This is a genomic window from Rhodococcus sp. WS3 (assembly GCF_003797085.1).
GTDB lineage: Bacteria > Actinomycetota > Actinomycetes > Mycobacteriales > Mycobacteriaceae > Rhodococcus_F > Rhodococcus_F globerula.
Genome location: NZ_RKMA01000004.1, coordinates 1 through 56,568, shown reverse-complemented (window position 1 = coordinate 56,568; position 56,568 = coordinate 1). Strand labels below are relative to the sequence as shown.

Genomic DNA, 56,568 nt, shown 5'->3' with positions numbered 1-56,568 from the left:
AGCCGCTCCAGTTGCTGCGCAACGTTCGCGACATCGACCTGGTGGAACTCCCCGAAGCCGATTCCTGCTGCGGATTCGGCGGCACGTTTGCCATCAAGAACGCCGAGACGTCGACGGCCATGTTGGCCGACAAGATTCGCCATGTGGCCGACACCGGCGCAGAGTTCTGCAGCGCCGGAGATTCGTCCTGTCTCATGCATATCGGCGGCGGAATGTCGCGACTGCAGATGGGTGCCAAGACCATTCACCTCGCTGAGATCCTGGCATCTGTGGAAAGCCGGGTGCACGCATGAGCGCCGTGACGCTGGGTCTACCCAGCTTTCCCCCGAGGTCGCCCGAAGGTGCGGGATTTCTGCGCGGAACCGAAAAGTTCCCCGTCGCAGCGCATCACGAGCTGGCCAATGCGCAACTACGACGCAATATCGGCAAGGCCACGCACACCATTCGCGCCAAGCGCCTCAATGTAACGGGTGAGCTTCCGGACTGGGAAGAGTTGCGCGACGCCGGATCTGCAATCAAAACCGACGTCATGGCGCGGTTGCCTGAACTCCTCGAACAGTTCGAAGCTGCGGTCATCGCTCGCGGCGGACACGTTCACTGGGCGGCAGATGCCAACGAGGCCAACTCTATTGTGACCGAGCTTGTCAAAGCTACCGGCTCCGACGAGGTCATCAAGGTCAAGTCGATGGCAACGCAGGAGATCGGACTCAACGAACACCTCGAAACCCAGGGAATTTTGGCGTACGAGACCGATCTAGCCGAACTGATCGTCCAACTCGGCCACGACAAACCGTCGCACATCCTGGTTCCCGCGATCCATCGCAATCGATCCGAGATTCGGGAGATCTTCCTGCGTGAGATGCCGGATGTGGACCCCGATCTCGGGGACAATCCGGCCGACCTTGCCGGCGCTGCGCGAAAGTTCTTGCGCCACAAGTTCATGACCACCCCGGTAGCTATCTCGGGTGCAAACTTCGGAATCGCGGACACCGGCACGCTCACCGTCGTGGAGTCCGAGGGTAACGGACGCATGTGCCTGACGCTGCCGAAAACTCTCATCACCGTGATGGGCATCGAAAAGATCCTGCCGACATATCAGGATCTCGAGGTTTTCCTCCAACTTCTCCCGCGGTCCTCGACGGGTGAGCGGATGAACCCGTACACCTCGATGTGGACCGGTGTCACGCCCGGTGACGGCCCACAGGAGTTTCACCTTGTGCTGCTCGACAACGGCCGCACAGCCGCCTTGGCCGACAAGATCGGCCGCGAGGCGCTCAACTGCATTCGGTGCTCGGCCTGCCTCAACGTGTGCCCTGTCTACGAGCGCACGGGTGGACACGCTTACGGATCAACGTATCCGGGACCGATCGGCGCAGTGCTCACACCGCAGCTGGCCGGGATGCACGGCAAAGACGACCCCAACTCGACGCTTCCCTTTGCCTCGAGCCTGTGTGGCGCATGCTTCGACGCCTGCCCGGTCAAGATCGATATCCCTTCGCTGCTTGTCGAATTGAGACACCAGAAGGTGGAACAGGCCGGTGTGACGGCTGAATCGGTGGCGATGAAGGCAGCCTCGTTCGCGATGTCCTCGTCGACGCGCTGGACTGCCGCGCAGAAGGCCGCTGGGCTGGGCCGCATCGTAGCCGGCAAGAAGGGCAAGATCTCGACGCTTCCGCCGCCGCTGAACGGCTGGACCGCGGCCAGGGATATCCCGGCGCCGCCCAAGCAGACCTTCCGGTCCTGGTGGGACTCCGACGAAGGCCGAGCAGCGCTGGACGAGGCTCGTCGCGAAGGTAAGGCAGGCAAATGAACTCACGCGAAGTGGTGCTCGGACGTATCCGTGACGCCATCACACTGGCTCCGGCTCGCGATGCCGAAATCCCGCGCCACTACCGCACCGGCAGAACCTTGCCCGATACCGAGCGCATCGAGCTTCTTGTCGACCGTTTGGTGGACTACAAGGCGCATGTCTATCAGTGCAGCACAACAGATATCGTGGAGACGATCAACGGCATTCTCATCGCGAACGATCTGAAAACCGTGGGTATACCTGTCGGCCTTGACCGCTCCTGGGTTGCAGGCTTCAGCGGCGAACTGGTGGTCGACAGCTCCGAGGTGCCTGCGCCGGAGCTCGAGAGACTGGACGCGGTGGTTACGGGGTCCAGAGTGTCCTGCGCCGAGACCGGCACCATTTTTCTCGATGCCGGTCCGGATCAGGGGCGTCGCGCATTGACTCTGGTGCCTGATACCCACATTTGCGTCGTTCATCGCGCAAGCGTGGAAGTTGGTGTGCCCGAGGCGATGGCAAAGCTGACCCCCGAACGGCCCACCACCATGATCAGTGGGCCGTCGGCAACTTCCGATATCGAACTCGAACGCGTCGAAGGTGTTCACGGCCCACGAAATCTGCATGTCGTGATCGTCGACTGAGGGGGTCAATCGAGGTCGCCGAACTTCCCTTCGACTGCCGCCACGTTGATCGCGTCGCGTAGCCGTGGGCAGCTGCGCATCGGGGCGATGTCATGCGTCGCGGTTGCGGGAACGCCGAGTTCAGTGCAGTGGGACAGCGTCGCCGCGTCCCACTGCACCGTTGTGTGGTGCCAACTGAACTTCTCCACCACAACCTCGGCCGAGCATGTCCCACAGGTGATCTGAACAGCCTCGCTCACTGACGTGCTGCCATGTTGTCGGCAACCTCTTGTCGCCACGACTCGACGGGACGTGTGGTGTCGAGTTCGTATTCGAAGCGGGCCACCATGTCCGGGCTGATGTCGGCGACGTCGACGTAGAACTGCTCGTACCAACGGCGAAGCTGGTACACCGGCCCGTCCTGTTCGCAGAGGAGTGGATTGTCGATGCGTGCCTTGTTCTTCCAGATCTCGACGTCCTGCTCGAAACCGGTGCTGATGAACCCGCTCATGCTCTCGGCCATACTGGTCGCGGCTTCACCGTCGAGATGCTCGGAGTTCTTGACGATCACGCCGTACGTCAACACGAAACTGTTCTCGTCGATCGGGTAATGGCAATTAAGCAGAATCGACTCGATATCGAAGTTCTCGTAGTGGTACGTCAACTCGTCGATCATGAACGACGGGCCGTAATACGCTGCCGAAGAACTGTTTCCGGACAGTTTCGGTTCACCGGCCGCGGCGGGCCGACGAAAATCGTCACGGCCAACGCCGTTCATGTACTGAGCCGCGACGTGGCCTTCGAAGACATTCTTGAAGTACGTCGGAAATGACTTGTGGATGTAGAAGAAGTGGGCCATGTCGACGTTATTGTCGATGAGTTCGCGGCAGTTCGTGTTGACGACGATCTGCTTGAAGCCCTTCCAGTCCGTCCACTCGTCGGACAGTGCGCCGAGAATGCGCGGCGGTGCTACCTCTGGCGGCGGGGGATTGCCTTCGGGGTCGTTGTAGACGAACAGCATTCCGTCCTGATCGAGCGTCGGCCAGGAGCGAGTTTTGGCCAGCGGAGGTACACGGCGGGCGTAGGGGATTCCTGTGCATTTACCATTGCCGCCCCAACGCCAGTCGTGGAATGGGCACGCTACCGAATCGCCCTTGACCTCACCTTGCGACAGATCGCCACCCATGTGGCGGCAGTAGGCGTCCAGCACCTTCAGGTCACCACTCTCGCCGGCAAAGACGACCAGCTTGGTGCCGAAAGCGTTGATCGAGTGTGGTTTTCCGTCGTTGAATTCGCGAGAGAGGCCAAGACAGTGCCAGCCGCGAGCAAATCGGGTGGGGGCGTCGCCGGCCTGAATCTCGCGGATAGCGTCGTCTGAGTCGGGTACTGATGTTGTCATTGTGAGGCTCCTTTGGTCGAATACTGTTCGAGCGATGCGTGATCAGCCGGTGACGCGGGCAGCGTTACCGGCGTCGACCGGCATGACTGTTCCGCTGATGTGGGCGCTGCCCTCGGCAGCGAAGAAGAGCACCGCGCGCGTGATCTCGAAGGGATCAAGCCAGGCAACAGGCTGGCTGTGCAGTGACCGGAAGATGGGTTCCACATCGTCGGCGGTGGGGGATTCGAGGTCGGGGCGCATGTGCCGATAGAGCTTGTCGTTGTGGATCATGGGAGTGCTGATATTCCCTGGCGCAACAACATTGACGGTGATTCCGTGCTGCGCGAGATCGAGCGCAGAACTCTTGCTCAGCCCGATGACGCCCCACTTGGACGCGACGTAGGCTGCGGTGTTTGTCGCACCTTGGCGGCCGAGCATCGACGAGATGGTGATGATCCGGCCGTATCCGCGTTCGATCATCCCCGGTGCTACGGCGCCGATGGTATTGAACACTCCGGTGAGATTGCTTCCGATTGTTTCGTCCCACAGCGCTGTCGAGGTTGCTTGGACGGCACCCATTGCGGACACTCCGGCGTTGGCGACAGCGATGTCGATACGGCCGAATTCTGAGATTCCCTGCGCTACCGCGCTGTCCATCGCAGCTCGATCAGCCACATCGGCCCGTACGATCAGCGCGCGGCGTCCGGTCTTCTCGATCAGCCGTGCGGTTTCGTCCAGGTCCTCGACAGTTGCCATGGGGTATGTGACGGTCTCACGATTTTCGCACCGATCGACAATGACGACGTCGGCGCCTCGCTCGGCAAAAGACACTGCGTGAGAACGTCCTTGGCCTCGTGCGGCTCCCGTGATCAGTGCAACTTTGCCTTCGAATTCGTCCACGGTGATTCCTCTCGTCCTCTTGGGCAGTTAGTGCCGTACTCGAATCAGTAAGCCAAAGGCTCTGTATGGACAGTCGGTGCATCTCGACTATCGAGATGGAGCAGGTCAAACGGCTGCTGCTAGGTCGTCGGCGGCCTTCCTGACCAGTGGCGTGACTCGGTCGAGATGAACCTTCTCAGCCTCGCCCGCGACACACAGTGACACCACCGCGCCGTCGGGAGTTCTTATCGCGCAACCCAAGCTGGAGATTCTTCCGGAACCGAACCCCGTGACCCTCCCGGTCGATTGATAGGCGATGCCGTGCGACGTGCGAATACGTGCAAGTTCGGCGTGCAGGGCATCCAATTCTCGAGGGTCGTCGGAAGGTACAGCAGCAAGGTTTCTCTCGATCATCGGATCGACTTCTTCCGGGGAAAGCAGAGCCAGCATGGAACGCCCACCCGCGCCGCGGTGCGCGGGAAATCGTGCACCGACGCGTGAGCGCAACGCGGCGGCGAGCGGTCCACCCATCTTGTCCAGAAAGTACTCGTGTCCACCGTGGAGAACACCGAGATGAATCACCATGCCGGTGCGCAGATAGAGCTCGCGAATGATGTCGTTGGCCGCAATACGCACATGCGCTTGCGCCACTTCCGGGCCGACCGTGCCCAGCGCCCGAGGGCCGAGGCGGTACGCACGATCGTGTCGCATGAGCCAATCCAGTTCGACCATCTCCAGGAGAATCCGGTGGGTAGTCGATCGCGGCAAACCGGTCCGCAGTGCCAGTTCTTCGAGGTTGAGCCGCTCGTGCGGTGAGGTGTATGCATCGACAATCGACGTCACGCGAGCCAACATGGATTCTCGGGTAGCTCGCCTGACCTTGGAGGTTGTGACCGTTCCATTCACGACTTTGGTGTCCTCAACTGCGTCGGAGGCAGGGAGTATCCCGCCACTCGCTGACAACAGTGGCGGTGATGCAGGACACATTCAAACGTCAGTCCCGGTGTTCGGAAGTCGAGTGCGAGGTGCGGCGCAGAGGACGTCGTCTCGACTTCCTTTCCCGCTCCCGTTGTCCGGGAGTCGACGACCTCGCCCAGTCGCAGTCGCATTACCGTCCGTGGAATGACACAACTGTTGGCAGGCAAGGTCGTTTTAATTACCGGAGCAGCGCGGGGTCAGGGCCGCAATCATGCGATTCGACTCGCTCAGGAAGGTGCCGACGTCATCGCCGTCGACGTGTGTGCGTCCGTCTCCGAGGACGTGGGTTACGCAGCTGCAACCGAGGCCGACCTCGAAGAAACGGCGCGCCTCGTTCGAGCCGAGGGGCGCGAGATCGTCACCGCGGTAGCGGATGTGCGTGACCTCGAGGCTCTGCGCGCGGCAGTGGCGTCAGGCGTCGAGAAGTTCGGTCGCCTCGACGTCGTGATCGCGAATGCCGGTATCGCAACGTGGAATCGGTTCTGGGAGATGCCGGAAGAGCAGTGGTCGACGCTGGTGGACATCAATCTCAATGGTGTCTGGCGCACGATGGCTGCTGCGGTTCCCGCGATGATCGAGGCCGGCAACGGTGGTTCCATTGTGCTTGTCAGCAGCGCTGCCGGCGTCGCCGAAGCGCCCGGTTGTGCGCACTACTCGGCGGCCAAGCACGGCCTCGTGGGCTTGGCCCGCACTGCAGCAACGGAATTGGGTAGCTTCGACATTAGAGTCAACAGCATTCACCCCGGCGCGGTGGAGACCGAGATGGGCAACGATCCCAACGTCGGCAAGGTGCTCACAACGCATCCCGAGTACATGAATTCCTACAAGTGGCCCCTCACCTCCGTTCCGCGCACGACGGTCGAGGACATCTCCAATGCGGTGGTCTACCTCGCGACAGATCTCTCCCGCGCAGTCACCGGAACGAAGATCGTCATCGATATGGGTCAGACCATGGCGTAATCGCACTCAGAGCAGATTGAACTGCGCCACCTCGATGGTGTTTTCGACTGCTTCGGACAGTGTGCGGATACGTTCGTCGGCGCCTGGCGCGGTCAATATCGCCAGGCGGTCGGCGTCGCCCATCGGAATGCTGCAGGCCAGGGCGTACAGCCGCGAACCCAACGGATCCAATGCAGACGGTGGGGCAGGCATTCGTGGAGTCTGTTCCCCGGCCCGCAGCGCAAGCTTTCCCAACATTCCGTACATGAACTCGATGCGCTCGAGCAAAGAGTCGTATTCGTAGGCGGTGACCGGTGTTCCGTTGTTCTCGTCCGGCCATAATTCGACCTCCGCAAGCGGATAAGGATCATCCGGTAGCCACTGTTTGACGCGAATTCGGTCTTCCGTCCGGCAGTACAACTGATACCGCCCGGCACCCATCTCGACATGGGATTCTATGCGTGCCAATGTGCCGACATCGTGGCGTGATTCCCCTCCGCCCACCTCGTGACCTCGAGCGATGAGGACAACTCCGAACAGTGGACCGTCGGCGGCCGCGAGAACGTTCTCGACCAGCGCCCGGTACCGGGGCTCGAAGATGTTGAGCGGCAATAATTCACCCGGTAGCAACGCGGAGCCGAGCGGGAACATCGGGAAGATAGGCATCAGGGAATTCTCAACCTCGGAATCGGAGGGGCGGGGAAATCTCCGGGACGATCGATCTCTGCGATCAAATGCTCGGACCATGTCAGTAAACCTGCAATGTCGAGGTCGTGGGGACTTTCGATCTCGTAGTGCCTGATCCGATCGTGCCCCTGGGTCAGCAGCGATACCGCGCCGGTGGTGTTGCCGCGCAGCAAGTGCGTGAGCCCGACGGCAAGTTGGGCCATTCCCTGCCACAGGTCGCGCTCCTCGGCGGGTGCGTTTTTCCACGTTCCTTCGAGAATCTCGTGTGCGTGAAACGGCATCCCGTGATCGAGGAGGCGTTGTGCCTCGGTGATCGCCTCGTCCGGCGGTAAACGCACGTCGTCCGGAATTCGGGGAACACCGTCAGCGGAATCGCGAGGCAGAGGGCGCCCGAGACCGTCGCGCGGGCGTGCGTTGAGTGGCTTTCCGCCGACATCGCGGTCGCGTTCGGACATAAACTTCAGCCTAGCGGCAGCTCGTCGGAGTGCCTGCCAAAAGTTTTTTCGCGTCGTCTGTCGATTTGAGGAAGAACCGTTCGTCGTCATGTTGTAAGGCAAGAAAGCCGGAAGAGAAACAACAGACCAGGGAGTTCAGCCATGAAGTACATGTTGCTCATCTACACCGCACCCGGCGGAGACACCGAACCTCAGTGCACGATGGAGGACTGGGAGATCTACGACAAGGAAATGAAGGACGCCGGCATCTGGGTGTCCGGCGATGCCCTCGCCGACCTGACCACTACGACGACGGTTCGGGTCTCGCCGTCCGGGGAAAAGACCGTCACCGACGGGCCGTTTGCCGAAACCCGCGAGATCCTCGGCGGCTACGACGTCATCGACGTTCCCGACCTCGATGCCGCCCTGGCCTGGGCTGCTCGATGCCCCGGCGCCCGTGACGGTGGCAGCGTCGAGGTGCGTCCGCTGGCCGGGTTCGGGGACTGATTCGCCGTGGACGAGCAGGCTGAGAACTCGGTCGAGTCAGTGTTCCGGGAGGAACGTGGACGACTCTTGGCCTCGCTCGTCCGCCGTTTCGGTGATCTGGATCTGGCCGAAGAGGTCACCTCCGAAGCCGTCGAGGCTGCGTTGGTGCATTGGCCGGTGGACGGAGTGCCCGCAAAACCCGGCGCGTGGCTGCTGACCACGGCGCGTCGCAAAGCCGTCGACCGGCTTCGGCGTGATCAGGCCTATGCGGCGCGATTGGCCGTGATGCAGGTGGACGCCGATCGTGCCGACCCTGCGCCGCCCGTGGTCGACGGGGAACTTCCCGACGAGCGGTTGCAGCTCTTCTTCACCTGCTCACATCCCGCACTCGCGGAAGATGACCGGATCGCCCTCACCTTGCGTTGCCTCGGCGGATTGACGACGCCTGAAGTTGCCCGCGCCTTCCTGGTGCCTTCGGCGACGATGGCGCAGCGGATAGTGCGCGCGAAGAAGAAGATCCGTCAGGCTCGGATTCCCTTCCGAACTCCCAGCGCCGAAGAACTCCCGGAGCGTCTTCCGGGTGTTCTGCAGGTGATCTATTCGGTGTTCACCGAGGGGTACGCCGCCAGCTCGGGTCCGGATCTGCAACGTATCGACTTGGCGGTTGAGGCGATCAGGCTGGCGAGGATCTTGCGCGCATTGCTTCCCGATGAGCGCGAGATTGCGGGACTGCTGGCGTTGATGCTTCTCGTCCACGCGCGTCGGGATGTCCGCACCGACACCGGTGGCGGGATCGTGCTCCTCGACGATCAAGATCGCGGGTGCTGGGACCAGCCGATGATCGAGGAAGGCAGCGACCTCGTCGTGGTCGCGTTGACCGGGGGAGCGCCTGGTCCGTACGGAGTGCAGGCCGCAATCGCGGCGTTGCACGACGAGGCAGTGGATGTGGAGAGCACCGACTGGCCGCAGATCTGCGCGCTGTACGGAGTGCTTCTGAGCCTGACTCCGTCACCTGTCGTGGCTGTTAATCGCGCTGTGGCGCTGTCGATGCGCGACGGCGATGAGGCGGGATTGATGGCTCTGGAGGACCTGTCCGCGGAGCCTAAGCTTGTCGACTATCACCCGTATCACCTCGCGCGCGCCGAACTACTCGCGCGGTTGGGGCGCATCGATGCAGCCGAATCCGCGTACCGGCGAGCTCTGAAACTGGTTGGTACGGAACCAGAGCGGGCCTACTTGGAGCGTCGTCTCGGGGAGATAGTGGAGTAGCTACTTCGCGCTCGCGCCGACCATCCGTAAGGCCAAGTCTCCGTACAGCTTTCCGATGTCTTCCGGATTCGTGTAGTTGCCGGCCGGGAACCAGCGGCACACGTCGACGCACAGGGACATCAGTGCGAGCGTGACACCTTCTGCGTCGGGGATCGTGAAATCGCCAGACTGCACTCCGGCGTTGACGACTTCCCTGACCACTCGCGTCGTGCTGCGGCGAAGGGCGACGACAGTCCGGTAGTGCTCGGGGGTGAGTGCGGTGAGTTCGTATTGGACGACGCGCGCGAGTGAATGGTGCCCGGCCTGCCAACTGGCGAAGGTGCTGACCAGTTCACGCAGGCGAACCGCCGGTTCTTCACCCGGTCGGTCAGCGCTCTCGACAACCTTCAACGCTTCGGTGTGGCCTTCGTAGCTGATCGCGAAAAGCAGCTCTTCTTTCGAGCGGTAGTGCGGATACATGGCGGCGGGACTCATGTCGAGGCGCGCGGCGATGTCACGGGTAGTGGTGCCCCCGTACCCGGCGGAGGCAAACGCGTCGACGGCGGCAGCACGGATGCGGGCTGCAGCTTTGGAGGGGCTGATCACCACGTCAGGTGAATCGCTCACAGTTCCTCCAGGTGTCACGGATGTCGGATGTTGACAATATCGCGCTCTCGAACCACTATAAGCAAGTGCTTAGATTCTAAGCATGCGCTTAGATTGGTCGTCACGTGCGGGAACGCCGCACCGAAAGGAAGCAACTCCTCATGCGTCGCACTCTGTACGGACCCGATCACGAGGCGTTTCGCGAATCGGCTCGCGAATTCGTCAACCGGAACATCCTTCCGGTCGCAGAGAAGCTGATCGATCAGCGCTTCATCGACCGCGAGATTTGGCTCGAAGCGGGACGCAACGGCTTCCTCGGTCTCGAGGTCCCGGAGGCGTACGGCGGAAGCGAAGCCGGTGACTACCGCTTCAATGCGGTGCTGGCAGAAGAACTCTCGCGCGCAAGTGCAGCGGTTGCTTCGAGTTTCGGCATCCACGCCGACGTTGTTGCTCCCTACCTCGTTCAGCTCACCACCGAAGAGCAGAAGCAGCGTTGGCTGCCCAAGTTCTGCACCGGCGAGATGCTGACCGCAATCGGCATGACCGAGCCCTCCGGCGGATCCGACCTCGCCTCGCTCAAGACCACGGCGGTCAAGGACGGCGACGACTGGATCATCAACGGCTCCAAGACCTTCATCACCAACGGCTACAACGCCGACCTCGTGATCGTGGCAGCACGAACGAGCCCGGAGAAGAAGTCCAAGGGCATCACCCTCTTTGCCGTCGAAACCGGCATGGACGGTTTCGAGCGCGGACGCAAGCTCGACAAGGTCGGCCAGCACGAGTCCGATACTGCTGAACTGTTCTTCGAGAACGTTCGCGTGCCGTCCGCCAACATCATCGGCGAGATCGACCGCGGCTTCATCCACATGATGGAAATGCTGCCGCAGGAACGCGTCGGCGCTGCAGTGTCCAACATTGCGCACGCTGCTCCGATCCTCGAAGAGACGCTGCAATATGCCAAGGACCGCAAGGCTTTCGGTCAGCCCATCGGCTCGCTGCAGTGGAACAAATTCCTGCTCGCCGATTTGGTGACCCGCGTCGAGGTCACCCAGGCCTACGTCGACAACTGCGTCGCCGCTCATGCGGCCGGCGAGCTGACCGCCATCGACGCAGCCAAGGCAAAGTGGTGGACCGCGCAGGTACAGAACGAGGTCCTCGATCACTGCGTCCAACTGCACGGTGGCTACGGCTATATGACCGAGTACCGGGCTGCTCGCGCCTGGATGGACGCTCGCGTCACCAAGATCTGGGCCGGATCCAACGAAATCATGAAGGAACTCATCGGCCGCGACCTCGGCCTGTAGTTTCGACCGCAAGCGCTATTTCCTCCCGAGCCCTTCGACCACAGGAGCATCACCGCGTATGTCTGTTCTCGACAAGTTCTCTCTGACCGATCGAGTTGTCATCGTGACCGGTGCGTCGTCGGGTCTCGGGGTGGCATTTGCAAAAGCCGCAGCTGAGGCGGGAGCCGACGTCGTGCTGGCAGCCAGGCGCGTCGACAAGCTCGAAGACACCGCCAAGCTCGTGCGTGATGCAGGCCGTGAAGCGTTGTGTGTGGCCACCGACATTGTCGATCCGGCCCAGGCCCAGCACATGGTCGACGCAGCTATGGAGAAGTTCGGTCGCGTGGACGTACTCGTCAACAACGCCGGCGTCGGAACCGCGGTTCCGGCAACCCGTGAAACTCCCGACGAGTTTCGTTCCGTCATCGACATCAATCTCAACGGTTCGTACTGGGCTGCGCAGGCGTGCGGTCGAGTGATGCTGCCGGGCAGTTCCATCATCAATATCTCGAGCATTCTCGGGTTGACCACGGCGGGACTGCCGCAGGCCGCCTACGCAGCCAGCAAAGCCGGCATCGTCGGATTGACCCGCGACCTGGCTCAGCAGTGGGGAATCCGCAAGGGCATCCGTGTCAATGCCATCGCGCCGGGATTCTTCAAGTCGGAAATGACCGACCAATACAACGACGGCTACCTCGAATCGATGGCTCCCCGCTTGATCATGGGTCGAATGGGAGATCCGGAAGAACTCGCGGCAACCATGGTGTGGCTGGCCTCCCCGGCGGGCGGATATGTCACCGGCCAGACCATTGCCGTCGACGGCGGGATCACGATCACCTGACGTCGATGACGGGAGGTCATCCCGTTTGCCGTATAAGTAGCAGGTGACTTCAAACGCCGACCCCTCGGAGAACTGGGAAGACCGTCCGCCGCCGTCCATGGCTGCAACGGAGCTTTTACGTGACCTCCCGGTGACGGCACGCGGGGTCCGGACCAGGGCTTCTCTGGTTGCGGCAGCCCGGACGGTGTTCGAGCGAGCGGGGTACCTCGACGCCCGGTTGACTGACATCACGAAGGAAGCGAACTGCTCCACGGGCACGTTCTACACGTACTTCGACAACAAAGAGCAGATCTTTGCCGCTGTCCTCGAAGTCGCGCAGGAAGACATGCTGCATCCCGGCATGGGTCGCGTACGCGACGCGGACAACCCTTACGCTGTGCTCGAGTCGAGCAACCGCGCGTACCTGACGGCCTTCCAACGCAATGCCAAATTGATGGGTCTGCTCGAGCAGGTGGCACAGATCGATCCGGCCTTCGCGAAACTACGACGCGATCGTGGTGCAACCTTCATCACGCGCAATGCAAAAGCCATCGAGCGGTTGCAGACGGAAGGGAAGGCCGACACGTCGCTGGATCCGTTGTTGGCGTCGCGAGCACTCTCGTCGATGGTGAGTCGCTTCGCCTACAGCGTGTTCGTGTCTGAGGAACCGGGCTCAGACGGCAAGCCGGTGCCCTTCGAAGAAGTGGTCAAGACCGCTACCCAGATTTGGGCCAACGCGCTCCGATTGCAGCGGTAGCATCGGCTCAGCGGGTTCCGCGTGCGAACTCCGCTTCGAGATTCTGGCGCAGAGTTTCCTCACTGTTGCGGACTGCGTTCTCGATGAACGGCCCGACCACGAGGCCTAGGGCTTTGCCCGTCAGGCCGTCGGGCAGCTTGTAGGCAAAATCGACCGCCAACTCGGTTTTGGTGTCGTCTACCCGCGTGAATTCCCAGGTAGACGAATTGGCGACATCTCCCAGTGACGAGAGTGTGATGATGCGGTCTTTCTCCCACTCGGTGATTTCGAGCTTCGAGCGCACGGTGCTCGGACCAATTTGGATTGCGGCGTCGAATGTTGCGCCCAGACCTTGATCGAACTCGCCGTCGGGGTAGAACTCGGAGACGCCGTACATCCAGTTCACGACATTCCGGTAGTCGTCTATGTAGGCAAACGCGACGTCAACGGGTACGGCGGCAACCGCGGAATGGCGAACGTGGATCATGACTGGTCCCTTGTTTATCGGTGGACATCGACTGTAACCAATGACGGTGACATGTTCGGTGTCGGCGCAAGTGGATCTACGGTAACGGTTATGACAAACGAGCCTGCTATGCCCGAATCCTGGCGACACTACGAAGACCTGGGTCTGTCCAAGCCTCTCGCGGCGGCACTGGAAGCGTTTGTCGAGCAGGGGTACCACGGGGCCTCGATTCGGGACATCGCAGCGCGAGCGGGGCTCTCGGTGCCAGGTCTGTACCACCACTATCCGTCGAAGCAGGCCTTGCTCGTCGGCTTGACCACGGTGGTGATGGGCGAGTTGCTCGAACGCAGTCGTGCCGCCGAGATCGAAGCCGGTCCAGATCCGTCGGACCGCTTCGACGCGGTGATCGAATCACTGTTGCGGTTCCACATGTTTCGACGGGAGCAGTCGTTCATCGCGTCTTCAGAGCTTCGGAGTATGGAACCGGAGGGGCGGGCAAGCTACATCGCTCAACGTGACGAACAGCAGAAGCAGGTCGATCGGATCATTCTCGACGGAGTTCGAGCGGGTGAATTCGACGCCGAGTATCCAGTGGACGCGAGTCGGGCCGTCGTGACGATGTGTGTGGCGGTGGCGCAGTGGTATCGGCCGGATGGTGAATTGTCGCCGGAGGAGTTGGTGGAGCGGTATTTGGGGATTGCGAGGTGCACGGTGGGGGCGAAGCGGGTGGGGAAGTAGCGGTGGGGGCGAAGCGGGTGGGGATGTGATGTTTGGTTGATGCTGCGGGACTTCGGCGATTACCCGGAGTTCTTCAGCAATTCGAGGGCCGCGTCCCGGCCGACGCCGAAGGGGTCGGTGCCTATACCGATCCCGTCTGCGACGAGGGCACCTTCGTGAAGCAGCATGAGGGACTCGACGAGGCGTTGGTCGGCCTGCCCTTCTGTCGCCAGGATGCGCCGAAAGAGATTCATCATTTCTTGCTTCTGTTCGGCGATAACAGCAAACACCTGATGCGAACGATCACTGAACTCGGCGTGCGCGTTGATCATGCTGCACCCCTTGCCTCCGCTCGCCTTGGACCAGGAGGCGGAAGCATCGAACACCGCACTCACCTGTTCGGCGCGAGTGTCTCCGGCTGATGCCAGCTTCTTGTCGCGAAAGGCTCGCCACCGCCGATCTCGGTCCTTCAGATATTCCACGACGAGACCGTCCTTCGAGCCGAACCGCTCGTACAGAGTCTTCTTCGTGACCCCGGCGTCCAGTGCGACGGTATCCACACCTACGGCGTGAATCCCCTGTTCGTAGAACAACTTCGACGCCGACTCCAGGATGCGACGCGCTTTCGGAGTCAACTCGGGTACGGATTCCTCTGCCATGGCCAAGAGTATACCGATCTGTATAGTCGAGGTATGAGTAAACAGATCGGTATACCTCGGATCGCGATCCCGAGATCTGCCGTGACGGCTACCTTGTCGGTCTTGTTCGTCGCGTGCTGGAGTTCGGGATTCATCGGAGCCAAACTCGGCGCGGGCAGCGCCGAGATCCCCACGGTGCTGATGTGGCGGTTCCTCCCGCTCGCCGCAGTACTCGTCCCGATTGTCTGGTTGTCCGCCCGGCGTCAGAACATGATGCCGACCCCGCGGACTCTCGGCAGGCAGGTGGTGATCGGGATGCTCTCCCAGAGCTGCTACCTGTTGTCTGTGTACTGGGCAATCGAGCTCGGCGTGAACACCGGAACCACTGCGCTGATCGACGGTATTCAGCCGCTGGTGGCAGCGGCGCTGCTCGGCCCGGTCCTCGGTGTCGCAGTCCCGCGCACACAGTGGGTCGGGTTGGTGATCGGGCTGGGCGGCGTCGCGTTGGTCACCGCCGCCGACGCCGGAGCCGGTACAGCGGCGCCGTGGTGGTCGTACGCGATCCCGTTCCTGGGGATGCTCTGCCTCGTCGCATCCACCTTCGTCGAACAACGTGCTCCCACGTCCACGCCGCCACTGCAGGCTCTGGCTATCCACTGCTCAACCAGCGCAATAGTTTTCACGGCTCTAGCGGTCGCTTCCGGAAATGCCGTACCGCCGAGTGTCAACACATTCTGGATCGCATTGCTCTGGTTGATCGTGCTGTCCACCTTCGGTGGTTACGGCCTGTACTGGTTGTTGCTCCGTCGGGTCGGCATTACGTCCGTCAATACGTTGATGTTCTTGATCGCTCCCGTCACCGGGGTCTGGGGTGCGCTGATGTTCGGGGAATCCGTCACTCCGTACACCGCGCTCGGCTTGGCGGTGGGCATCCTCGCCGTCGTCGTGGTCACCCGGGTGGGCAATCGCCCGAAGGAGCGGGACGAGGGCGAAGATGCCTGTCCGGTCAGGGCCCCGATCACGTCGCGCTGATGAAGCCCGATCGTGATGTGAACCGCTCGCGGAGCGCGGTGAGTTGCTCTGCGGTGAGCTTGAGTCCGTTGATTGCGTAGTCCTCGACGGTGCCGAAGAGTGTGCGCATCTCGTCGAGGGCGGCGTCGAAGTAGCTGTCACGGACGCCGAGGAGGGGCCGGAGCAGTTCGGCGTCGACGCCTTTGCTTGCGGCGAAGTCGAGTATCGGTTCGGTCATGGGTGCCAGGTCGGTGTTCGTCTGCAGGTAGTCGGCGCGTACATCGGCTTCGTCGGCGCCGAGTAGGAGCAGGAAGGAGGTTGCGGCCCATCCGGTGCGATCCTTGCCGGTGGTGCAGTGGAAAAGTGCTGCCCCGGTGCGTTTTTCGTGGATGAGGTCGAGGTAGAACGTGCGGTAGGCGTCGAGCGCGGATGGCAGGCTGACGAAGTTGCGGTTCGCTTCCTCCATCTGCGCGATCCCACGCCCGCCACTGATCGTCTCGGCGTACGCGGCCGGGTCCGTCATGAGTAGTCCGGTGGCTGCGGCGTTCTGGGCATTGTCGGCGAGTACGTCGAGCCAGACCGTCCGTGTCGAGTCGGGGAGATTGTCGAGTGCGCCGTCGCGCTCGGCGGCGGTCCTCAGGTCGTACACAGTCCGAATGTCCAAGCGGGCGACCGCGGCAACGTCGTCGCCGTCGAGTTTCGCGAGCGTCGCCGAACGGTAGAGCGCGCCCGGACGGACGGTGCCACCTGCAACGGCAATGCCGCCGAGGTCGCGGAAGTTCGGGGCGGTCTTCAGGAGAACGCGACGATCGAGCGGGTGAGTTGGCATGGCTGACTCCTTTGGGTTCGGGCGGTGACGGCCTAGCCCGCGGGATCGGGCGTGATTCCGCGACGGAGACTGCGAACCGTCAGATCCAACGCTTGCAGTCGGGTGCCTGCGCCACGGTTGACGTAGTCCATGGATGTGTAGAGCAGCGACCACAGCAGGTTCTGTACCCAGTCCGAACTCATGTCGGGATCGATGGAACCGTCGGAGTGTCCACGTTCGATGGCGTCGCTGACTCCGCTGTCGTTGGATGCGGATTCGGCAAAGGAATCTTCTTGATACACACCGGGTGTGAAGAACAGGACCGTCAGAAGGTCGGCCAGTTCGAAGTACTCGTGGCACAGGCGAACCAGTGCTTCGGCACCGGTGCCATCGCCGAGTCTCGCCGCTGCGCCAGCTTTGTCGACGGCGTGGGTGGCCTCTGACGCGACGGCCTCGACCAGGTCTGACCGTTCGGGAAAGTAGCGGTGCAGGGTAGTCCGGCCGACTTTTGCGGCCGATGCGATTTCGCTGAGCGTCGCGGCGGGTTTGGATGCGAACACTGAAATGGCGGCATCGAGGATTGCCTTGCGAGTGCGCTCGCGGGTCGCGCTTTGTTCTGGTGCGCTGTGGATCGTTGTCACGAATTCGAAGCGTAGCCGTGTCCGGTTTCGGTATCCAGTCTTTCCGTATCGGAATTCCCTTGCCCTTTTTGGAACATTCGTGTTCCATAAATTCATGCTCGAATCTGACGCTCGCAAACCCACGCCGAAATGGAGCAATCTCCGCGTTCTTGCCGAGTTCGCTCGCCCTCACCTGCCGTCGCTCCTGCTCGGGTTGGTCTTGGCCCTGTGTGGCTCCGCGGCGACGCTGGCGACGCCGATGGTCACCAAGTGGGTTCTCGATACGCTCGACACCGGCGCTTCGCTGCAAGGGCCGATCCTGACACTGATCGTCCTTCTCGTGGTGGGTGCAGTGCTCGGCTGCGCTCAATGGATCGTGCTCGGCACTGCCGCCGAGAAGGTCGTGTTCGACGCCAGGTCCTCGCTGGTCCGGCGGTTCCTGGCCGCGACCGTGCCCTCGTTGCAATCGCGGTCGGTGGGAGAGTTGGTCACCCGAGTCACGTCGGACACCTTGCTGTTGCGCGAGGCCGCGTCGTCAGCCGCGGTGAACATTCTCAATGCCGCCGCCCTGACCATCGGAACGATTGTCCTGATGGGTGTTCTCGATCTGCCGTTGCTGGGCGTGACCATGGTGGCAATCGTGTTCGCCTCCATCCTCTTTGCCGTTCTGATGCCCCGGATTTCCGCAGCGGAGGCCAGAACCCAGGAATCGCTCGGCAAGCTCGGTGGAGTTCTCGAAGGTGGTTTGCGAGCAATCCGGACGGTCAAGGTGTCACTCGCGGAGGACCGAGTCGGCGCTCTCGTGACGAACAATGCGGCCGATGCAAAAAAGCATGCAGTCACAGCGGTTCGAGTATCCGCGACCGCATGGACTGTCGCGTGGACCGCCATTCAAGGGTCGATCATTGCCATCTTGGGGTTCGGTGCCTGGCGCGTCGCCGACGGTGAAATGGCAGTCTCCACACTCATCGCTTTTCTGCTCTACGCCTTCACGCTGATGGGTCCGGTCTCGGAGCTTGCGCAGAACGTCACCTCTGTTCAGTCGGGAATCGCGGCAGCCATCAGGATTCGAGAGATGCAGTCGATGCCTACGGAGACGCATGACGTCGCCTTGGGAGTTGTCCAGAAAACCGACCCGGTCGCGCCGTTGATCGAATTGCGCAACGTCACGGTCAGCTACCACGGGTCGACCGAGCCCGCGCTGAGCGACGTCTCGCTGGTCATCCCGCAGCGGGGACATATGGCGATCGTCGGACCGTCGGGTGCAGGAAAGACCACGTTGCTCTCGACCGTGCTGCGATTTGTCGAACCAGGAGCCGGTGAGGTTCTTCTGCACGGAGTCGGATACAACGCGCTCGATCACCGAGCAGTGCGCGAAAGCCTGGCGTATGTCGAGCAGGAGACGCCGGTGGTACCGGGAACGATCCGAGAGAACGTGGTCTTCAGTCATCCCGACGCGACCGATGACGAGGTGCAGGCAGTACTACGTCTGCTCCGGCTCGACGACGCGATCGAGGCCCTGCCGAACGGACTCGACACCGCTCTGACCGCCACGTCGCTGTCCGGCGGCCAACGTCAGCGGATCGCGATGGCACGTGCAGTTCTGCGGCCGAGTGCGTTGCTCCTGCTCGACGAAGCCACTGCCCAGGTCGACACGCTCACCGAGGCTGCGATAGTCGATGCGATCAACGAGCGTGCGCGCACCGGGGCTGTGGTGACGATCGCTCATCGACTCTCGACCGTGCGCGACGCCGACTGGATCGTGGTCATGGAAGCCGGCCGGATTCGCAACATCGGCAACCACGACGAGCTCATGAACAAGGACGACCTGTACCGGGACATGGTGGTTGCCGGTCGCCTTGATCATTCGGAGGCATTGCTCGAAGATTGTTGACCCGGTGAGTCGGCATGTGCGAGAGTGCTGGTACCGAACGATCGCTCGGTCGGTCTTACTTGGAGGTGGATGGTGGCAATCGATCTGACGTATGCGCCGGAGGTGACCGCGCTGATCGAGAAGACGCGCGCCTTCACTCGGGATGTCGTTCTCCCGATCGAGGACAAGCATGGCGGCGACATTGCCGTTGCAGGCGGCGACGCAACTCGTATCGAGATGCAGACCGCGGCAAAGGCGGCAGGCGTCTTCGCTCCCCATGCGCCGATCGAATACGGCGGGCACGGGCTCAACATGAGTGATCGTGCGCCGGTATTCGAGGAGGCCGGCTACTCACTGTTCGGTCCGACCGCACTGAACATCGCCGCCCCGGACGAGGGCAACGTCCATATGCTGGCCCACGTGGCAAACGCGGCGCAGAAGGAACAGTTCCTCGCGCCGCTCGCCCGCGGCGACCAGCGTTCGGCTTTTGCGATGACAGAACCAGCGCCCGGTGCCGGATCCGATCCGTCGGCCCTCAACACCCGCGCCGAGAAGGCCCCGGGCGGCTGGAAGATCAACGGCAAGAAGTGGTTCATCACCGGCGCTGACGGCGCAGGCTTCTTCATCATCATGGCGCGCACGTCGGGTGAACCCGGCCAACGTGGCGGTGCCACAATGTTTCTCGCGCCGGCAGAGTCCCCGGGATTGATCGTCGGTCGTCATATCGGAACCCTCGACAAGTCCATGATCGGTGGCCACTGCGAGGTCACTTTCGAAGATCTCTTTGTCCCCGACGAGGCTGTTCTGGGCGAGGTCGACCAGGGCTTCGCCTACGCACAGGTACGTCTCGGCCCTGCCCGCATGACACACGTGATGCGCTGGCTGGGCGCCGCGCGTCGGGGGCACGACATCGCCGTGGCCCGGGTGGCGGAGCGTGAAGGATTCGGTTCCAAGCTCGGTGACCTCGGGATGATCCAGAAGATGATCGCGGACAACGAAATCGACATCGCGGCCACTCGCGCGCTGCTGGTTCAGGCGTGCTGGGAGCTCGATCAGGGTGGCCATGCAAGCAACTCCACGTCGATCGCAAAAACGTATGCAGCGGAGGCGATCTTCCGCATCGTCGATCGGTCCATCCAGATGTGCGGTGGTATCGGTGTGTCCGACGACTTGCCTCTCGCACGCCTGTCCCGCGAGGTCCGCCCGTTCCGCGTGTACGACGGACCGTCCGAGGTTCATCGGTGGGCAATCGCGAAGCGCGTTGTGGGCGCGGCACGTCGAGCTGCTCGAGACGGTGCGTGATGACTGAGTTTCCCGGTCTCGACCTGGTTGCCCTGCGGAAGTACCTGCTCGACTCGGACGTAGCGGTCAGCGGCGATCTGCGTGCGAAACTGATCTCCGGTGGCAAGTCCAACCTCACCTACGGGATCTACGACGACGCATCGAGTTGGATTGTGCGCCGCCCTCCGACTGCGGGATTGACGCCGTCGGCGCATGACGTGGCGCGCGAATTCCGCATCACGTCGGCACTGCAGAACACTGCGGTGCCGGTGGCTCCCACCGTCGCCCTGTGTGAGGACGCGTCGGTGATGGGTGCGACGTTCACGGTCGTCGAGTTCATCGAAGGTCAGGTGATCCGGACGAAGTCGGAACTGGATGCTCTTCCGGCAGAACAGGTCACGGTCTGCGTCGATGAATTGGTGCGTGTACTTGCGGCGCTGCACGATGTCGACTACAAGGCCGTCGGCCTCGGAGAATTGGGGCGTCCCGACGGGTACGTCGCGCGGCAGGTGAAATTGTGGGCCGGTCAGTGGTCGCGGGTGAAGGTCGAGGATTCTGCGGACGTCGACCGCTTGGCTTCTGCGCTCTCGGAGCTGATTCCGGAGAATTCCGAGTCGTCGATCGTTCACGGTGACTACCGGATCGACAACACGATCCTCGCTGCCGACGATGTCACGAAGGTTGCGGCAGTAGTGGACTGGGAATTGTCCACTCTCGGTGACCCTTTGGCCGATATCGCCATGATGTGCGTGTATCGCCATTCCGCGTTGGACCTGGTTCTCGGGGAGCCGGCAGCCTGGACCAGTTCGTCATTGCCGTCTGTTGTCGATCTGGCCCAAAGCTATTCGCGCGTCTCGGGTCGGGATCTCGGCAACTGGAACTTCTACATGGCACTTGGATTCTTCAAGCTGGCCGTTGTCGCCCAGGGGATCGATCATCGTTTCCGGGCCGGCGCGACAGTCGGTGGTGGTTTCGAGAGTGCGGGAACGGCTGTACCCGAACTGATCTCGGCGGGACTGAACGCGTTGAACGGGAAGTTCGCGTGAGTGCGTCGGCGCTCGTCACAGGCGCGTCCAAAGGCATCGGGCTGGGCATTGCGACGCGTCTCGCGACGCTCGGATACGGATTGACCATCACGGCGCGAGACAGTGAGAAACTCGACGCAGTTGCCGAGGAACTGCGCCGCGCCGGTTCGCCCGACGTTCTGGTGTTGGCCGGTGATATGGCGGACGAGAAATTTTCGGCGGAATTGGTTGCCGCCCACGGTGATCGATTCGGTTCGATGCGTGCACTCATTCTCAACGCTGGTGTGGGAACCAGTGGGCGGATCGCGGACTACCCCATGAAGCGCTTCGACAAGACGCTCGCAGTGAATCTGCGGACGCCGTTGGCGCTGCTTCAGGCGTCGTTGCCGTTCCTGCGCCTGGCAGCGGATGCACATCCGAGTGGCGGAGCAAAGGTTGTTGCGCTGGCATCAATTGCCGGGGTGTACGCCGAAAGCGGTTTGGGTGTTTACGGTGCGACCAAAGCGGCGTTGATCTCGATGATCGAGGCGCTCAACGCCGAAGAATCGGGAAACGGCATCAGCGGCACGGCAATTGCTCCGGGATACGTCGACACCGACATGTCGGCGTGGACGCACGATCGGATTACGCCGGAATCGATGATCAAAGTCGACGACATCGTCGAACTGGTCGACGGGTTGCTACGTTTGTCCGCCAGGGCAGTGGTCCCCAAGATCGTGATGACCCGAGCCGGGACCGAAGGCTACGGGGCCTGATCAACCCGGCCGATTCTCGCCACGCTTGCGGAAGAAGTGGAACCCGGGAACACCGACGATCGCCTGTTTCAGGTCTTTGACGACCCCCAGGAGTTCGTGGACTTCGGGGGAAACCGAGTCCAAGGTGGCGAGAATCGGCAGGACGGCAGTGACCCGCTCGGTGAGTTCCGGGAGCTTGTCGATCAGCGTGATGGCGGCAGTGACTTCGGATTCGCTGAGATCATCCGCAAACCTGGCAGCTAACGGAGCCAGTTGAACTGCGATGGGTTCGTACAGTTCGAGAAGTTGCTGTGCGATGTCAGATGTTTGCTCGACGGCTTCGATCAACGTCTCGGCGCGAACAGTGACGGAAGCTGCGCCGACTACGACGCGGTCTGCGTTCTCGGCTATCTGGCTGATTCGCGCAACCAGTCTCTCGACGCTCACCAACAGCGCCTCGAGGCGGGCAGGGAGCGTGAGCGCGAAAGCGACCGTCGACAGCGACCAGTGCACCACATCGCTGACGGAGTGGACCAGGCTGGAACGTCCCGGCAAAACTAGAGCCATCACTCGATACTGCCTGATAATGGTCGGAAGTGCAGGCATTTCTCACATTCCTGTGAGTCGGGGCGTCTTCGAGATATGAGTAGCTCAGGCGCTGGCGTTCCCACATCGTGGCCGTCGCTACTCGATACCTGGAAGGATCGAGACATGGCGGATAACCGTACCCACACAGTGATCGAGTCGCCGATCGGGCCGTTGACACTGGTCGCGACGGCAAACGGGTTGTGCGGTCTCTACATGGCAGAGCATCGGCACAAGCCGAACGAGTCGACTTTCGGGGAGAGTTCACCCGCGAATTTCGGTGCTGTCCGGGAACAGTTGGACGAGTATTTTTCCGGAGAGCGAACCGAGTTCTCGTTGCCGTTGGATCCGTCGGGCACGGAGTTTCAGCAACGAGTGTGGGATGCGCTGCGGACAATTCCCTACGGGCAGACGTGGTCCTATATGGACCTCGCGCAAACCCTTGGCAACCCTCTGGCGATTCGTGCTGTCGCGGCGGCAAACGGTAAGAATCCGATCAGCATCATCGTGCCGTGCCATCGCGTGGTCGGTAGTGACGGGAGCCTGACGGGCTTTGCGGGCGGTCTCGACCGCAAGCGCTTTCTGCTCGAGCAGGAGTCCGGCGGAATCTCGGACGTGCTGTTCTGATGGAACGAACTCACATATCTCGTGATGCGAGCGTTTACCGATCGTGGCACTGAAACCATTCGAGAACGTCGTGACAGAGCACGGAGCGGTGGTGCTTCGGGTGTGCCGCGCTGTGGTCGGTCCGGTCGACGCGGAGGACGCGTGGTCCGAGACCTTCCTGGCGGCAATGCGTGCCTATCCGGACCTGGATCCCGGCGCGAATGTCGAGGCATGGCTCGTGACCATTGCGCACCGCAAAGCCATCGACATCGTGCGAGTACGAGGGCGCGTCGCGGTTCCTACCGACGACCTTCCGGAATTGCCGACGCGTATCGGCCTTCCGGGAACCTGGAATCACGAACTCTGGGATGCACTCGAACAACTGCCGTTCAAGCAGCGAGCGTCGGTGGCGTACCACTTCCTGGGCGGGCTGCCGTACGCGGAGATCGCCGAGATTCTGGGCAGTACTCCGTCCGCCGCGAGGAAGGCCGGCTCCGACGGTATTGCGTCCCTGCGAAAAACATACTTAACCAACACCGTTCCGGAAGGGAGCCGATCATGACTACCGAAGCTGATGTGTTCGGCGCACTCCCCGCGTCCGACCCGGAAGCGCTGGCGCGACTGCACTCACGGCTGGCTGATGCCGCTGCGGCGGCGCAGTTGATCGATGTTGCCTATCGGATCGTTGATTCGCCGATCGGGAAATTGCTCCTCGCTGCAACGGACGTCGGATTGGTGCGGGTGGCGTTTGCCGTCGAGGGGCACGACGTCGTGCTTGGACGGCTGGCCGATACTGTCAGTCCGCGTGTCCTGCATCATCCGCGCAGGCTCGACGCCGTTGCCCGGGAGCTGGACGAGTACTTTGCCGGCGGCCGAAGGGAATTCGACCTGGATTTGGATTTTCAGCTGGCAAAGGGATTTCGGCGTGAAGTGCTGCGTCACCTTCCGGAGATCGAATACGGCCACACCGCAAGCTATTCGACGGTCGCCGCGGCGTCGGGTAGTCCGCGTGCAGTGCGGGCGGTGGGCACGGCGTGTGCGAAGAATCCATTGCCGTTGGTGGTGCCATGTCACAGAGTTGTCCGAAGTGACGGAAGCCTGGGCCAGTACGCGGGCGGCCCGGAGCTCAAGGCCGTACTGCTGGACCTGGAATCGCGGCAATGAACAAGGCTGCGACGCTGACTCTTCCGTTCACGCCGCCGTATGCGACGGAGCCGTTGATCGGCGCGTTGAAGGCCCATGCGGTAGCCGGATTGGAACGTCACGACGACGGGGTTCATGTGCGCGTCGTGACGTTGCCGACCGGTCCCGTGATCGTGTCGGTGTCATGGCACGACGATTGTGTGTCGGTGAGCGCGGACAGGGACACGGACGCCGCTCAGCTCGAGTCGGTTGTACGGCGGTGGCTCGATCTCGACGGCGATCATCGTGTGTGGGAGGCGGTGCTGGCCTCGGACAAGACGCTGGCTCCGCTGATCTCGGCCCGGCCAGGTTTACGTGTGCTCGGTAGCGTCGACGGTTTCGAGACTGCGGTGCTGACTGTTCTGGGGCAGCAGGTTTCGCTGGGGGCGGCGCGAACATTTGGTGGACGGTTTGTCGGAGCGTTCGGTCTACCCGTGAATCACGAGTTCTCGGCCTTCCCATCGGCGGAGTCTGTAGCGGCCAGTTCTCCGGAGGCGATACAGAAAGCTGTCGGATTGACCAGTGCGCGTGCACGAACGGTGCACACCTTGGCGATTGCCGCTGCCGAGTATCTTGATCTCGGCTGGGATGCCGACCGAGTGCGATTTCGTGCTGATCTTCTAGCTCTGCCAGGAATCGGGCCGTGGACTGCCGACTATCTGACCGTGAGGATCCTCGGAGATCGGGACGCGTTTGTGCCGGATGATCTGGTTCTCAAACGCGCGTTGGGTGTGTCGTCCGGCAAGGAAGCTGCGGCATTGTCGGAGCAATGGCGACCGTGGCGCGCTTACGCGTTGTTTCATCTGTGGACGAAAGAAGCTTTTCTCTAGTCAGTCTTTCGAGGTCGCCAGGCTGGATGGCCACCAGATTTTCTTGCCGATGTCATGGGACAGAGCGGGAACCAGGACGCTGCGCACTATGATCGTGTCCAGCAGCACGCCGAACGCAACGGCAAAACCGATCTCGGCCAAGAAGACCAGTGGAAGAATTCCCAGGACGGCAAACGTTGCCGCCAACACGATCCCGGCCGAAGTGATGACGCCGCCGGTGACGGCAAGTCCGCGCAATACACCTGCGCGAGTGCCGAATTCACCCGTTTCCTCGCGAACACGGGTCATCAGGAAGATGTTGTAGTCGATGCCCAGCGCTACGAGGAAGACAAACGCGTAGAGCGGGAACGACTGGTCTGCGCCTGCAAAACCAAAGACGTGAGTGAAGAAGAAGCCGCTGACGCCCAAGGTGGCTGCAAACGAAAGGACCACCGTTGCAATCAGAATTACGGGAATGACCAGCGCGCGAAGCAGTAGCGCAAGAACAACGAAGATAACCGCAAGCACGATGGGGATGATGAGATTGCGGTCGCGCACAGACGCTGCTTGAACGTCGAGTGTGGTTGCGGTGCTGCCGCCCACAAGAGCGTCGGCGCCTGGAACTGCGTGTACAGCGGTCCGGAGACGCTTGATCGTCTCGAGTGCCTGTGGCGAGTCGTATGAATCGACAAGCATCGCGTTGATCATGGTGCGACCGTTGATCGGCGGGGCAGTGAAGCCTGGTGGGGCACAGCCGGCGGCCGCTGCCTGGGCGACGGCCGCTGGATTGGTCTTGATCAATTCGCTGACCTTCGCCACGTCGACTTGCGTGCATACGGACCCGGCGTCCTGGGATATACCCTCGACAGCGCTTGCCGCCTTGATGACCGCATCGGACTGATCCGCGTTCGCAGTGATGACGGCCGGGGCACCGGCTCCCGGGTCGAACGCGGAATCGTAGAGTTCTTGCCCGACAACGGCGTCCGGAGTGTTGGTGAAGTTCTGGGCCGCGGTCAGCCCATCGGTTTTCAGGCTTCCGATTCCGGCCGCGAACAACACGATGAGCAGGATCGACGCGCCGATCCACAACGAGCGATCCTTATTGCCGACAGTTGTCGCGATCTTGCCCCACATGCCGTGCGTCGCAAGATCTGCGGCGTGATCGACGCGTGGAGTTCGGGGCCAGAACACCCAGCGGCCGACCACCGCCAGTGCAACCGGCATGAACGTCATCATCACCAGATACGTGCAGGCAATCCCGATCGCGGCCACCGGGCCGAGGCTCTTGTTGGAGTTCAACTGCGAGAAGGTCAGGCAGAGCAGTCCGAGAACGACAGTGACAGCCGATGCTGTGATCGCGGGCGCTGATTCACGCCACGCCCGGATCATCGCGTCGAATCGATTGGGGTAGCTGTGAAGTTCTTCGCGGTAACGCGAAATGAGCAGCAGCGCATAGTCGGTGCCCGCACCGATCACGAGTACGAACAAGATTCCTTGAGATTGACCGGTCAAGGTCAGGATCTCGGCCTTCGCGAGGAAGTAGATCACCATCGACGACAAGCCGATTGCCAGGAGCGCCGAGAACAGCGGGAAGAACCACAGCACCGGCGATCTGTAGACCACTAGAAGAATCAGGATGACAACGAGTAAGGCGGCGCCGAGGAGCGCACTGTCCAAGCCGGCAAAAGCGTCGATGAAGGCCACCAGGAGCCCGCCAGGACCTGCCGGTAGTACTTCCATGTCGCCGGCAGCCTGCTCGGCCGCGTCGAGGACTTTCTGTTCGGTTGCCGCCAGCTCCTCACCGGACACCGCGGCGCCGTCGTCCTTGGCGATCAGCGGAACGAAAATGGATGCAATGGTGCCGTCGGCGGAGAATTGAGTTGGCTGCATCCCGTCGGCATCGACGCCGGGTACTCGGGAAATGGCTTGACGTGCAGATTCGACAGCAGCTTTGTCCGCATCGGTCAGCGCGGAATCCCGATGGAATACGACAAACCCAGGAATGGTCTCCACCGGAAGGAATTTCGCGGATTCATTTGCGACGACGGTGGACTCCGCAGAACTCGGAAGATACGACGAGTTGTCGTTCTTCTGAACCTCTGCGAGTTTGCTCTGGAACGAACCGCCGAAACCGCCCGCGACAAAGGCGAAGATCGCCAATGCGATCACCGTGAAGATAGGCAGGCGAAAGGCTCTGATCGCTCTGCCGTCGTTCTTTTCCGCGTCAGTGGAATCCAGTTTGGTCATCGTTCTCCTGGGGGCGCATGAGGCCGTCACCGATAAAACAACATTTTCAGTAGAACACGCGAGCAAGCCGGGTGGAACTACCGCAATTGGGGTACCCGCTGATGCGAGGAACACAACTTTCACGCGCAGGAGGTACAGCGACCCGGTTGTCGAAGCCGATATGAGTCACCACTTCTACCGATCGGTTGGAGAGATTTATGTCAACCACCGAAATGCTCGAACTCGAGCGCACCATCGACCATCTCCGTCACTGTGTCGGTTCGCTGCGGTCCTTGTACGGTGACGTACCGCAGGTCCGCCGGTTGGTCAATGATCTGGAGCGGCTCGAGATCGACTCCGGCGATCTGGACGCATCGCCGCCGCACCTGACCCATCACGAACAGGCTGAACGAATCCCCGTGCCCGACACACCGTACGACGCGTCGATGTGGCAGGGCGCCGATGACGAGGGTATCGGCGGCCACCCGACCGAGCACGACGGATGAGTGCACCACCGATCGATTCGAGTGGGGTCGGTGCTTCTTCGCGTGCTCGCATTGCGGCACGCACGCTGAGAACGGACCGGTGGTGGCGAGCGCCGCTACTGACCGTACTGGGATTGTCCGTCTTCCTGGTCTACGCGACGATCCGGTCGTTCGTCCGCAGCGCGTACTGGGTCGCGGACTATCACTACCTGACACCGTTTTACTCTCCGTGCCTGAGCGACTCGTGTGCGCCGGGTTCCAGCGATTTCGGCACACCGATCGGTGAATTGCCGATGTGGATTCCGCTCGGGTTCCTGGTGCTGCCGTTCCTTCTGGGATTCCGGCTGACCTGCTACTACTATCGCAAGGCCTATTACCGGTCTGTGTGGCTGTCGCCCCCTGCCTGTGCGGTCGCAGAACCACATCGCGCGTACTCGGGTGAAACACGACTTCCGCTGATCATCCAGAACTCGCATCGGTACTTCTTCTATGTCGCGGTTGTTGTGTCGATCATCAATACCTACGACGCGATTCGGGCTTTCCACGGAGCAGACGGTGGCTTCGGGATGGGTCTCGGCACGCTGATCCTCGTCGGCAACGTGTGCTTGCTGTGGGCCTACACGGTGTCGTGCCATTCGTGTCGTCACGTCACGGGTGGACGGCTCACCCATTTTTCGAAACATCCGATCCGCTACTGGTTGTGGACGCAGGTGAGCAAACTCAACACGCGGCACATGCAGCTGGCGTGGACCACGCTCGGCACGCTCATGATCACCGATTTCTACATCATGCTCGTGGCCAGCGGCACGATCGACGACCTACGTCTGATCAATTGACCACCCAATTCTTCAGGGAGAGTGAATGACCGAAGTCGAACGGCACACCTACGACGTCGTGGTGATCGGAGCCGGCGGAGCCGGACTACGCGCGGTGATCGAGGCCAGAGAGCAAGGACTCTCTGTTGCCGTGGTCTGTAAGTCGCTGTTCGGCAAGGCTCACACCGTCATGGCGGAGGGTGGGTGCGCTGCCGCGATGGGCAACGCCAACGAGAAGGACACCTGGCAGACGCATTTCCAGGACACGATGCGCGGTGGGAAGTTCCTCAACAACTGGCGGATGGCGGAGCTGCACGCGCGTGAGGCGCCGGATCGAGTGTGGGAACTCGAAACCTATGGCGCACTGTTCGATCGGACGCCGGACGGGCGAATCAGTCAACGCAACTTCGGTGGTCACACGTATCCGCGGCTCGCTCACGTCGGTGACCGAACAGGTCTCGAGATCATTCGGACGATGCAGCAGAAGATTGTCTCGCTTCAGCAGGAAGACTTCGCGGCCACCGGAGACTACGAGGCACGCGTCAAGATATTTGCGGAATGCACCATCTCGGAACTGACGAAGGACGGCGACCGTATTTCCGGTGCCTTCGGATACTGGCGTGAGAGTGGACGGTGCGTGCTGTTCGAAGCACCGGCCGTGGTGATGGCTACCGGCGGAATTGGCAAGTCGTTCAAGGTCACATCCAATTCGTGGGAGTACACCGGGGACGGACACGCGCTGGCACTTCGCGCGGGCGCCAACTTGATCAACATGGAGTTCGTTCAGTTTCACCCGACAGGCATGGTGTGGCCGCCGAGCGTCAAAGGCATTCTCGTGACGGAGGGAGTGCGCGGCGACGGTGGGGTGCTCAAGAACTCCGAGGGCGACCGCTTCATGTTTTCCTACATTCCACCGGTGTTCAAGGGCCAGTACGCCGAGACGGCAGAAGAAGCCGATCGGTGGTACGAGGATCAGGAGAACAACAGGCGCACCCCCGATCTGCTACCCCGCGACGAGGTGGCTCGCGCCATCAACACCGAGGTGAAGGAGGGACGTGAAACCCCGCATGGCGGTGTGTACCTGGATATCGCGTCCCGGATGCCGGCCGAGGAAATCAAGCGCCGGTTGCCGTCGATGTATCACCAGTTCAAGGAACTCGCGGACGTCGACATCACAAAAGAGCAAATGGAAGTTGGTCCGACCTGCCACTACGTGATGGGCGGGATCGAGGTCGACCCAGACTCCGGTTCGTCGAACGTACCGGGGTTGTTCGCGGCGGGGGAGTGCTCCGGCGGAATGCACGGGTCCAACCGGCTGGGCGGAAATTCGCTGTCGGATTTGCTCGTGTTCGGTAGACGAGCCGGCCTCGGCGCCGCGACTTATGTGAAGTCGCTGCCTGCTCGGCCCGTCGTGGCGGACGGCGACGTGGATGCCGCGTCACGGATGTTGCTCTCGCCGTTCGAACCTCAGGGTGACGCCGGTGCCCTCGAGAACCCGTACACCCTGCACACCGAACTGCAGCAGACGATGAACGACTTGGTCGGCATCATCCGCACCGCTGAGGAAGTCGACCGCGCGCTGCGCACGCTCGACGACATCAAACGACGGATCGATTCGGTTGTGGTGGAGGGGCATCGGCAGTTCAATCCGGGATGGCATCTGGCTGTGGATCTGCGAAACATGGTGCTGGTCAGCGAATGTGTCGCGAAAGCCGCGCTGCTGCGCACCGAGAGCCGGGGCGGACATACTCGGGACGATCACCCGGCGATGGCTGCGCAGTGGCGCAACACCCTGCTGGTGTGCGCTGTGGATGCAGCGGTCGCCGGGCGAGCGGATGTCGTTGTTCCCGACGTGCAGGTCACCTCCGAGCCGCAATCGCCGATGCGACCGGACCTTTTGGCGCTCTTCGACATCGACGAGTTGGCGAAGTACTACACGGACGCCGAACTTGCCGGCCATCCGGGAAGGAAAACCTGACATGGGCTACGACGCGAGTTTCCGGGTGTGGCGCGGCGATGCCGATGGTGGTGAGCTGCGGGACTATTCGGTTCCGGTGAACGAGGGGGAGGTGGTGCTCGACATCATTCACCGGTTGCAGGCCACGCAGACTCCGGATCTCGCGGTGCGGTGGAACTGCAAGGCGGGCAAGTGTGGATCGTGCTCAGCGGAGATCAACGGGCGTCCGCGGCTGCTGTGTATGACGCGGATGTCGACTTTTGCGGAGGACGAAGTGGTGACTGTGACTCCGATGCGCGCATTCCCGGTCATCCGTGATCTGGTCACCGATGTCTCGTTCAATTACCGGAAGGCACGCGAGATCCCGTCGTTCACACCGCCGCCCGGCTTGGCTCCCGGTGAGTACCGAATGCAGCAGATCGACGTCGCCCGCTCGCAGGAGTTCCGCAAGTGCATCGAATGCTTCCTGTGTCAGAACACTTGTCACGTCGTGCGCGATCACGAGGACAACAAGGAGGCGTTTTCCGGCCCCCGCTTCTTCATTCGGATCGCCGAACTCGAAATGCACCCTCTCGATACAGCAGACCGTCGGGACGCCGCGCAAGACCAGTCCGGACTCGGTCTGTGCAACATCACCAAATGCTGTACCGAGGTGTGCCCGGAGGACATCAAGATCACCGACAACGCAATCATCCCGATGAAGGAACGAGTCGTGGATCGGCGTTATGATCCGCTGGTCTGGCTGGGCAACAAGATCTTCCGTCGAGGTGAAACCTGATTCGGGTCAGGAAATTCCTCGGGAGATCGCGCGACTGGCCGCCTGCAGTGCCGGGACGAGGGGAGCGCTGCCGGTGTCGAGTGGAACGACAACAGATAATGCCGCGACAACGTCGCGAGAGCGGCGAATGGGCGACGCTATCGCCAGCGTGCCGAGATTGAGGTACTGGCGAGCTATGACGATGTCGGTGCGGCGGATCTCGGCCAGCAGAGAACGAAGCGTAGGTTCCTCGGTGATCGTGAACGGCGTCAGCGCCCGCAATCCGGCCGCGACAACATCGTCGAAGACGCCATGGGGAGCATGAGCCAGAAGCACCAGCCCACCGCTGGACGCGTGCAGCGGCAATCGTCCACCAGCCCGGCCGACAAGACCGACGGCGTCGTGGCTCGACAACCGCTCCAGGTAGACAGCCTCGAGGTGATCGCGGACAACCAGTTGTACGTTCTGCCCGGTGATTTCGTGCAAGTCCTCCATGAACGGCATTGCTACGGAACGTAAACCGTGTGCTCGGGGTGCGCGGGACCCGATCTCCCAGACCCGAAGTCCGATCTGAAATCGGCCGTCGTCGCCACGTTCGAGGGCTCCGAGCCTGGTGAGTTCTCGGCAGATGCGAAAGACCGTCGGCACGGGCAGTTCGGAACCCAGTGCAAGTTCGGTGATTGTCTGGCGGGGGTGCTGCGGAGTGAACAGATCGAGCAGGACCATAGCTCGTTCCAGCATTCCCGGCGGAGTAGCGACTTCTTTCACTCAATGAAAACTACCTTGTTGACCGCCCTCATGTCCCGCGACCATCCAATCAGTGAAAAGTTGTTCTCTACCGAGGAGAGTTCTATGAGTCTGCCGCCCATTCGCACCCAGGTCGGTATCGTCGGGGCCGGTCCGGCCGGTCTGATGCTCTCCCATCTTCTTCATCTTCAGGGGATCGATTCCGTTGTCCTGGAATGCCGTACCCGCGAAGACGTCGAAGGAACGATCCGGGCGGGAATTCTCGAGCAGAACACCGTGGATTTGATGATCGCAACCGGCGTGGGTGATCGGTTACTCGCGGAAGGTCATCGCCACACCGGTACCCAGATCAGGTTCGCCGGTGAGGGGCGTCGCGTCGACTTCGAAGGGCTCACGGGTCGGGCTGTCACTGTGTACCCGCAGCATGAGGTGCTCATCGATCTGATTGCGCGCAGGCTGGCAGACAGCGGCGACATTCGCTTCGGCGTCAGTGACGTCGAGGTCCACGAGCACACTGGCGATCGCCCGTTCATCACGTTTGTCGACTCCGACGGTCAGGCGCAGCGGCTGGACTCCGAACTTGTTGCGGGATGCGATGGTTCGCGAACCGGGACGCGCCACCTCATTCCGGAGCCCGAGGTACGCACCGACTACTTCCGCCAGTACCCGTTCGTCTGGTTCGGCATTCTTGCCGAGGCCCCCCGAACGTCGGACGAACTCATCTACGCCCACAGCCCGCGGGGATTTTCACTCTGCAGCACACGATCCGAGACTGTGCAGCGGCACTACCTACAGGTTTCGGTCGACGACACTGTCGACGACTGGTCGGACGATCGAATCTGGGACGAGTTGCACCGACGCGTGGACGGACCTGGCGTCGAGGTCAAGGAGGGTGCCATCTTCTCGAAGAGCATCCTGCCGTTCCGTAGCTTTGTGTGTGAACCCATGCAATCCGGCCGCTTGTTCCTGGCCGGGGACGCCGCGCACACTGTCCCACCGACCGGCGCCAAGGGCATGAACCTCGCGCTGGCAGACGTGTGGGTTCTGGCCGACGCCATGGTCGGTTTCTTTACCGCTGGGGATCGACAAGCCCTCGACGGTTACTCCTCGGCTGTGTTGCCGAGGGTGTGGCGTGCTCAGCATTTCTCGTGGTGGATGTCGACGATGCTGCATACAGCGCCCGACGCGTCGCCGTTCGACATCAAACGGCAGGAAGCTGAACTCGACGTCGTGACCAGCTCCCAAGCAGGGCTGACCTTGATTGCCGAGAACTACACCGGCCTGCCGCTGCCCCAACTGGTTCACGCAGTGTCCTGACGCTCTGCCGTCTGGCGAAACGTCCGCATTGCCCATTTTTTATCTGAATATCTGTACAGATGTTATTTTTATTCAGAAGAAAAGGGGCAAACAGTGGGTCTCATCCGTTCCGGAGTTCCGACGTTCGCGATCGCTGCCGTCGTCGGCACCCTGCTCGTCACGTCGTGCAGCACCCCGTCGGGCACGTCGACCGCAAGCGACGGTCTGGTCCTCGCCGACGGCTACGAACTGGGCGGATACAACCCCGTTGCCGGCTTCGGTGCAGCCGGCGAAGCCAAGATGTACGACGGTCTGGTGCGCCTGCGCGGCGGTGAGGGAATGCCTGGTTTCGAACCGGCTCTTGCGACGTCGATCCCCACCGCCAACGCGGACGCCACCCTCTGGACCGTCACTCTCCGCGGAGGTGTCACCTTCTCCGACGGCTCCACTTTTGACGCCGCCGACGTGGTTGCCACGTACAAGGCGATCCTCGATCCGGCATCAGCGTCCGAGGCGAAGTCGTCGTTCGACATGATCAGCGATGTCGTAGCGCTGGACCAGAACACCGTGGAGTTCCGTCTCGCGTACTCCTACGCACCACTACTCACCAAGATGCTGATCGGCATTGTGCCGTCGGAGTCCGTCGCGACACCGGCCCTGGCGGCCGAGTCGACGCTCAACACCGAACCGATCGGGACCGGGCCGTACACCCTTGTCGATCTTTCACCCGACCGCGCGGTGTTTGCTGCCAACGAGAACTACTGGGACGGCGCACCGGAAATCAAGAAGCTCACGCTGCTCTATGTTCCGGACGACAACACCCGGGCGCAGCGGATGGCCTCGGGCGAGATCGACGGCACCAATCTCCCGCCGCTGCTTGCCAATACGTTCGAATCGCGGGACGGCATGTCGGTGACGGCCCATCAGTCCGCGGATTGGCGTGGTGTTTCGCTGCCCACCGACAACCCGGTAGCCGGTGACCCGGCGATGCGCATGGCACTGAATCTTGCCGCCAACCGGCAGTCCATGATCGACAACGTTCTCGGTGGGCACGGCCGCGTCGCCGCCACGCCGATTCCCGAGGTCTACGGTGCCTCGTACAACCCGGACGCAACGTTTGCGTACGACCCGGCCAAGGCTGAGCAGATCCTCACCGATGCCGGTTGGATCGAAGGCAGTGACGGCATCCGTTCGAAAGACGGTCGACGTGCGCAGTTCACGATCATGTACAACTCTGTGGACACGGTCCGTCGAGACTTGGCCCAGGCCTTTGCATCCGACGCACTCGGGATCGGCGTCGAAGTAGATCTCGAAGCACTGTCCTGGGATCGCATCGATCCGCGAATCAATCGGGACTCCACACTGCTCGGCGGCGGCGACGAACCGTTCGATCCCGATACCCAGGCCTACGACGCACTCAATTCCGCGTCCATCGCTCCCGGTGTCGGCAGCATCTACGACAATCCCAGTGACTACTCGAATCAGGTTGTCGACGCTGGACTCGACGTCGGTCGCCGAAGCCTCGACCAAGCGACCCGCGACGCCGCCTACCGAGATGTGCAGCAGGCGTACGTCGATGATCCCGGTTATGTGTACCTGGTCTTCCTCGATCACACGTACGTGTCGAAAGATTCCGATTGGACGATGTCCGGTCCGGTGCTGGAACCGCACGCGCACGGAGTGACCTGGGGTCCGTGGTGGTCGTTGCAGACGTGGACGCAAGAACAATGACGGCGCTCGACGTTCGAGCCGGTGCAACGTCGGACCCGGTACGATCGCACAACGCTCGCCGACGCTCCATCCTCGTGATAGTCGGGCGCCGGATGCTATTCATCGTCCCGGTGATCATCGTCGTGTCCGCCGGTTTGTTTGCCGCCGCGGCAATCTCGCCGTTCGATCCGCTTGTCGGCTATCTGGGCACGCGGTACATGACAACCAGCGAAGCGGACAAGGCCCTGATCGCCGCGCAGATGGGTTTCGACAACCCCTGGTACAGCACGTACTGGACGTGGCTGCATGCAGTGATAACCGGTGATCTGGGCGTCTCTCGATCCTTCAATCAGCCAGTCACCCAAGTCATCTCCGAACGACTGCCGTGGACGCTACTCCTGGTCGGCGTCAGTCTGGTGATTGCGATTCTCGCGTCGCTGGCGCTGGGAGTGCTCGCCGGAATCCGCAAGGGTGGGCTCCTGGACAGAACCGTGTCCGGGCTGTGCGTCGTCGTTCAAGGACTTCCGCCGTTTGTTCTCTCGCTCGGAGCCATCGCGCTCTTCGCGCTGACTCTCGGTTGGTTGCCAGTGGCCGGGTTGACCGACGGTGGTGCCGATCCCACACCGGCGCAGGTGATTCGGCACCTCATTCTCCCGGTCGCCGTCCTTGCGATCTCCCAAATGCCGTGGCTACTCCTCGCAGTGCGCGAATCCGTCGTCGGATCTACCGGTGAAGGATTTGTCGCCGGGGCGGTGGCGCGCGGAATACCGGCTTCCACCATCACACAACGTCATATCGTGCCGACGTCACTTGCGCCGTTCGTCAACATCATCGGAGTCCGATTGCCCGAACTTGTCGTCGGTGCGGTACTGGTGGAAGAAGTGTTCAGTTGGCCGGGAATTGCCGGTGCCATCGTCTCCTCCGCTCGGGACCTCGACATGGCGTTGCTCGCGTTCCTTACGGTCGGAACAACTCTGACGGTCATGCTCGGCTCGCTTCTCGCTGATGTGGTTGTTGCCCTCCTCGACCCGAGGGTGGGCACAGATGGCTAAGCGCCGCTTTGCAATCGCTGTCGGTGTCATGATCCTCGTCGCGCTCTACGCCGGCTTGGTTCCGTGGATCGCCGACGTCGACGACCGTGTCACCGACTTCGCGCAGGCCCGGATGGCTCCGTCGCTCGCGCATCCCTTCGGCACCGACTCTGCGGGGCGAGACCTGTTTGTTCGAGTCGCTGCCGGTATCCGGACGTCGTTGCTGATCGCTCTCGCCTGCGCACTGTTGTCCACGGTGATCGGGGTGGCGGTAGGCACCACTGCCGGACTCCTCGGCGGCTGGGTGGACCGAGTTGTCATGCGCGGCACCGACGCGGTGAACGCCCTCCCACACTTGCTGCTCGGCATCGTCATCGTCGCGATGTTCCGTGGCAGTATCCTCGCCATCGTTCTCTCGATCGCACTCACACACTGGACCCAGGTAGCTCGCATCATCCGCGGCGAGATCCTGAATTTGCGTGACCGCCCGTACATCGACGCAGCCGTCCTCGCCGGAGCCAGCCGGAGACATGTGATCACTCGCCACCTGGTTCCGGCTGCTGCGCCGCAGGCCTTGATCGCGGTGGTCCTCCTGCTGCCGCACGCCGTGTGGCACGAGTCGACGCTCTCGTTCCTCGGATTCGGCCTTCCGCCCCACAAGCCCAGTCTGGGAACACTTCTGGAAGAGGCTCGCAGTTCTCTGCTGCTCGGTGGTTGGTGGACGTTGGTGTTTCCCGCAGCCGTTCTGGTGATCACTACCGTTGCGGTGGCGGTGGCCGGTTCGGCATTGCGTTCGAAGCTCGCACCGCCTCGGCCATCGGAGCTTCGACTGTGAATGCCGGCCTTCGAATCGATGCGCTCACCGTCCGGATTCCGCTGCCCGGCGGCTCGGTTGTTCACGCTGCCAGCAACATCGACCTCGCGGTGCCGCCTGGGACTGTCACAGCGCTGGTCGGAGAATCCGGCTGTGGCAAGTCCATCATCGCAACATCGGTGATGAACATGCTGCCGCCTGGCACTCAGCGCACCGGTACCATCACCGTCGACGACATCGACGTGTTTTCCGGAACACCCTTCCGTGGTAGTCATGCCGCACTCGTGCCACAATCTGCCGCAACATATCTCACGCCGGTGCGGACGGCACGCTCGCAACTGCAGGAGACGATCGACGCACTCGGCACCGCCCACACCTGCGACGGCTTGGCGCAGCGAGTGGGTCTCGAACCTTCCGCCCTCGACTGCTACCCGCACGAACTGTCGGGGGGCATGGCGCAGCGGGTTGCCATTGCCGGCGCGTTGGCCGGGGACCCGTCGGTGGTCGTGGCCGACGAGCCCACCGCCAACCTGGACCGCGCGCTCACCGATCATGTTCTCGGCCTGCTGCGCGAGTGCGCCGATGCGGGTGCCGCGGTTCTGCTGATCACTCACGATCTGGCGTCGTTGACCCGAGTTGCGATCGCAGACAGGTTGGCCGTCATGTACGCCTCGCGCATCATGGAGACTGGCCCAGCTGCGCAGGTTCTGCAGGACCCGCTTCACGATTACACCCGAGACCTGCTCGGAGCCTTGCCGTCCCGCGGGCTCAATCCCATCCCCGGATCACCCCCTCAATTGACGAATCTTCCGGACGAGTGCGTCTACTACCTGCGCCGACCGGAGTCCGCGCAATCCGGTGGGCCAACCGAACTGGTCACGTTCGGAGAGCGCACGTACCGAACCCGCCGGGAGGTGAGTGCACGATGAGTTTGCGCGCCCTGGATGTCACCGGTGGCTACGAGCGTGGGCGTCCCGTCCTCGAGAATGTCTCCCTCGAGATCCCGGCCGGCCATCTGATCGGGTTGACCGGGCCGTCCGGAACCGGAAAATCGACGCTGGCAAGGATTCTCGCGTCGCTGGACGCGCCGTGGTCCGGCGAAGTGCAGATCGACGGTTCTCGCGTTGCAGGAACCAAGTTCGGTGTTCCCGCTGAGTTCAGAGGGGCGGTGTCCATGCTCTTCCAATCGCCACGCGCCGCAACTGATCCCCGGCAGACGCTGGCACGGATCATCGGGCAGCCCGCCGACATCGCGCGCCGCGATATCGACATCGAAGCACTGGCCTCGGAAGTCGGACTCACACCCGACTTGCTGGCGCGTCGCCCGCATCAGGTCAGTGACGGCCAGCTTCAACGCGCGGCGCTCGCGAGATCATTGGCGCAGCAACCCCGTTACCTCATCTGCGACGAAGCCACCGCGATGCTCGACGCCGCGACCACCGCCACCATCGTACGGTTGATCGAGCGGCGGGCAACGGATCACGGTATCGGGGTGCTGCTCATCAGCCACGATCGTGATCTGCTCGACGCGTGCTGCACACGCGTTCACGAACTCGACGACATCCGAGCGGGCTAGACGCTGCTCTTTCCGTAGCTTTCGCGGACCCCGACGTCCATGGGGAATCGAACAACCGTGTCGCCGAACAGCAGTCGAGTTGCCGATGCTGCCGCAGCCAGTACGTGAGCTGTGCCGGACTCGGGGTTTCGCGTGTGCACCACAACCTCGTCGTGCTGGAAGAACACCAATTCGCCGTCCGGGTCCTCGGCGAGGCGTCGTCGCAGGTCGGCGAGGAGACACAGAGCCCATTCCGAGGCCGTTGCCTGCACCACGAAGTTGCGGGTGAAACGTCCGCGCGCGTGAGCGTCGCCGTGTGAATAGAAATCGGGAGACGGTGGGGGACACGCTCGGCCGAGCAGGGAGTGCACTACCTCGCCGCGCTCTCCGGCCTTGGCGGCCTGCTCGACGTACTCGACCGCTACGGGGAAACGCTTGCGCAGCAACGTGAGTAGCGCTTTGGCTTCACCGGCGGTGGCGCCGTAGAGCACTCCGAGGATGGCAACTTTGGCTTTGGCGCGGTCGCCGCCAAATGCCTCGGCGCCAACGAGGGCGTACAGATCGTCATCACCGGCTGCCGCCATCATGCGGCGGTCGCGTGACATGGCAGCCAGAATCCGGGGCTCGAGTTGACCGGCGTCGGCCACTACGAATACGTGTCCGGGATCGGCAACAACGCTCGAGCGCATGGTCTTCGGAATCTGAAGGGCGCCGCCGCCTCGGCTTGCCCACCGGCCCGAGACGACACCACCGGGAACGTAGATGGGGCGGAAGCGATCGCCACGCACCCAACTGTCCATCCATTGCCAGCCATTGGTGCTGTACAGCTTGGCGAGTTCGCGGTGGCGCAGGAGCAACGGAACCGCCGGGTGATCAACTTCCTGAAGAAACCACTTGCGCGTCGACGGCAGTTCGATGCCCTGGCGCCCGAATGCCTCGGTGATCTCGACGGACGACGCGGGGTTCACCGTCCGCCCGAAGGCGTCGCTGATCTGGGTGGCAAGTTCCTGCATGCGAACGGGGAGGTCGTACCCCGTTGGCCGGGGGCCAAGTCTCTCTTCGAGGAGTTCGCGGTGCTTCCGCGTCGAGAACGGCAAACCGGCGTGCGTCATTTCAGCAGCACTGAGCGCGCCGGCTGATTCTGCGGCAATCAGCAGATCCAGGCGCGCGTCGGCGCCGATGACAGTGCGTTGCTCCGCGAACTCCGCAACAACACCATCAGGATCGAGGACGGGAGCGGTGTCGAACAAGCCGAGACGGTCGTCGTCGGACTCCTCGGCCGGTGGTGACGGCTGACCCGCGCGCATGCTCAGGATCGCGCGGGTCAGCGAAATATCGTGGCAGCGCTGTACGTGGACGCCGGCGCGCAGCAACATCGGGTAGACCGAGGCGGTGCTCGGCCAGACCCACCGTGGGTGCTCGGCACTCTCGATAGCTTGGACCGCGGCAACCAGATCGGGATATTCGATGCGGTCGCCGACGGCAGTCCCGTCGGGGTCGGTGCGAACAACCGTCGCGGTGACTGCTCCCGTGGACGTCGTACTACCGGGAACCAGGACAACTCTCACTGCTCCAGTGTGACGGTTGGGTCCGACAACAACTGGCCCGAGTGCTTCTACCCCGCTTCCAGCCCGTGCATTCGGACTTCCTTTCCTTTCCAGCGGGATCGTAGCCACCGATCGTGGCTGGCCAGCACGATCGCGCCCGGACCGGTGCCCATGGCGTCCTCGAGTTCATCGCACAAGCTCGGCGACAGGTGATTGGTCGGCTCGTCCAGAAGCAGCAACTCGGGTGGACGGGCCACCAACAGTGCCAACGCCAGCCGGCGACGCTGACCGACGGACAACTCGCCAACCAGCTTGTCCTGATCCCAAACAGCCAACAGGCCAAGGGAATCCAATGGAACCTTCTCGATAGTCTCCGCGCCGAGCGTCAGCTCATAGATTTCCCGTGCAGTTCGGTCAGTCCGATCGAACACGGTGTCCTGTGCCAAAAGACCGATCGTCAGGTCGGGTTTTCGTGCCAGCGTGCCGGTGTGGTCCAGCGCACCGGCGAGTACTGCAAGCAAGGTGGATTTCCCGGCACCATTCGCTCCGACGACCAGTAGTCGGTCGGTGGATGAGATATCGAGACTGTCCATCGTCATTCGGCCAGGAACTCGAACCTGCCGCAATGACAGGAGGATTTCGTCCTCAGCCTGGGTGATGAACACGCCAGGACTGAATCGAAGAGGCTTCGGGGGTTGCTCAATCTGGTCTCGTTCCAGCTTGTCGAGCCGGCGGGTGGCACTGCGAACCCGGCGTGCGATCTGGTTCTGTACTCGACCCCCGGCGTGACCGTATCCCATTTTTTCGTTGTCGCGCTTCACATGATTCGGCGCAACCTCGTATGCACTGACACCGGCCGCGTAGCGCAACGCGTCCAAATCCTCCTGCTCTTGATCGAATCGCCGTTGCCAGCGTTCCAGTTCGGCGCGTTTCTGCAACAGATACGCGGTGTAGTTACCGCCGTAGCGGGTGGGACCGTCCAGAGCGGGGTCGAGGTCGATCAGATCCGTGCAGACGGCGTCGAGGAACGCGCGGTCGTGAGTGGCCACGACGACAACCCCGGACAGGCCGCAAAGATGCTCGGCCAGAAACGATGCCGCCTCGTCGTCGAGATGGTTCGTCGGCTCGTCGAGCAACAGCGCGGATGGTCGGCGAATCATCAGAGCCGCCAAGGCCAGCCGGCTGCGTTGACCACCTGACAACGACGAGAGGAGGCGTTCATGCTGAAGGTGTCCGAGACCTAACCCGCCAAGAATCATCGCGGCCCGCCGGTGCGCATCCCACACCTCGTGTCGCTGCGCGCGTGCAAGGCAATCCGTGTAGGCGTCGAGGACGTTGTGATCCTCGGGCGCATGACTGAGTTCCTGTGCAGCTCTGTCGAGTTCGGCAATGATCTCGCGCGCGTCCCGGAGGGCTGTATCGAGTACGTCGGCGATCGTCGTCTTGTTGTCGTACACCATTTCCTGCTGCAGGAACGCGAGATCAGACGGTCGCTCCACGCTGCCCGCATCGGGCTCGTCCGTACCCGCGAGCACCCGCAACAGAGTCGACTTCCCGGCGCCGTTCTCGCCGATGAGACCAATCCGATCACCAGGTGCCGCGGTGAGTGAGACGCCGTCGAGTACCCGCCGCGTTCCCAGCGTGCGGACGAGATCTTGTGCAATCAACGCTGTTTCAGGCATGTTCATCACCAAGAGTGACATTGGCCGGTGCGGCGACTTCGCGTAAACGTCCCTCCGACAGACGTAACCAGCGTTCGACCTTCACCTCGGACAAGAACCGTTCGTCGTGGCTGACGACCACGAAGGCACCCTGATAGGCATTGAGCGCACTCTCCAACTGCCCGACACTGACAAGGTCGAGGTTGTTGGTCGGTTCGTCGAGTAGTAGTAATTGAGGTGCCGGCTCGGCGAACAGCACGCACGCGAGGGTCGCTCGCAACCGCTCACCACCGGAGAGGACCCCGACTGGAAGGTGAACGCGAGATCCACGAAAGAGAAAGCGTGCCAACAGATTCATCCGCTGCGGTGCCGGCATGTCCGGGGCAAAAGCAGCCAGGTTCTCCGCGACGGTGAGGTTCACATCGAGTAGGTCGAGTCGCTGTGACACATACGCAACGCGGCCCTGCGCCTGTGCGATCTTGCCGCCACTCGGGGGCAGTTCGCCGTTGATGATCCGCAACAGCGTGGATTTGCCCGCGCCGTTCGGACCGGTCACCGCAATTCGCTCAGGTCCGCGGATCGCCAGATCTGCCCCGCCGTCGGCGAAGACCTCCCGATTACCGAAACGGAATTGCATCCGTTCGCCCAGGAACACTGTCCGGCCCGCAGGAACATCGGTGCCGGGCAGTTCCAACGTGATTCGTTGTTCGTCGCGCAACGCTCGCCCCGCGGTATCGAGTCGGGCCTTGGCCGAATCGACGCGGGCGTTATGCGTCTCGTTTGCCTTGCCGGCAGACTCCTGGGCATTGCGTTTCATCGTCCCGGCGAAGATCTTCGGTAGCCCGGCGTTTCCGAGGTTGCGTGCTGCGTTGCTTGCGCGACGAGCAGCGCGTTCGCGGGCCTGCTGCAACTCCCGTTTCTCCCGCTTGACGTCCTGCTCGGCATTGCGAATGTTCTTTTCGGCAACTTCCCGTGCAGCGTTCACGGCGCCTTCGTATTCGGTGAAATTTCCACCGTAGAAACGAATTTCACCATTGTCGAGTTCGGCGATGCGGTCCATTCGGTCCAGTAGGACACGATCGTGGCTGACCAGTAGCAGGCAACCGTTCCAATCGTCGAGGACGCCGTAGAGTTTGTATCGCGCATCGAGATCGAGGTTATTCGTCGGTTCGTCGAGCAACAGCACGTCCGGGCGGCGCAGCAGTTGCGCAGCGAGACCGAGCGAGACGACCTGGCCCCCGCTGAGCGTGTGAAGTCGGCGGGTGAACGACAGGTCTCCCAAGCCGAGACGGTCCAGTTGGGCGCCGGTACGTTCCTCGATGTCCCAGTCGGAACCAATCGTGGTGAAGTGCTCTTCGGCGGCGTCCCCCGACTCGACAGCGTCCAACGCCGCGAGGATCGGCGCGATCCCCAAAACCTCGGCAACGGTGAGGTCGCCGGTCAGCGGCAAGCTCTGCGGAAGGTACCCGAGCACCCCGTCGACGGACACACTGCCACCGCCTAACGGCAGGTCACCCGCTATCAACCGGAGAAGGGTGCTCTTTCCGGCGCCATTCGGTGCTACCAGCCCCGTCCGGCCGCCGGGCACACTGAAGGACAGTTTCTCGAAAACCGGTGTGTCGTCAGGCCAGGCAAACGACAGGTGTGAACAGACAATGTATGAATCGGACATGATGAGACCTCGAGTGTCGCGCGGGCGCGTCAAAGCGGCTCCGCGAAAGAAATGATGTGGTGAACGACAACATGGCCACTGCGGCAGCGCTCCGAAAGCGCTTACCGGTGGCCGTCAGTGCCGGGTATTACCCGGAGATGTCGAGTTCACCAACCATTTTTCGATCTTTCTCGCTCCGATTATTCGGAACCGACCATAACACCCGAAACTGTTGCCTCGTCGATCACACAGCGCTCAATGCGCCATGCTCGATTGATTTCGCGCGGCCTCTCGCGCAATACGTCAGAAACTGTTGGGCCCGACGTCGACGCTGCGACCCGGAAGATTACGTTCTCGATCGTATCGAGTACGAGCAGGTGGCAGGGTATGCCAATTTCCGGCTCTCCGGTAGGAGGCTCAAAGTCGAGGGATTCGACGTCGAAACCTGTTGAGATTCTTTGTCATTGTGTTGTCATCGGCAATATCGACTTACGACGCGCTGAGCCGGCGCTGTCCATGTGTCGCGTGCCGAGCGCGCGGTGATCTTCTGTCTTCTCTCGCGCCGCCGGTGCATTGAGGTGTCCGATGGGGCGCCACTGCCCGGTGGGGTGTTACCAGGGTGTCGCGGGCTGGAACCTTGCAGCGCTCCATCAGGGGTAGCGCAGACACTCTGGTGTGCCGACCGTTAGCGGCGAGATTCTGCGGGTTCTGCACCGATGCTGGTTCCGCGTGCAGAGTGCATTTCGGCAAGCTTTGTCAATGTCTGCGGTGGCGTGTGTCGTCTTGGCGCTGCAGTTCTCTGCTCATCACGACGTCAGTCGTTCGCCGCGTGTGTCCCACACAGTCTCAGGAGCCGAATCGTGGGAGGCGGGTCCATTTGCATGGAATCCGACATCTGCATCTTTCCCTCTTCGGTGGCTGCGGCGAAAAGGCCTGCCAGAGCCTCGGTAATGTCTTCGGCCTCAATGTCATATACCGCAACGTACGGGCCGTCGTCCTGCACCGGAGCGAAGCGCCGAGCTCCGGTGAATCCGGGTATTGCGCAGACCTCGCGCAGATGTAAGCCGTACCACTCGTTGTACTCGGCTTCTCGCTCGGGCGAGCTCGGGCGGGAGGTGACGTAAAGGATTCCTTGTTCCATGCGGCTGAAAGGTAGATGAAAGATTCTTCGAAATCAATGATGGGTAAACAATTTTCAGGGGTCCGCCGGGAAAAAGGTGTAAACGGTCCGCTTCGCCGGCGTGAATTGGCGGGACGCTGTCGATGACTCCGCAATTCGTCGGGACATGTCCTTGCGGGCGGCGATCCTCGATACCAGAGGATTTCTTGACGAGTCACCAGGCGCCCTTGCCAAATGCTTGGACGTTTGACATCCTCGGTCTGGACCTCGCTCAGCTGTGAACTCTTACACCCGAGTGTTCGATGCCCAAAAGACGTCGGCCAAATACATAGTCACGCAAAGGTTATCGAGAGCGGCTCGCATCCGCCGGTGCGCGATGTCGCCAGGGTGCAGCTCCAGCCGATCGTGCGGGTCTCACATTACCGATGGCATCTCGTCATCTCGCAGCAGTCGGACTCTTCGGGCGAACTCTCGCCGGCTCCGGCGAACGAAGGAGTTCCACATGAGTATTGATGACCCCGTATCCTCCGCCGCGTCTGGCGCCCTCGGGACGTCCCCGGGTGGCCGGAAACTCCTCCGACTCGAGGTTCGCAACGCCCGGACCCCGATAGAGAGGAAGCCGCCGTGGATGAAGGTCAAGGTTCGTACGGGGCCGGAGTATCGTGCGCTCACTGAGCTCGTCGAGCGCGAAAACTTGCACACCGTGTGTCAGGAAGCCGGTTGCCCCAACATTTTCGAGTGCTGGGAGGACCGTGAGGCAACCTTCCTGATCGGTGGGGACCAGTGCACGCGGCGCTGCGATTTCTGCCAGATCGATACTGGCAAGCCGATTGAGCTGGACCGCGACGAGCCGCGACGTGTTGCCGAATCGGTTCGCTCGATGGGCCTTCGCTATGCGACAGTGACCGGTGTTGCCCGCGACGACCTCCCGGACGGCGGTTCCTGGCTCTATGCCGAAACCGTGCGTCAGATCCACCAGTTGTGTCCGGGTGCCGGTGTCGAACTGCTTATCCCGGACTTCAACGCGGATCCTGCCCAGCTGCAAGAAGTATTCGATACTCGGCCAGAAGTGTTGGCACATAACGTCGAAACCGTGCCCCGAGTGTTTCGGAGGGTCCGACCGGCCTTCACTTATGAACGGTCACTCGAGGTGATCACCAGGGCCCGCGAGAATGGACTGATCACGAAGTCGAATCTCATCCTCGGGCTGGGCGAAAACACGGACGAAGCGATCCAGGCTTTGCGCGACTTGCAGGAGGCGGGTTGTCAGCTGATCACGATCACCCAGTACCTGCGACCGTCCTCGAGGCACCATCCGGTAGAACGGTGGGCCGAGCCCGAGGAGTTCACCCACCTCGAGCAGATCGCGCGCGAGATCGGCTTCCTGGGCGTCATGTCCGGTCCGTTGGTCCGGTCTTCCTACCGCGCCGGCCGTATGCACGCCGAAGCGGTCGCCGCTATCTCATCCCGTTAGATCCACCCCACTCGATTCCACGTTCCGCCCGTACAAGGAGATCCCCATGTCCTCACCTTCCGCAGATGTCGTCGAACTCGGTGGCGTTTCCGGCGGGTCCGCCGGCACAATCCGGTCCGCGGAACTCATCCAATTCGCAACGTTGTGGGCGCCCTACGGTGGCGGAAGTGACGAAGACATTTTCGTAACATTCGGCGTATCTTCGAAGGTCTACTTCGCACGGCTCGCGAAGCTTCTCGCCACTCACGCCAGTTCGGTTCCGGACGAGTCGACGCGGGCCGAAATGCTCGCGGTCTGCGATCGCCGATCGGGCGGAGAAGCGCGCCAGACGCGCTCACACCGGGGTGGCGCCGCGCGCTCTGCGCGAATACACGAAAAGTTCAGTACAAATTGAGCCAGTCGGGTTTTCTGCCGCGCTTATGCGGCCGCAACTCGGCGTGAGGGTGGCGTAGTGGGGTGCTCGCATTGGGCACGGTTGGCTAGCCCTAGATCTAGGTGTAGTCGGTGGTTGTCGCGCCAGTCCCACCCTTCCGGCGTGGTCATCGCAATACCTTGTGATACCCGCTCGGCTGGTTTACACCATTTTTCTGATACTTCCTTGATCGGCTTACACCATTTTTCTGATACGTCCTCGATCCGCTTACACCTTTTTTGCAAAACTCTCCGTTGCTGCGTAGATGATGGACGGCACCCCTTGACACGGCCTTTCGATTCCTGAATGTTTGTGAAATGCCTATTGGCTCCTGGACGCTTGTGAAACGTAAGCTTTCATGAGCATGGGGTGTGGTGCGTTCCTGTTTCTGGTTGTTCTTTGTACGGGTTTTCGATGCTATTGATTTGTTGGCTTGTTATCAGAAGGAGTCTTATGGTCAGAAGCGATCTCATAGTGGGGGCTGCAAACCGATTATGATGCCGTGATTGTGAGCTTCGGAGCCGCGCCGACGATTAGATGAAGCAAAGAAGAATCTAGAAGCAATGCTTACCAGGTGGGTTGGAAATAACTGGAAGGATATGTTTTGACTACTCAGATCGAGCAAAACAATTTGGCCGGGGATGGCGAATTGCCGCTACCCCAGTTGGAGGTCAATCCGTGTCTCCCGGATCTCGATGTAGACACGTCCGGGGTGCCGTTCCGTATGGCGGATGGGGTGCATATTCCTGCTGAACGCTATTACGACCAAGAATTTGCCAATCTAGAGAACAGAAAGCTGTGGATGCACACTTGGCAGTGGGCTGCCCGGGTGGAGGACGTCCAGTTTCCTGGCGACTACGTTGAGTACAAAGTCGCCGAAGAGTCCGTGATGGTTGTGCGGGTCGATGAGGAGACCATCAAGGTTTTCCACAACGTCTGCCCACATAGGGCTACGCAGCTCGCGCTCGATTGTGGATCGTTCAGTGGTAAGCAGATTGTGTGCCCATTCCATGGGTGGCGATGGAACCTCGACGGGACCCAGTCGTACCTTTATGCCCGAAATGGTTTCATCGCAGAGTCAATTGATCCATCGAAGATCAATCTGAAAGAGGTTCGTTCCGAGATTCGGTACGGTTTTGTCTGGATCAATTTCGACAATGATGCGCCTTCGTTCGATGAGTTCATCGGTCCGATGGATAGGCATCTCGAGCCGATGTGGATGGACCGCATGCGGGTCCGGTGGTGGAAGTACTTGGATCTTCCAGCGAATTGGAAGGTGGCTACCGAGGCATTTATCGAGGCATACCACGTCATGCAAGCTCATCCGGAGCTTGCATTCGGAGCAACAGGCGACGATTATGACGCGGACTTCCTGGAGTTCCACCCCAAGGGCAATGGGCATTTCAATGTTGGTGCCAGGATGAAGACCGATGAAGTGACAGGCGCTCCGATGGCGCCGATGCCCGTCACACACCTGCCGTTCGGTGAGTTTTTCCTCGAACAGAATCGGATTATGTTCGAAGGCACCGCCGGCGCGTACCTCACCGAACGCGAGGAGTTCATCGGCGATCGGGTCCGCCACCAAGGGCTGCCGGACGAGGAGATGGTCCCGGCCTTCTTCGCAGAATATTTCGCGTATGCGCAGGATGCCGGAATTCCGCTGCCTCCTCCCGATCCCGAGGCGTCGTCCTATGGCTACGTCTTCCCGAACATGGTGTTCCTCGGACTGACCGGCAACCTCCTGCTGTACCGGATGCGACCGATCGGGTCCGATCCGAATGTCTGCCGCTTCGAGGTGTTTGCGCTGCAGATTCCGGTCGAGGCCGACGGGGAGCAGGCTCCCGCACAGCCGGAAGGCCCGCTCGCCGTGAAGGATCTGCCGTTCGTTCTGCGTCAGGACACCGAGAATATCCAGCGCCAGCAGGCCGGGTACCGGAGCAGTGCGTTCGCCGAGGCCACCATGTCTCCTCGGTTCGAGAAGATGATCTACGGAATGCATAACGAAATCGACCGCTACCTGGCACGATGAACGATCGCACGGCGGGGAGTACCCCGACTGCCGAATCTCGACCGGACGAGCCCATCGCCGGCCGGATGACCGTGCAACCTGCCGGTCATGTCATCGAGGTGCGGGCGGGCGAGTCCCTGATGCAGGCCGCTTGGCGCGAGGGATACCACTGGCCGACGCTCTGCTTCGGGGTGGGACAGTGCACGGCCTGCAAGTGCGAACTCGTCGAGGGACTCGACCTGGTTTCTCCCCACACCGAGCCCGAGGCCGAGATGACCATGGACCTCGCACGGCGGAGACGAAGAATTGATCCCCGCCGTGTCAGGCTCGCGTGTCAGGTGAAGGTTCGCGGCGATGTCGTGGTTAGAAAGCCCGGGGTCCGCAGGGTCGAGCAGGAAAAACTACTTCCAGAAGATCCAAACTAGAGCCCGTATTCGTGATCGAGCGGATAGCCGCTCGGCAGCCCAATGGAGTGCATCAATGACAAGTTCAATCGCCGAAGAAGTCGAACCGGTGGTCGACGCGGACATCCTTGTTCGCATATTCACGACCGCCACGAAGGCAAAGCTCTACGACGACCAGTATCGCGCAATGATGAATGCGGGAAAAGTCGGCGGGATGTACTATTCCGCGCGCGGGCAGGAAATCATTCCGGCGGCGATCAATGCCGTGCTGGCGCCGGATGACTATGTGGTGACCATGTACCGCGGCGTGCATGATCAAGTTTCGAAGGGTGTTCCCCTACGGACTCTGACCGCAGAACTCTTCGGGCGTGCGAGTGGTAGCTGCAAAGGAAAAGGCGGCCCGATGCACATAACGGACGTCGCGTCCGGCCTGATCGTGACGACCGGTGTCGTCGGGTCCGGGATACCGATCGCTGTCGGAGTGGGGCTGTCGGCTCAGATGCGTCGGAGCGGTCAAGTCGCGGTGGTGAACTTCGGGGACGGTGCTGCGAATATCGGCGCGTTCCACGAGGCGCTGAATTTGGCGTCGCTGTGGAAGCTTCCGGTTGTTTTCGTCTGCCAGAACAATCGTTACGCGGAATACACGCCGTACGATCAAGGAACGTCGGTCGATCAGATCGCGAAGCGCGGTGCGGCCTACTCGATGCGTTCCATGCATGTCGATGGAAACGATCCCGAAGCGATGTACAGAGCCGCCCGGATCGCAATCGACGCGGCACGCGCAGGTGACGGCCCATCGCTGATCGAGGCGGTTACCTATCGATTCGAGGGCCATATGATGGGTGACACGAAAGAGTACCAGCCCGCGGAAGAGTTGAAGGCTGCTATCGACGCGGACCCGGTGCCACGATTGCGCGACCGGATCATCACGTCCGGGTATCGCACCGAAGCCGAGGTGGCCGCGATCGAGGGTGAATTGCAGAAGGAAATCGACGACGCATTCGAATACGCGATGGCAGCTCCGCTGCCTGATATTGCCGATCTGACCACCGACGTGTACGGGACGGAAACTCGATGACAGTGCAAAGTAAGCCCAGCGATGGCGCGGTGGCCGGGCGTGAAATGAAGATGATCGAGGCCATCTCCGAGGCTATCGATATAGCGATGGATATCGACGATTCGGTATTCGAACTCGGTGAGGACATCCAGGACCCGAAGGGCGGTGGGTTCGGTATCCACAAGGGCCTGTCCACCAAGTACGGCCTCGAGCGCGTACGTCCGACACCCATCTCCGAACAGGCGATCATGGGTGCGGCGATCGGCGCAGCGATCACCGGAATGCGGCCCATTCCGGAGATCATGCTCATGAACTTCATGGCAGTGTGCGCGGACCAGCTGCTCAATCATGCGGCCAAACTGCGATACATGTCGGGCGGGCAGACCAATGTTCCGCTGACCGTTCGCACCATGACCGGCGCCGGCGGCGGCTTCGGTGCGCAGCATTCGGACATGCTCGAAGGCCCCCTCGTCCACACCCCGGGATTGAAAGTCGTGATTCCGTCGACGGCGGCCGACGCAAAGGGCCTACTTTTGTCGTCGATTTTCGATGACGACCCGGTGGTGTTCATCGAGATGTACCCGTTGTACTTTTCCGCCTCGGACTTCGTGCCCGCCGGCGACTACCGGGTGCCGCTCGGCAAGGCCAGGACCGCGCGGCCAGGGTCCGACGTCACCCTCATCAGCTGGGGCCGACAGGTCCACGACTGCCTGGCAGTTGCGCACGACCTCAGCGCCGCGGGTATCGAGGCGGAGGTGCTCGATCTGCGTACGCTCGTTCCCCTCGACCTTGATGCGATTCTCGAATCGGTAGGTAGGACTCGCCGCGCCGTCATCGTGCACGAAGCGGTCCGCCGCAACGGGTTCGGGGCGGAGCTTGCGGCAACGATCAGCGAAGAGCTCTTCGGCGACCTGCATGGCCCGGTGCGTCGGGTGGCGTCAGCCGACACGCCGGTCCCATATGCATCGGTGTTAGAGCAGGCGTACATGCCGAGTCGCTCTGCAATCGAACAGGCAGTCCTGGGATTTTTTCGCTGAGCTGAACGTAGTACTGACGACACGTTAGTGCGCGCCTCGACGATTTCTGAAGGAGAGACAAGAACGATGGAACTGAGCATTCCCAAGTTGGGGGTCACGATGGTTGAGGGCACGCTATCCGAATGGCTTGTGGCAGACGGGGCGACAGTCAGTGCGGGCGAGGGCATCTACCTCCTCGAAACAGACAAGATCGAGACCGAGATCGAGGCACCTGTCGACGGTGTCTTGAAGATCAAGGCAGAGGCAGACGAAACATATGCAGTCGGCACTGTGGTCGGAGAGCTGACCTAGCGGCCCTGTGTGGCGGTGAATGCGACACTGGAACATTCACCGCCACAACGGATGTGGTCGTAGCGTCGCATCACGCCAGCCGGCGCGGTGGCGGCGTCAGTCGGCTGTGTGAGCTCACATCGATTGGTCATCTGGCTGCGCGCCGTGAAAGGTACTGCGCCAGAACGACTGTGCTATCGAATGTAGGGAGATTGTGAATGGACAAGGTTGTCGGCACTATCGTCGAAGCGCTCGACGGAATAGACGATGGAGCCAAGTTGTCGGTGGGCGGCTTCGGCCTGTGCGGCATTCCGAGTCTGCTGATCGCAGGTCTCTTGGAAAAGGGCGTCCGCGATCTTGTGACCGTGTCGAATAACTGCGGGGTCGACGACTGGGGGCTCGGGTTGCTGCTTCGCGAGCGGCGGATCAAGCGAATGGTGTCCTCCTACGTCGGTGAAAACAAGGAGTTCGAGCGGCAGTTCTTGGGCGGTGAACTCGAGGTCGAGCTTGTCCCACAGGGGACATTGGCTGAGAAGTTGCGCGCCGGCGGTGCCGGGATTCCTGCGTTCTATACCGCGACCGGCGTGGGCAGCCAGGTCGCCGAAGGGGGTTTGCCCTGGTTGTTCGGCCCGGACGGTGAGGTGCTCGAGCAGAGCCCGCCGAAGGGGACGGAGCAATTCGACTTCAACGGTCAGCGACGCACTTTCGTGCTCGAAGAGGCAATCACGTGCGACTTCGGACTGGTGCGGGCGTGGAAGGGCGATCGGCACGGGAACCTGGTATTCCATAGGTCGGCCCGAAACTTCAATCCGCTGGCGGCCATGGCCGCCAGGATCTCGATTGCGGAGGTCGAAGAACTCGTTGAGCCTGGCGAGCTCGACCCCGACGAGATTCACCTACCCGGCATCTACGTGCATCGCGTGCTCGCGATGACTCCGGCACAAGCAGCTGACAAGCGGATCGAAAAACTGGTTACTCGCAATCGAGTAACGAGTGGTTCGGTAGAAGTTGAATCATATAGTCGCAGTGATGAATACGGTCAACTACGCATTGGTCTAAGTCGTGATCAGATGGCCGCCCGAGCTGCGCAGGAACTGTCGGATGGCAACTATGTCAACCTCGGCATCGGATTGCCGACTTTGGTTCCAGCCCATGTTCCCGATGACGTCGAGATTGTGCTCCAATCAGAGAACGGAGTGCTTGGCACCGGACCAGCACCGTACGTAGGCGACACAGACCCTGACCTGGTCGATGCAGGCAAAGCCACCGTCACACTTCGCCGGGGCGCATCGATCTTCGATTCGGCTGCGAGTTTCGGCATGATCCGAGGCGGAAAAATTGATGCAGCGATTCTCGGGGCAATGCAGGTCTCGACCACGGGTGACATCGCCAACTGGATGATTCCGGGAAAGATGGTCAAGGGTATGGGTGGCGCGATGGATCTGGTGGGCGGAGCCCGGACAGTCATCGTGCTTATGGAGCACGTCGCCAGAGACGGCAGTTTCAAGGTTGTCGATTCATGCACATTGCCGATAACCGGCTTGGGTGTGGTCGACCGGATCATCACCGACCTCTGTGTTTTCGATGTCACAGAACAGGGGCTCGCCCTCCGAGAGTTGGCGCCGGGCGTCACGCTCGACTACCTCCGCGAGCGCACTGGTGCGCCCTTCACTATCTCGCTGCCGGCCTGAACAAATGAAATCTGAGAAGTGGAACATGAGTAGGTGTTGCCGTACGTCGGCATTGTGCCCTCGGAATTTACCGAAATCAGCTTGATAGGAGGCAGCCATAATTAGGCGATTGCACAACGGTCAAGCTGAAATACCGTCAGTGGCCGGTGTTGCTGAGATTGTCGGTGTCGCCCTGCGCGGACGACTGGACTTCCCCCGGTGTGACGCTGCCGACCGGCCCGTTACAACCCTGCGGCACTTCGTCAGAGAAGCCCAGTGACCGGTTCTGCGGTCACGGCTCGGGTGCAACAGGGCGCCGTCCCGGCGTGGGCGATTATCGCGTTGATCGCCGTAATAGGGCTGAACTTGCGTGCCTCGCTCGGCTCGATTACCACCGCTGCTCCAGGACATGACCCGTGACCTACGCCTGTCCGGCCTCGCCCAAGGGTTACTGATGTTGTCGATCGGTTGCCTAGCGGGCCCGGCAATGCTCGGCGGGCTGAGGCAGGTCACGGGAGGCTTCACCGCCGGGTACGCAGTCCTGCTGGGCTCGCATTCGTCTCATTGGCGACGGTGCCGGTGTTTCACCCACGGTGAAGCCTCGAGTTCATGTCCTGAGCCAGAATTCTCGCCTAGAGTAGACGTTACCGAGCGAATGCCATGCAGCGCCGAAGCCTGGATACGAATTAGAATTATACGGACGATTCATCCGGCAGATCTCTGCGCTTGTTAGTTTTGACGGTATTGCCTGGTCTCATCGTTTCCGCATTGGTCTGGTTAGAAGTGGGTCCAGAGTGAACCCGGTTCGTTACGAATCTCGTTGTCGCGAGCGGAAATAACATTTCCCGGAGTAATCTAGAACTCGATTCTGGCATTCGAAGTATTCGCGACGGCAGGGTTGGCGCCGGCGTGAAGTTCGGCTCGCATCCACTTGATGACAATCTGCCCTTGTATGGGTTCTTTAGTGGCGGTAAATCGAAAGACTCAACCGTGTCTAAACGAATCTCGCTTCACTGATCGTAAAAGAATTGAATCGGGATATGAGATTTCGGAAAAATGTCGCGCCTGTACTGTACTTCAGTTTTACGTAAAGAAGGAATCGCGGAACTGGGTTTCGATAACCCGCGCGGTAAGAATGGGCTAGAGCGTAATTTTGATAGTGCCGATCCTCGGCTGCTCAATGCCGTGCTGCCCAGGGGCGCTTCTTACTGCTGGTTATGGCTGAATTCGTCAAGCTTGGATTCGGGTGCATACTAGATCGCAACGCCCAATGTGGGATGACACCACCACGCCGTGATCTCGCGGACGCTCGAAACTTCGGTAGGGCAGTTCGTGAAAAACTGTGGAGAATTGACCAAGTTTCCTCCCATCTGAAGGTGTGTCGAAAATCTTATTCTGGCCACCGCGGATAGCTTGCAGCATCGACGGAAACGATATCAGTTGCCCTTTGGCTGAGTTTCTTCAGGTGGTCGTTACAGGACCGTTCAGGGGTCGTTGCAGGGTCGGATAGAGCTCAATAATGATCAGTGGCCTGATGGCAGAAGTTACACCATTTTTCTGACACCACCTAAATTCGGTTACACCATTTTTATGACACTCCCTGGATCCACTTACACCATTTTTCTGAAACTTGGGGTTGTCTTTCGGAATGGCGGTCAAGACCCTTGACATGACCGATCAGTTCCTGAATCTTGATGAAACGCCGATTTCATGAGTGCGGGGCCGTGGTGCGGTCCTGTGTCGAGTTGGTCCTTTGTTCAGTTTTCGGCGCTTTTGATTTATTCGTCTGTTGTCGGAAGGAGTCTCATGGTCAAAAGTAGTGTCACTGTGAAGCCGCAAAACGATTATGACGTTGTTATTGTGGGCTTCGGTGTGGCGGGAGCGTCGGCAGCCATCGAGGCCGCAGATTCGGGTGCGCGGGTTCTCGTACTCGATCGCGGTTATGGCGGGGGAGCCGCTGCGCTCTCGGGTGGAGTGATCTACGCAGGCGGCGGAACGCGGTATCAGCAGGCAGCCGGTGTGCAAGACAGCCCGCAGAACATGTTCAACTACCTTCGTCAGGAAGCGAACGGTGTGGTCTCAGATGAGACACTCCGCCATTTCTGCGAGACGAGTCCGGCCATGGTTGATTGGCTGGAACAGCAAGGTGCACAGTTCCAAGGAACGTTGTCGCCGTACAAGGCGTCATACACGGCCGACACGCATTACCTGTACTACTCGGGTAACGAAACAGCGTGGCCATACAACCTCGAGGCAGTACCGGCCGCCCGCGGGCACCGGCAGGTTGCAAAGGGCGTAAAAAGTGGGCACACGCTCACCATGAGCTTGTGTCAGTCTGCCATCGCCAAGGGCGTTGAGTTCAAGCCGTTGAGTCGTGTCAGCGAGCTCATCATCGAAGATGGTGCAGTTGTCGGTGTGGTTTATCGGAGCATGAATCTTGACGACGACGGTGGCGACAGCCACCGGAAGCTGAGCAAGGTCGGCGGAAAACTGGGGAACTGGATTCCACCTATCGGGGCCCGACTCAACGCCAAGGCCGAGAAACTATGGGAACAGAACGCTGTTGAAGTCAGTGTCCGAGCCAATGCTGTGATCTTGGCTGCCGGCGGATTCGTGCTCAATTCCGAGATGATGGCCAAGCATGCAGGTCCCTTCCAAGACCCGGGCCTGCTTCCCTTGGGCACGGTGGGCGACGACGGTACCGGAATCAAGCTCGGGGTATCAGCCGGCGGTGTAGCCACCAACCTCGATCGGCTGGCGGCCTGGCGGTTCCTGTCACCGCCGAGTGCCTTCCTCGAAGGCGTGACGGTGGGCCCGACGGGTGCACGAATCATCAATGAGGACGTGTACGGCGCGCGTTTGGCCGAGGTCATGATCACCGAGCATCAAGGGCAGGGCTTTCTTATTCTTGATGCCAAGAGCTGGAAGAAGGCTCGCGGGCAGGTCCGCAAGCAGTGTCGGCAAGCCTTCCAGTTTCCGCAAACGATGTATTTGTTCACCGCAGGGCACAAGAAGGCAGACACCTTGGATGCTCTTGCCGCCAAGATTGGCGTCCCGCCGGCTGGTCTTGTTCAGACAGTGCGCGCCTATAACGACGGAATCGCAAGTACGAGCGGCGATCCGGGCCACAAAGCGGCCGGGTTATGCACGGCGATCGAACAAGGTCCGTTCAGGGCGGTCAAGATTTCCATCAAGAATTCGTCGCTGTATCCAGCCACGGTATTCACACTTGGCGGTCTTAGAGTGGACGAGTCCTCGGGCCATGTCCTTAACAGTGCGGACCAGCCCATCTCAGGGATTTATGCCGTCGGCCGGTGTGCAATCGGAATTTGCTCCCACAGCTATGTCAGCGGTCTGTCACTTGCCGATGGTGTCTACTCGGGCCGTCGCGCTGGTGCACACGCGGCGAAAAGCGCGCAACTTCGCCGGATATCGCCTGTACAAGAAGTGACTGGTACCTGACCGATAGTCAGTCAACGTACCAACTCATACGTGGATTTGTCATTACATCGTTCATGACGCAGGCCTTGGGATTGGTCGAAATGGACACCGACCACTTACTGATTGGATAGCAATGAGTTCTGCATCTACTCCCCGTTATGGAGTCTTCGCTTTGTCCACTG

The 56,568-nt window shown here is 61.3% G+C and carries 57 protein-coding genes (1 of these 57 only partly in view); 39 read left to right on the top strand and 18 right to left on the bottom strand.

Going from position 1 to position 56,568, the window contains the following annotated elements; translation table 11 throughout:
- The 3 genes in view from EEB13_RS27965 to EEB13_RS27955 are tightly spaced (each overlapping or abutting the next) and all read left to right on the top strand, a layout consistent with a single transcriptional unit that may run on beyond the window.
- A protein-coding gene (locus EEB13_RS27965) for a (Fe-S)-binding protein (RefSeq protein WP_141486756.1) crosses the window boundary here: on the top strand, nt 1-293 show its final stretch. 457 nt of this gene lie to the left of the window's left edge; 293 of the gene's 750 nt are visible here — the last part of the coding sequence; its start codon lies off the left edge, out of view; the stop codon is at nt 291-293.
- Nucleotides 290-1,810, top strand: a complete 1,521-nt coding sequence (locus EEB13_RS27960) for a LutB/LldF family L-lactate oxidation iron-sulfur protein (protein WP_045065146.1) — start codon at nt 290-292, stop codon at nt 1,808-1,810. Before EEB13_RS27965 ends, EEB13_RS27960 begins: the two co-directional genes overlap by 4 nt.
- Nucleotides 1,807-2,430 (top strand): lactate utilization protein C, encoded by a 624-nt coding sequence (locus tag EEB13_RS27955; RefSeq protein ID WP_033233438.1) that lies wholly within the window; start codon nt 1,807-1,809, stop codon nt 2,428-2,430. The genes EEB13_RS27960 and EEB13_RS27955 overlap by 4 nt, the downstream gene beginning before the upstream one ends.
- 5 nt (nt 2,431-2,435) lie before the next feature.
- Here the strand turns inward: EEB13_RS27955 and EEB13_RS27950 are convergent, their stop codons facing one another.
- The 4 genes from EEB13_RS27950 to EEB13_RS27935 form a co-directional block, all read right to left on the bottom strand.
- Nucleotides 2,436-2,669, bottom strand: a complete 234-nt coding sequence (locus EEB13_RS27950) for a hypothetical protein (protein ID WP_033233436.1) — start codon at nt 2,667-2,669, stop codon at nt 2,436-2,438.
- On the bottom strand, nt 2,666-3,808 hold the full coding sequence (locus EEB13_RS27945; protein WP_033233432.1) for a Rieske 2Fe-2S domain-containing protein: 1,143 nt from the start codon (nt 3,806-3,808) through the stop codon (nt 2,666-2,668). The genes EEB13_RS27950 and EEB13_RS27945 overlap by 4 nt, the downstream gene beginning before the upstream one ends.
- A 42-nt stretch (nt 3,809-3,850) precedes the next feature.
- A complete protein-coding gene (locus tag EEB13_RS27940) occupies nt 3,851-4,687 on the bottom strand; it encodes a mycofactocin-coupled SDR family oxidoreductase (protein WP_141486755.1) in 837 nt (278 codons plus the stop codon).
- Nucleotides 4,688-4,792: 105 nt separating this feature from the next.
- Nucleotides 4,793-5,572 carry an IclR family transcriptional regulator gene (locus tag EEB13_RS27935; RefSeq protein ID WP_187328638.1) on the bottom strand — a complete coding sequence of 260 codons (780 nt, stop codon included), beginning with the start codon at nt 5,570-5,572 and terminating at the stop codon, nt 4,793-4,795.
- Nucleotides 5,573-5,788: 216 nt separating this feature from the next.
- Between EEB13_RS27935 and EEB13_RS27930 the strand changes: the two genes are divergently transcribed.
- Nucleotides 5,789-6,604, top strand: coding sequence for a mycofactocin-coupled SDR family oxidoreductase (locus EEB13_RS27930; RefSeq protein WP_141486753.1), 816 nt, complete (start codon nt 5,789-5,791; stop codon nt 6,602-6,604).
- A gap of 6 nt (nt 6,605-6,610) precedes the next feature.
- Here the strand turns inward: EEB13_RS27930 and EEB13_RS27925 are convergent, their stop codons facing one another.
- The gene (locus EEB13_RS27925; RefSeq protein WP_141486752.1) at nt 6,611-7,249 is read right to left on the bottom strand and encodes an LON peptidase substrate-binding domain-containing protein; all 639 of its coding nucleotides are present in this window, start codon (nt 7,247-7,249) and stop codon (nt 6,611-6,613) included.
- Nucleotides 7,249-7,725 (bottom strand): DUF309 domain-containing protein, encoded by a 477-nt coding sequence (locus EEB13_RS27920; RefSeq protein WP_045065112.1) that lies wholly within the window; start codon nt 7,723-7,725, stop codon nt 7,249-7,251. Before EEB13_RS27920 ends, EEB13_RS27925 begins: the two co-directional genes overlap by 1 nt.
- A 141-nt stretch (nt 7,726-7,866) precedes the next feature.
- Between EEB13_RS27920 and EEB13_RS27915 the strand changes: the two genes are divergently transcribed.
- Entirely contained in the window at nt 7,867-8,211 is a 345-nt protein-coding gene (locus EEB13_RS27915; protein WP_033233427.1) for a YciI family protein, read from the top strand.
- 6 nt (nt 8,212-8,217) lie between these two features.
- Nucleotides 8,218-9,459, top strand: coding sequence for an RNA polymerase sigma factor (locus EEB13_RS27910; protein ID WP_141486751.1), 1,242 nt, complete (start codon nt 8,218-8,220; stop codon nt 9,457-9,459).
- Here the strand turns inward: EEB13_RS27910 and EEB13_RS27905 are convergent, their stop codons facing one another.
- On the bottom strand, nt 9,460-10,065 hold the full coding sequence (locus EEB13_RS27905; RefSeq protein WP_141486750.1) for a TetR/AcrR family transcriptional regulator: 606 nt from the start codon (nt 10,063-10,065) through the stop codon (nt 9,460-9,462). It lies immediately after the preceding gene.
- 140 nt (nt 10,066-10,205) lie between these two features.
- Here EEB13_RS27905 and EEB13_RS27900 point away from each other — a divergent pair, with 140 nt between their 5' ends.
- The 3 genes from EEB13_RS27900 (at nt 10,206) to EEB13_RS27890 (ending at nt 12,907) form a co-directional block, all read left to right on the top strand.
- On the top strand, nt 10,206-11,351 hold the full coding sequence (locus EEB13_RS27900; protein WP_092804239.1) for an acyl-CoA dehydrogenase family protein: 1,146 nt from the start codon (nt 10,206-10,208) through the stop codon (nt 11,349-11,351).
- A gap of 58 nt (nt 11,352-11,409) precedes the next feature.
- A complete protein-coding gene (locus EEB13_RS27895) occupies nt 11,410-12,171 on the top strand; it encodes an SDR family NAD(P)-dependent oxidoreductase (protein WP_141486749.1) in 762 nt (253 codons plus the stop codon).
- Between the two features lie 97 nt (nt 12,172-12,268).
- Nucleotides 12,269-12,907, top strand: coding sequence for a TetR/AcrR family transcriptional regulator (locus EEB13_RS27890; protein WP_095887255.1), 639 nt, complete (start codon nt 12,269-12,271; stop codon nt 12,905-12,907).
- A gap of 7 nt (nt 12,908-12,914) precedes the next feature.
- Here EEB13_RS27890 and EEB13_RS27885 read toward each other — a convergent pair whose 3' ends face one another.
- Complete coding sequence (locus tag EEB13_RS27885) at nt 12,915-13,373, bottom strand: SRPBCC family protein (protein WP_141486748.1); 459 nt, start codon at nt 13,371-13,373, stop codon at nt 12,915-12,917.
- A gap of 90 nt (nt 13,374-13,463) precedes the next feature.
- Here EEB13_RS27885 and EEB13_RS27880 point away from each other — a divergent pair, with 90 nt between their 5' ends.
- Nucleotides 13,464-14,090: a TetR/AcrR family transcriptional regulator gene (locus EEB13_RS27880; RefSeq protein ID WP_095888028.1), complete on the top strand. Its 627-nt coding sequence runs from the start codon at nt 13,464-13,466 to the stop codon at nt 14,088-14,090.
- Nucleotides 14,091-14,149: 59 nt separating this feature from the next.
- Here EEB13_RS27880 and EEB13_RS27875 read toward each other — a convergent pair whose 3' ends face one another.
- Complete coding sequence (locus tag EEB13_RS27875) at nt 14,150-14,728, bottom strand: TetR/AcrR family transcriptional regulator (protein WP_141486747.1); 579 nt, start codon at nt 14,726-14,728, stop codon at nt 14,150-14,152.
- Between the two features lie 33 nt (nt 14,729-14,761).
- On the opposite strand from EEB13_RS27875, the gene EEB13_RS27870 reads away from it, so the two are divergent.
- On the top strand, nt 14,762-15,739 hold the full coding sequence (locus EEB13_RS27870; RefSeq protein ID WP_261984662.1) for a DMT family transporter: 978 nt from the start codon (nt 14,762-14,764) through the stop codon (nt 15,737-15,739).
- On the opposite strand, the gene EEB13_RS27865 is transcribed toward EEB13_RS27870, so the two are convergent.
- Nucleotides 15,726-16,547 carry a tyrosine-protein phosphatase gene (locus EEB13_RS27865; RefSeq protein WP_141486746.1) on the bottom strand — a complete coding sequence of 274 codons (822 nt, stop codon included), beginning with the start codon at nt 16,545-16,547 and terminating at the stop codon, nt 15,726-15,728. The genes EEB13_RS27870 and EEB13_RS27865 overlap by 14 nt on opposite strands.
- A gap of 32 nt (nt 16,548-16,579) precedes the next feature.
- Nucleotides 16,580-17,167, bottom strand: a complete 588-nt coding sequence (locus EEB13_RS27860) for a TetR/AcrR family transcriptional regulator (protein ID WP_033233415.1) — start codon at nt 17,165-17,167, stop codon at nt 16,580-16,582.
- Between the two features lie 94 nt (nt 17,168-17,261).
- Here EEB13_RS27860 and EEB13_RS27855 point away from each other — a divergent pair, with 94 nt between their 5' ends.
- From EEB13_RS27855 to EEB13_RS27840, 4 genes are all read left to right on the top strand, one after another.
- Nucleotides 17,262-19,040 (top strand): ABC transporter ATP-binding protein, encoded by a 1,779-nt coding sequence (locus EEB13_RS27855; protein WP_187328637.1) that lies wholly within the window; start codon nt 17,262-17,264, stop codon nt 19,038-19,040.
- A gap of 72 nt (nt 19,041-19,112) precedes the next feature.
- Nucleotides 19,113-20,321, top strand: coding sequence for an acyl-CoA dehydrogenase family protein (locus EEB13_RS27850; RefSeq protein WP_116102781.1), 1,209 nt, complete (start codon nt 19,113-19,115; stop codon nt 20,319-20,321).
- Nucleotides 20,321-21,346, top strand: a complete 1,026-nt coding sequence (locus tag EEB13_RS27845; RefSeq protein WP_141486745.1) for a phosphotransferase family protein — start codon at nt 20,321-20,323, stop codon at nt 21,344-21,346. The genes EEB13_RS27850 and EEB13_RS27845 overlap by 1 nt, the downstream gene beginning before the upstream one ends.
- A complete protein-coding gene (locus EEB13_RS27840) occupies nt 21,343-22,080 on the top strand; it encodes an SDR family NAD(P)-dependent oxidoreductase (RefSeq protein WP_045065085.1) in 738 nt (245 codons plus the stop codon). Before EEB13_RS27845 ends, EEB13_RS27840 begins: the two co-directional genes overlap by 4 nt.
- Here EEB13_RS27840 and EEB13_RS27835 read toward each other — a convergent pair whose 3' ends face one another.
- Nucleotides 22,081-22,626: a hypothetical protein gene (locus EEB13_RS27835; protein ID WP_033233835.1), complete on the bottom strand. Its 546-nt coding sequence runs from the start codon at nt 22,624-22,626 to the stop codon at nt 22,081-22,083.
- A 144-nt stretch (nt 22,627-22,770) separates the two neighbouring features.
- Here EEB13_RS27835 and EEB13_RS27830 point away from each other — a divergent pair, with 144 nt between their 5' ends.
- Genes EEB13_RS27830 through EEB13_RS27815 form a run of 4 tightly spaced genes read left to right on the top strand, consistent with a single transcriptional unit; the run spans nt 22,771 to nt 25,262 of the window.
- Complete coding sequence (locus EEB13_RS27830; RefSeq protein ID WP_045065083.1) at nt 22,771-23,271, top strand: methylated-DNA--[protein]-cysteine S-methyltransferase; 501 nt, start codon at nt 22,771-22,773, stop codon at nt 23,269-23,271.
- A 43-nt stretch (nt 23,272-23,314) separates the two neighbouring features.
- Nucleotides 23,315-23,812 (top strand): RNA polymerase sigma factor, encoded by a 498-nt coding sequence (locus EEB13_RS27825; RefSeq protein ID WP_095887252.1) that lies wholly within the window; start codon nt 23,315-23,317, stop codon nt 23,810-23,812.
- On the top strand, nt 23,809-24,414 hold the full coding sequence (locus EEB13_RS27820) for a methylated-DNA--[protein]-cysteine S-methyltransferase (RefSeq protein WP_141486744.1): 606 nt from the start codon (nt 23,809-23,811) through the stop codon (nt 24,412-24,414). The genes EEB13_RS27825 and EEB13_RS27820 overlap by 4 nt, the downstream gene beginning before the upstream one ends.
- Complete coding sequence (locus EEB13_RS27815; protein ID WP_141486743.1) at nt 24,411-25,262, top strand: DNA-3-methyladenine glycosylase family protein; 852 nt, start codon at nt 24,411-24,413, stop codon at nt 25,260-25,262. Before EEB13_RS27820 ends, EEB13_RS27815 begins: the two co-directional genes overlap by 4 nt.
- On the opposite strand, the gene EEB13_RS27810 is transcribed toward EEB13_RS27815, so the two are convergent.
- The gene (locus EEB13_RS27810) at nt 25,263-27,488 is read right to left on the bottom strand and encodes an MMPL family transporter (protein ID WP_141486742.1); all 2,226 of its coding nucleotides are present in this window, start codon (nt 27,486-27,488) and stop codon (nt 25,263-25,265) included.
- Between the two features lie 197 nt (nt 27,489-27,685).
- Between EEB13_RS27810 and EEB13_RS27805 the strand changes: the two genes are divergently transcribed.
- The 4 genes from EEB13_RS27805 to EEB13_RS27790 are packed head-to-tail and all read left to right on the top strand — an operon-like array spanning nt 27,686 to nt 31,502.
- Nucleotides 27,686-27,973 carry a hypothetical protein gene (locus tag EEB13_RS27805; protein WP_033233405.1) on the top strand — a complete coding sequence of 96 codons (288 nt, stop codon included), beginning with the start codon at nt 27,686-27,688 and terminating at the stop codon, nt 27,971-27,973.
- Entirely contained in the window at nt 27,970-28,788 is an 819-nt protein-coding gene (locus EEB13_RS27800) for a hypothetical protein (RefSeq protein ID WP_033233404.1), read from the top strand. The genes EEB13_RS27805 and EEB13_RS27800 overlap by 4 nt, the downstream gene beginning before the upstream one ends.
- A gap of 25 nt (nt 28,789-28,813) precedes the next feature.
- Nucleotides 28,814-30,745, top strand: a complete 1,932-nt coding sequence (locus tag EEB13_RS27795) for a fumarate reductase/succinate dehydrogenase flavoprotein subunit (RefSeq protein ID WP_095887248.1) — start codon at nt 28,814-28,816, stop codon at nt 30,743-30,745.
- A 1-nt stretch (nt 30,746) separates the two neighbouring features.
- Nucleotides 30,747-31,502 (top strand): succinate dehydrogenase/fumarate reductase iron-sulfur subunit, encoded by a 756-nt coding sequence (locus EEB13_RS27790; protein WP_033233402.1) that lies wholly within the window; start codon nt 30,747-30,749, stop codon nt 31,500-31,502.
- Between the two features lie 6 nt (nt 31,503-31,508).
- Here EEB13_RS27790 and EEB13_RS27785 read toward each other — a convergent pair whose 3' ends face one another.
- Nucleotides 31,509-32,222, bottom strand: coding sequence for an IclR family transcriptional regulator (locus EEB13_RS27785; protein ID WP_033233401.1), 714 nt, complete (start codon nt 32,220-32,222; stop codon nt 31,509-31,511).
- A 111-nt stretch (nt 32,223-32,333) separates the two neighbouring features.
- Here EEB13_RS27785 and EEB13_RS27780 point away from each other — a divergent pair, with 111 nt between their 5' ends.
- From EEB13_RS27780 to EEB13_RS27755, 6 genes are all read left to right on the top strand, one after another.
- Nucleotides 32,334-33,545 (top strand): 4-hydroxybenzoate 3-monooxygenase, encoded by a 1,212-nt coding sequence (locus EEB13_RS27780; RefSeq protein ID WP_141486741.1) that lies wholly within the window; start codon nt 32,334-32,336, stop codon nt 33,543-33,545.
- 93 nt (nt 33,546-33,638) lie between these two features.
- Complete coding sequence (locus EEB13_RS27775) at nt 33,639-35,255, top strand: ABC transporter substrate-binding protein (RefSeq protein WP_261984661.1); 1,617 nt, start codon at nt 33,639-33,641, stop codon at nt 35,253-35,255.
- Nucleotides 35,252-36,286, top strand: a complete 1,035-nt coding sequence (locus tag EEB13_RS27770) for an ABC transporter permease (protein ID WP_141486897.1) — start codon at nt 35,252-35,254, stop codon at nt 36,284-36,286. The genes EEB13_RS27775 and EEB13_RS27770 overlap by 4 nt, the downstream gene beginning before the upstream one ends.
- Nucleotides 36,279-37,100 (top strand): ABC transporter permease, encoded by an 822-nt coding sequence (locus EEB13_RS27765; protein WP_141486740.1) that lies wholly within the window; start codon nt 36,279-36,281, stop codon nt 37,098-37,100. The genes EEB13_RS27770 and EEB13_RS27765 overlap by 8 nt, the downstream gene beginning before the upstream one ends.
- A complete protein-coding gene (locus EEB13_RS27760; protein WP_141486739.1) occupies nt 37,097-38,008 on the top strand; it encodes an ABC transporter ATP-binding protein in 912 nt (303 codons plus the stop codon). The genes EEB13_RS27765 and EEB13_RS27760 overlap by 4 nt, the downstream gene beginning before the upstream one ends.
- A complete protein-coding gene (locus tag EEB13_RS27755) occupies nt 38,005-38,655 on the top strand; it encodes an ABC transporter ATP-binding protein (protein ID WP_045065066.1) in 651 nt (216 codons plus the stop codon). The genes EEB13_RS27760 and EEB13_RS27755 overlap by 4 nt, the downstream gene beginning before the upstream one ends.
- On the opposite strand, the gene EEB13_RS27750 is transcribed toward EEB13_RS27755, so the two are convergent.
- From EEB13_RS27750 to EEB13_RS27735, 4 genes are all read right to left on the bottom strand, one after another.
- The gene (locus tag EEB13_RS27750) at nt 38,652-40,202 is read right to left on the bottom strand and encodes a bifunctional 3'-5' exonuclease/DNA polymerase (RefSeq protein WP_045065064.1); all 1,551 of its coding nucleotides are present in this window, start codon (nt 40,200-40,202) and stop codon (nt 38,652-38,654) included. The genes EEB13_RS27755 and EEB13_RS27750 overlap by 4 nt on opposite strands.
- A gap of 47 nt (nt 40,203-40,249) precedes the next feature.
- Nucleotides 40,250-41,863 carry an ABC-F family ATP-binding cassette domain-containing protein gene (locus EEB13_RS27745; RefSeq protein ID WP_141486738.1) on the bottom strand — a complete coding sequence of 538 codons (1,614 nt, stop codon included), beginning with the start codon at nt 41,861-41,863 and terminating at the stop codon, nt 40,250-40,252.
- The gene (locus EEB13_RS27740) at nt 41,856-43,514 is read right to left on the bottom strand and encodes an ABC-F family ATP-binding cassette domain-containing protein (protein WP_141486737.1); all 1,659 of its coding nucleotides are present in this window, start codon (nt 43,512-43,514) and stop codon (nt 41,856-41,858) included. The genes EEB13_RS27745 and EEB13_RS27740 overlap by 8 nt, the downstream gene beginning before the upstream one ends.
- A 793-nt stretch (nt 43,515-44,307) precedes the next feature.
- Nucleotides 44,308-44,634, bottom strand: coding sequence for a hypothetical protein (locus EEB13_RS27735; RefSeq protein WP_095887243.1), 327 nt, complete (start codon nt 44,632-44,634; stop codon nt 44,308-44,310).
- 481 nt (nt 44,635-45,115) lie between these two features.
- On the opposite strand from EEB13_RS27735, the gene lipA reads away from it, so the two are divergent.
- The 10 genes from lipA (at nt 45,116) to EEB13_RS27690 (ending at nt 56,407) form a co-directional block, all read left to right on the top strand.
- Nucleotides 45,116-46,087 (top strand): lipoyl synthase, encoded by a 972-nt coding sequence (gene lipA / locus EEB13_RS27730; RefSeq protein WP_141486736.1) that lies wholly within the window; start codon nt 45,116-45,118, stop codon nt 46,085-46,087.
- Nucleotides 46,088-46,133: 46 nt separating this feature from the next.
- Complete coding sequence (locus EEB13_RS27725; protein WP_141486735.1) at nt 46,134-46,481, top strand: hypothetical protein; 348 nt, start codon at nt 46,134-46,136, stop codon at nt 46,479-46,481.
- A gap of 622 nt (nt 46,482-47,103) precedes the next feature.
- Nucleotides 47,104-48,528 (top strand): aromatic ring-hydroxylating oxygenase subunit alpha, encoded by a 1,425-nt coding sequence (locus tag EEB13_RS27720; protein WP_141486734.1) that lies wholly within the window; start codon nt 47,104-47,106, stop codon nt 48,526-48,528.
- On the top strand, nt 48,525-48,932 hold the full coding sequence (locus EEB13_RS27715) for a 2Fe-2S iron-sulfur cluster-binding protein (RefSeq protein WP_141486733.1): 408 nt from the start codon (nt 48,525-48,527) through the stop codon (nt 48,930-48,932). Before EEB13_RS27720 ends, EEB13_RS27715 begins: the two co-directional genes overlap by 4 nt.
- 55 nt (nt 48,933-48,987) lie before the next feature.
- Nucleotides 48,988-49,989, top strand: a complete 1,002-nt coding sequence (locus tag EEB13_RS27710) for a thiamine pyrophosphate-dependent dehydrogenase E1 component subunit alpha (protein ID WP_141486732.1) — start codon at nt 48,988-48,990, stop codon at nt 49,987-49,989.
- A complete protein-coding gene (locus EEB13_RS27705) occupies nt 49,986-51,005 on the top strand; it encodes an alpha-ketoacid dehydrogenase subunit beta (protein WP_095887236.1) in 1,020 nt (339 codons plus the stop codon). Before EEB13_RS27710 ends, EEB13_RS27705 begins: the two co-directional genes overlap by 4 nt.
- Before the next feature lie 66 nt (nt 51,006-51,071).
- Nucleotides 51,072-51,296: a lipoyl domain-containing protein gene (locus EEB13_RS27700; RefSeq protein WP_095887235.1), complete on the top strand. Its 225-nt coding sequence runs from the start codon at nt 51,072-51,074 to the stop codon at nt 51,294-51,296.
- A 197-nt stretch (nt 51,297-51,493) separates the two neighbouring features.
- On the top strand, nt 51,494-52,966 hold the full coding sequence (locus tag EEB13_RS27695; RefSeq protein WP_141486731.1) for a 3-oxoacid CoA-transferase subunit B: 1,473 nt from the start codon (nt 51,494-51,496) through the stop codon (nt 52,964-52,966).
- 255 nt (nt 52,967-53,221) lie between these two features.
- Nucleotides 53,222-53,365, top strand: coding sequence for a hypothetical protein (locus EEB13_RS31675; protein ID WP_187328636.1), 144 nt, complete (start codon nt 53,222-53,224; stop codon nt 53,363-53,365).
- Between the two features lie 1,386 nt (nt 53,366-54,751).
- Complete coding sequence (locus tag EEB13_RS27690) at nt 54,752-56,407, top strand: FAD-binding protein (protein ID WP_141486730.1); 1,656 nt, start codon at nt 54,752-54,754, stop codon at nt 56,405-56,407.
- Nucleotides 56,408-56,568: the final 161 nt, after the last annotated feature.

Coding starts and splice junctions, on each gene's coding strand:
- EEB13_RS27960 (WP_045065146.1), top strand. CDS start 290: ATGAGCGCCGTGACGCTGGGTCTACCCAGCTTTCCCCCGAGGTCGCCC.
- EEB13_RS27955 (WP_033233438.1), top strand. CDS start 1,807: ATGAACTCACGCGAAGTGGTGCTCGGACGTATCCGTGACGCCATCACA.
- EEB13_RS27945 (WP_033233432.1), bottom strand. CDS start 3,808: ATGACAACATCAGTACCCGACTCAGACGACGCTATCCGCGAGATTCAG.
- EEB13_RS27930 (WP_141486753.1), top strand. CDS start 5,789: ATGACACAACTGTTGGCAGGCAAGGTCGTTTTAATTACCGGAGCAGCG.
- EEB13_RS27925 (WP_141486752.1), bottom strand. CDS start 7,249: ATGCCTATCTTCCCGATGTTCCCGCTCGGCTCCGCGTTGCTACCGGGT.
- EEB13_RS27920 (WP_045065112.1), bottom strand. CDS start 7,725: ATGTCCGAACGCGACCGCGATGTCGGCGGAAAGCCACTCAACGCACGC.
- EEB13_RS27915 (WP_033233427.1), top strand. CDS start 7,867: ATGAAGTACATGTTGCTCATCTACACCGCACCCGGCGGAGACACCGAA.
- EEB13_RS27900 (WP_092804239.1), top strand. CDS start 10,206: ATGCGTCGCACTCTGTACGGACCCGATCACGAGGCGTTTCGCGAATCG.
- EEB13_RS27895 (WP_141486749.1), top strand. CDS start 11,410: ATGTCTGTTCTCGACAAGTTCTCTCTGACCGATCGAGTTGTCATCGTG.
- EEB13_RS27890 (WP_095887255.1), top strand. CDS start 12,269: ATGGCTGCAACGGAGCTTTTACGTGACCTCCCGGTGACGGCACGCGGG.
- EEB13_RS27885 (WP_141486748.1), bottom strand. CDS start 13,373: ATGATCCACGTTCGCCATTCCGCGGTTGCCGCCGTACCCGTTGACGTC.
- EEB13_RS27880 (WP_095888028.1), top strand. CDS start 13,464: ATGACAAACGAGCCTGCTATGCCCGAATCCTGGCGACACTACGAAGAC.
- EEB13_RS27875 (WP_141486747.1), bottom strand. CDS start 14,728: ATGGCAGAGGAATCCGTACCCGAGTTGACTCCGAAAGCGCGTCGCATC.
- EEB13_RS27870 (WP_261984662.1), top strand. CDS start 14,762: ATGAGTAAACAGATCGGTATACCTCGGATCGCGATCCCGAGATCTGCC.
- EEB13_RS27865 (WP_141486746.1), bottom strand. CDS start 16,547: ATGCCAACTCACCCGCTCGATCGTCGCGTTCTCCTGAAGACCGCCCCG.
- EEB13_RS27855 (WP_187328637.1), top strand. CDS start 17,262: ATGCTCGAATCTGACGCTCGCAAACCCACGCCGAAATGGAGCAATCTC.
- EEB13_RS27845 (WP_141486745.1), top strand. CDS start 20,321: ATGACTGAGTTTCCCGGTCTCGACCTGGTTGCCCTGCGGAAGTACCTG.
- EEB13_RS27835 (WP_033233835.1), bottom strand. CDS start 22,626: ATGGCTCTAGTTTTGCCGGGACGTTCCAGCCTGGTCCACTCCGTCAGC.
- EEB13_RS27830 (WP_045065083.1), top strand. CDS start 22,771: ATGGCGGATAACCGTACCCACACAGTGATCGAGTCGCCGATCGGGCCG.
- EEB13_RS27820 (WP_141486744.1), top strand. CDS start 23,809: ATGACTACCGAAGCTGATGTGTTCGGCGCACTCCCCGCGTCCGACCCG.
- EEB13_RS27815 (WP_141486743.1), top strand. CDS start 24,411: ATGAACAAGGCTGCGACGCTGACTCTTCCGTTCACGCCGCCGTATGCG.
- EEB13_RS27810 (WP_141486742.1), bottom strand. CDS start 27,488: ATGACCAAACTGGATTCCACTGACGCGGAAAAGAACGACGGCAGAGCG.
- EEB13_RS27805 (WP_033233405.1), top strand. CDS start 27,686: ATGTCAACCACCGAAATGCTCGAACTCGAGCGCACCATCGACCATCTC.
- EEB13_RS27800 (WP_033233404.1), top strand. CDS start 27,970: ATGAGTGCACCACCGATCGATTCGAGTGGGGTCGGTGCTTCTTCGCGT.
- EEB13_RS27795 (WP_095887248.1), top strand. CDS start 28,814: ATGACCGAAGTCGAACGGCACACCTACGACGTCGTGGTGATCGGAGCC.
- EEB13_RS27790 (WP_033233402.1), top strand. CDS start 30,747: ATGGGCTACGACGCGAGTTTCCGGGTGTGGCGCGGCGATGCCGATGGT.
- EEB13_RS27785 (WP_033233401.1), bottom strand. CDS start 32,222: ATGCTGGAACGAGCTATGGTCCTGCTCGATCTGTTCACTCCGCAGCAC.
- EEB13_RS27780 (WP_141486741.1), top strand. CDS start 32,334: ATGAGTCTGCCGCCCATTCGCACCCAGGTCGGTATCGTCGGGGCCGGT.
- EEB13_RS27770 (WP_141486897.1), top strand. CDS start 35,252: ATGACGGCGCTCGACGTTCGAGCCGGTGCAACGTCGGACCCGGTACGA.
- EEB13_RS27765 (WP_141486740.1), top strand. CDS start 36,279: ATGGCTAAGCGCCGCTTTGCAATCGCTGTCGGTGTCATGATCCTCGTC.
- EEB13_RS27755 (WP_045065066.1), top strand. CDS start 38,005: ATGAGTTTGCGCGCCCTGGATGTCACCGGTGGCTACGAGCGTGGGCGT.
- EEB13_RS27745 (WP_141486738.1), bottom strand. CDS start 41,863: ATGCCTGAAACAGCGTTGATTGCACAAGATCTCGTCCGCACGCTGGGA.
- EEB13_RS27740 (WP_141486737.1), bottom strand. CDS start 43,514: ATGTCCGATTCATACATTGTCTGTTCACACCTGTCGTTTGCCTGGCCT.
- EEB13_RS27735 (WP_095887243.1), bottom strand. CDS start 44,634: ATGGAACAAGGAATCCTTTACGTCACCTCCCGCCCGAGCTCGCCCGAG.
- lipA (WP_141486736.1), top strand. CDS start 45,116: ATGAGTATTGATGACCCCGTATCCTCCGCCGCGTCTGGCGCCCTCGGG.
- EEB13_RS27725 (WP_141486735.1), top strand. CDS start 46,134: ATGTCCTCACCTTCCGCAGATGTCGTCGAACTCGGTGGCGTTTCCGGC.
- EEB13_RS27715 (WP_141486733.1), top strand. CDS start 48,525: ATGAACGATCGCACGGCGGGGAGTACCCCGACTGCCGAATCTCGACCG.
- EEB13_RS27710 (WP_141486732.1), top strand. CDS start 48,988: ATGACAAGTTCAATCGCCGAAGAAGTCGAACCGGTGGTCGACGCGGAC.
- EEB13_RS27705 (WP_095887236.1), top strand. CDS start 49,986: ATGACAGTGCAAAGTAAGCCCAGCGATGGCGCGGTGGCCGGGCGTGAA.
- EEB13_RS27700 (WP_095887235.1), top strand. CDS start 51,072: ATGGAACTGAGCATTCCCAAGTTGGGGGTCACGATGGTTGAGGGCACG.
- EEB13_RS27695 (WP_141486731.1), top strand. CDS start 51,494: ATGGACAAGGTTGTCGGCACTATCGTCGAAGCGCTCGACGGAATAGAC.
- EEB13_RS27690 (WP_141486730.1), top strand. CDS start 54,752: ATGGTCAAAAGTAGTGTCACTGTGAAGCCGCAAAACGATTATGACGTT.